This window comes from Streptomyces sp. JNUCC 63 (assembly GCF_054366325.1).
On sequence record NZ_CM135963.1, the window covers coordinates 4,440,258 to 4,497,928 of the forward strand.

Here is a 57,671-nt window from a genome sequence, read left to right on the forward strand (position 1 = left end):
GCGACCACCACCGCGGTCGCGGCGGCCAAACGGGATCTTCCGACACTGCTCACTGCATCCCCTTTTGAGCGTGTGACCGTCCCTCGGACAGTCGTACGAGAAGTGGGATACATGAGAGCAGCCTGTGGTTGCACGGCCAAGCGGTTTACGGTCGCCGCCGGTGACGAGTGTCCTCAGGCGGAGGGTGTCGATTCATGCCAGTTCGGGTCGTCCGAGACGCCCGTCGGGAGACCATGAGCCGCATGGACCGCCTGCTCAAGCGACACCGGCAGAGGAAACTGCCGTCAAGACCCGCTGCCACTGCCCCGCGGCCGATGATCGCGGGGCAGTGACAGCAGGCCACATACGGTGCCCTCGGCAGGGGTCGAATCTGCGACACCCGCTTTAGAGTTCGATTCCCGCCCGCACCGACCGTTGCCGTCGACTGGTGCGACAGCCGGACGAAGCCGCTGGTGTGTGCCTCCGTCCGGCGCCGTTGATGTCAGCCGTAGATGTCAGAGACCTTCTGATCCGTAGCTCTGCAGAGATCGTTCATTGGAGGTCGTACAGGCCGCCGTACGGGCTGTGCGAGACGGTGTTGGGCGCTGCGGGTTGCTGGGGTTGCTGTACTTCGCTGCTGTACCGCATCACGGCCGCAGCAGTGGCGAACTCGCCTGCTGCCGCCGTTGGACGCCGTCCATCGGCTCGGCCGGTTCGCCTGGCGGCGCCACCATCAGGCCCGATCCCGGGCCCGGCCGCTGCCTGCGCCAAGCCGTTCAAGCACGGATCACGAGCTGCGGGTCCGTTCAGCTGAAGGGAACGGCGTCCGCCGGGGCGGTGTGCCAGTTGGTGACGATCGGGTCTTCGACAGTGATGGTGCCGACCGGCAGGGAAACCGGGTGGGGGTCGTCGTCACCGACGCCGACGATGATGGAGTCCAGTTCCTTGCCACCGTTTCCTTTGGTGGTCTTCGGGTTCACCCCGGCGTAGGCGGTGGTGCTCCCGCTCAGCTTGATCTGCTTGCCGACGGCCTGCTCCGCGGGACCCGCCTGGGTGCCGTCGGATCCGAACGCCACGGTCGGAAGCGCGGCGGGCAGGTAGCAGGTGATCCCCGGCTTCGCCTTGGCGATGATCAGGATGTATCCGCCGGCCTGGGTCTCGGACCTGGTGCTCCAGGAGATGTCGTTGGCGCCGCAGCTCTGCTCGACCGGTTCCCGCTTGCCGTTGCCGTTGCCGGTGTCGGCGCCGGAGCCGGCTGCGTTCTCGGTTCCCTTGCCCGTTGCGTTGGAGCTCTTGTCGGTGCTCTGGCCGCTGCTTGCGGCCGTCGAGCCGGACGGGGTGGCCGCATCACCGACGGGGGTGGCGGACGAAGAACTCTGCGCGGCGCCGGTGTCCGTGGCCGCGTCCCCGTCCTGGCATGCGGTCAGCAGCATGGCGCCGCCCACGATAGCTGCGGAGACGAGTAAGGCCTTGCGACGGTTGCCGGACATGAAATCCCCCTTGGGAAACAGTGGTTGAAGCCGAAGCCGTTTTGACTCTCGGTGGTCACCCGATCACTATGAGGGGGCTGCGAGGCGAAGGGTTCCCGGCGCCTTCGTTCCAGGACAGCGCTGTCACAAATTAGTGACGTGATCACGAAGAGTTGTGGGAGCCCATGCCGGCCCGACGGCGGTGACCTGACCGCCGGACTCCGGGAGAAGGGGCTGCGGGTCAACGAGAAGCGGATCGCCCGGGTGCTGCGGACGTTCTCCATCACCGGCATCCGCCTGCGCAGACGTGTCCGCACCACCGTCCCGGACCCGGCAGCCTCACAGGTTCCGGACCTGTTCCAGCGGGACTTCACCGCCACCGGGCCGGGGCGGAAATACATGGGCGACATCACGTATCTCCCGCTCGCGGGCGGGGCGTTCCTCTGTCTGGCGACCGTGCTGGACTGCTTCAGCCGCAAGGTCGTCGGCCGGTCCACCGCCGGCCACATGCGCACCGGCCTGGTCGCCGACGCGCTGCGGACGGCCGCCCGCACCCGCGGCGGCCTGGACGGCTCGGTGTTCCACTCCGATCATGGAACCCAGTACGGATCCCGGGCTTTCGCCGACGAGCAATGCTCATGACTTGTGGATCGGTCTTCGGGACGGCACGCGAAGGGCGTACCTTCCCGAATGATCCTGTATCGGTCACCAAGTCAGGCCCGCGTTCGCAGCGCGGGTCGGGAAGGCACGCCCGTGCTCAGCGTAGTCAACGAAGACGGCTCCACCGCTACCGGTTCGCTGATCGACGAGATCGTGCGGGAAGGCGCCCGCCGGATGCTCGCCGCCGCGCTGGAGGCAGAAGTCGACCAGTACATAGCCGAGTTGGCTGCCGAGCGGGACGAACGCGGGCGGCGCTTGGTGGTGCGCAACGGCCACCACCGCCCCCGCACCGTGACCACGGCCGCCGGCCCGGTCGAGGTCCGCGCCCCGCGAGTGAACGACCGCCGCGTCGACGAAGCGACCGGCGAACGGCAGCGGTTCTCCTCGAAAATCCTCCCGCCCTGGTGCCGCAAGTCCCCGAAGATCAGCGAGGTCCTGCCGCTGCTCTACCTGCACGGGCTGTCCAGCGGGGACTTCGTGCCCGCCCTTGAGCAGTTCCTCGGCTCCGCGGCCGGCCTGTCGGCGGCCACCGTGAACCGGCTCACGAAGCAGTGGCAGGACGACCACACGGCCTTCCAGAACCGGGACCTGTCCGGCACTGACTACGTCTACGTGTGGGCCGACGGCGTCCACCCCAAGGTCCGCCTCGGCCAGGCCCACTCCTGTGTCCTGGTCCTGATGGGCGTGCGGCTGGACGGCACCAAGGAGCTGATCGCGCTGGCCGAGGGGCTGCGGGAGTCGACGGAGTCGTGGGCCGACCTGCTGCGGGACTGCCGCCGCCGGGGCATGCGCGATCCGGCCCTCGTCGTGGGCGACGGCGCCATGGGCCTGTGGCGGGCCCTGGCGGAGGTGTTCCCGCAGGCCAGGCACCAAAGGTGCTGGGTCCACAAGACCCGTAATGTCATGAACACGCTGCCGAAGTCCGCGCAGCCCGGAGCGAAGAAGGCCCTGCAGGAGATATACAACGCCGAGGACCGCACCCACGCCGAGAAGGCGGCCCGCGCGTTCGAGAAGACCTATGGGGCGAAGTGGCCCAAGGCCGTGAAGAAGGTCACCGACGACCTGGACGAGCTCCTGGCGTTCTACGACTTCCCCGCCGAGCACTGGATCCATCTGCGGACCACGAACCCCATCGAGTCGACGTTCTCCACGATCAGGCTGCGGACGAAGGTCACCCGAGGAGCGGGCAGCCCGGCCGCCGCCCTGGCGATGGTGTTCAAGCTCGCCGAGGCCGCCCAGGCCCGCTGGCGGGCGGTCACCGCACCCCACCTCGTCGCCCTCGTCCGCTCCGGCGCCCGCTTCGAAAACGGCCACCTCGTCGAGAACCTCGAAGCCGCCTGAACCTCAACTCACCCACAAGTCTTGACAATTACTCTTCGCCGACCTCTGCGACCAGCTCGGGGTTTCCCGGTCGATGGGTGCGGTCGGCACCAGCGCGGACAACGCGGCCCTGCGAGAGTTTCCGAGAACCGGCAGCACCGGTTGTCTCATCTCATCGAAGTTTGAGCGAATACCCCTACTCACGTGAGTACGCACACTCACGTGGAGGCGGTGGCTTGCTCGGAGGCTTGGCGCATGAGACGAACCCCTGCCCCGACCAGCACGGCTGCCCGCTCCCCGCGCCGCCCGCACCCCACGCTCGCGATAACAGCTCTCGCCGCTCTGGCGCTCGCCGCCTGCGGCACCGAGAAGACAGGCGCCGGCGGACCGCAAAGCAACCCCGCTGACACCGCCGGGGCCCGGCCCGGCGCGGCGGGACGTCACCCGGGCACCGGAGGAGACGTCCGGCGTTCCCACGGAAGACGGCGGCGACGTTCCCACAGAGGACGCTGCCCGACGGCGCGTTCCCATGCAGGGTCAAAAAGGGGCTCTCCTGCCGTATGAGTGGGTGCTCTGACCTGCCCTGATACGGGAAACACGCCGTCTCCTGCCAGGCTTGAGGTCTCTGGGCTCAAGTTGGATCAAGCAGGAAAACGGCGTGTCCCTCTTCAGGATATGGAAGCGGACGCTGACGGCCGAACACACGGTGGTCGAGGGCGTCCGGATCGACGAGAACGAACAGTGTGTGATCGTGTCGGTACGGCCCGATACGCGCCGTCGGCAGCGGTGCGGCCGGTGCCGGCGCCCGGCGCCCCGGTACGACGCGGGGCGGGGACGGCGCCGGTGGCGGGACCTCGACCACGGGGTGCCGCGCGTCTTCCTGGAAGCCCAGGCGCCGCGGGTGACCTGCCGCGAGCACGGGACGACCGTCGCCGCGGTGCCCTGGGCCCGTCACGGCGCCGGGCATACCCACGCCTTCGACCAGCAGGCGGCATGGATGGCCGCCGAGTGCTCCAAAAGTGCAGCCGCGCAGCTGATGCGCACGTCCTGGCGGACCATCGGCGCGATCGTCGAGCGGTACGTCGCCGACCGCGACCGGTCCGTCGACCGCCTCTTGGGGCTGCGCCGGATCGGCATCGATGAGATCAGCCACCGCCGGGGGCAGAAGTACATGACGGTCGTCGTGGACCACGACACCGCGAGAGTGGTATGGATGGCCGACGGGCACGGCAAGGACGTCCTGCACCGCTTCTTCGACCAGCTCGGCGCCGACCGCGCTGCCCGTCTGACGCACATCAGCGCTGACGGCGCCGCCTGGATCGCCGACGTCCTTGAACACCGGGCCACGCAGGCCTTGCGCGTCATGGACCCTCCCCCAGGCTTCGCCCGGGGGTACCCCCATCCACGTCATCGCCTGGGCCACCGACGCCCTGGATGCCGAACGCCGCGCGAGCTGGAACCGCGCCCGCCGCCAGGCCCAGGACCCCGAGCGGGCCCGGGCGTTGAAGGACTCCCGCTTCGCCCTGTGGAAGAACGAAGCCGACCTCACCGACCGGCAGGCAGCGAAACTTGCCTGGATCGCCGCCACCAATCCGCGCCTGCACCGCGCCTGGCGCCTGAAGGAGGCACTGCGGGCCGTGTTCTCCCTGGCCAAGTCCCGCCCCACCGCCGCTCTGCAGGCCCTGGACCGGTGGATCGGCTGGGCCCGCCGCTGCCGCATCGACGTCTTCGTCGACCTCCAACGCCGTATCCGCCGCCACCACCAGGCAATCCGCGCCGCGCTGACCACCGGCATGAGCAACGGACTGATCGAGTCCACCAACACCAAGACCCGGCTGATCATCCGCCGCGGCTTCGGCTTCCACAGCGCCGACGCCATCATCGCCCTCGTCATGCTCACCCTTGCCGGCCCCCGCCCCACCCTCCCCGGACGCCAACCCACCACAGAGTGACCCACTCATACGGCAGGAGAGCCGTTTTTCCGGTCTGCAAACGTCACCAGTCGAGGTCTTTGTACCCCTCCTCCGGCATACCCACCTCCGAGAGGATGCTCAACGCCTGCTGCCTCATGAGTTCAGCGGCAGCTCTGCGCACTGTTGTGGAACTCAAGCCAGCTGGTGACCTCCAGGACGGACTGCCACTTCTCCATCCGCCCGCGAAGGCGGCGCAGCCGGCCAGCCGCCTGGCCCCACACCAGTGACCCGCTCGCTCGCGACATGGGCCGTGGGCGCCGTTGGATGACGGCGTCCGCAAGGACGGTCAAAATCGTAGAACCTCGACGCCCCGCTGTTCCAGCGGCGGCACGACGGCATTCAGGAACTCAGCTCTGTCCGCCGTTCCTCCGCCGACCACAGTGGCCGGTATGATCATCGGCCGCTCCTCCGCGACTATGTGCATGCCCTCGTTGGAGAAGAGGACGATCTGGGTTACCTGGTCCCAGCGGATCGTCCTGATGCCGCGCCGGGCCGTGCCAACCACGCCGTAGTCGTAGACGTAGACCGCCATCCGGGCACGCGCCAGCCCACGCACCGCCCGGATCAGGCCGATCAGCACGCCGGCGATCAGGACGATGAGCAGCCCACGGAAGACCTGCACCCAGCCGGCATCCCGGAACGAGGACAGGATCAGGTTAATCACGACCAGGGCGACCGCCGAACCGACGGCGAGCGCAATGCCACGCAGGGACTCGCCTGCCCCGCCGGGCTCCCGCCGGGCCAGCCGCAACGCCCCGAGGCCGGCAGCGGCCGTGCGAACGCCGTCGGTCTCGAGCGCTGACTGCCAGGTCGTCGGGCCGCTCTCGGCCGGCTGCGGCGCGTGCGGTGTCACGGTGTGTTCTGCTTGGGTTTTCGGATCCTGCTCTGCCATGAGTGTCCTCCCGAACATCGGACTCGCGATCGGCGGTGTATGCCGAAGGGTTGGGTGTATCTGCCCTCGCGCGGCACCGGAGCTTAGCCTCGATCATTCATGAGGAACCGTCAGTTTGCTGACAAGCCCTTTGTGGTGAGAGTTGGTGGAGTTTTCAGAGTCCGGGCAGGTTGAGCGCCCGGCTGTCGCGCGCTCGCAAAGACCCGCTCTACGTGGCCTTCGTGCTCGCCATCGCGATGGGCCTCCGCCGAGGAGAGATCGTCGGGCTTCGCTGGTCGGACGTCGACCTCGACAACCGGGTGCTCAACGTCCGCCAGCAGACGCAGCGCCGCCGCGGTGTCCTCTACGACGACGATCCGAAGAGCCGCCGTCGCCGTGCTGTTCCGCTGTCCGCGCTCTGCATCGCGCCCGTGCGCTGGCATCGCATGCGGCAGACAGCCGCCCGGGCCAAGGCGGGGGAGAAGTGGCAGGAGTTCGCGTACGTCTTCACCACTCGGACCGGCGGCCCGGTCGAGCCGCGCAACCTGTACCGCTCCTTCACCCGCATCGCCCAGTCCGCCGGCCTCCGCGTGATCCGTCTGCACGATGCCCGCCACGGCACCGCGACCCTCCTCACGGCGGCTGGAGTCGCGCCCCGCGTCGTGATGGAGATCCTGGGCCACTCGCAGATCAGCATCACCATGGACGTCTACACCCACGTCGTCCAGGACACCCAGCGCGAAGCCATGAGCCACATGCCCGGGTTCGACGTAATTCGGCGGCCTGGAGGGGCGAATCTGGGATCTGACCTGGGCGGACGTGCGTGGGTCCGCCTGGAGGGCGTTTCTCTAGGCGGTCGCGTTTCGGCTGGTCAGCGAGGCGCGGGCTGAAGCGCGATGACCTGCTTGGGGACGGGGATCTGCAGCTTCGCGAGCAGGTCTCGCTGGGGCTTCGTCAGGGCGGTGACCTGCTGGAAGGTTCCGGTGGGGCCGGTGAAGGTGCCCAGGTGGAGGCGGTCGAGCTCGCGTCGGATGTGCGGCCAGGTGTTGCCGGTGGTGGTCTCGGTGATCCTGATGAGGAGGAGAGCGAGCCAGCACAGGATGACGTGGGCTCGGATACGTTCCTCGAGCCGGTGGTAGACGGGCCGCAGGTCGATGATCTGCTTCATGTCGTGCCAGCCGCGCTCGACTTCCAGCAACTGCTTGTAGCCCAGCGCGATGTCCTCGGCGCTCAGGTGGGGGTCGCTGCAGCGCAGGAGGTACTTCCCGTCGAGGTTCTCCTCCGCCTTGATCTTCGCCTGGTCGATGCGGAGCTTGCCGGCCGGGGTGGCGCGAAGGTAGCGGTTCAGGCCGGGCTTGTCGGTGATCCGCCCGCGCAGTTCGCCCCGCTTGAACTCGCTGAGCTTGTCGGTGTCAGCGATCAAGTCGGCCAGCTGGGCGACGAGTTGTTCGCGCATGTGCCGGTCGCGCTCGGCCGCTTCGGGGTTGTGGCAGATGACGAACCGGTCGGTGTCGCTGATCCGCACCTCCTTGACGCGCATGTTCTCGCCGACGTCCTGGTAGCGGCCCTGCCGGGACAGGGCGGCCTGCACCTCGGGACTCCCGGAGCGAAGCTTCTCGCCGATGATGTAGGCGTGGTCGCCCTTGCGCAGGTAGCGGCGGTTCTCGGCGGAGGAGAAGCCGCGGTCGGCCACCCACACGATCTTGGAGAGGGTCCAGTCCCGCATCTCGTCCTTGACCTGGCGGATCAGGGTCTGGTCGGAGGCGTTGCCCGGCCAGCACCAGCAGCGCACCGGGATGCCGTCCCTGGTGACCGCCATGCCGATGACGATCTGCGGGAGGTCGTCGCGGGCGTCCTTCGACTTGCCGTAGGTGCGGAATCCGGCCTGCTTCGCGTCGCCGCCCGCCTGGCCGTCCTCAAGCTTGTGGCCGGTGTCGTCGCGGGCGACCGGTTCGTCGGGCTCCTCCAGCTCGAAGTAGGTGCTGGTGGTGTCGAAGAACAGCAGGTCCACCTCCAGGTTCAGCAGGTTCGCGACCTCGTCGAACACCTGCTTCTCCAGGTCGTCCTTCACCTCGTGCAGCCAGTCCATCGCCCGGTAGCAGGTCTGTTCGCCGGTCTCGGCCAGGCCGTCGATGTGCACGTCGTTCGTGATCCAGTCCGCTGCCGCGAGCTTCGAGGAGGGGGCCAGTGCGCGGTTGGCGACCAGGGCGAACAGCACCCGCTCGGTCGCGGTCATGTCCCGGCGGCGACCCCGCTTGGGCTGCCCGACCCGGCCCACGATCTGGTCGATCCGAAGTCGGCGCCACAGATGGTCCAGCGCGTAGGCGCCGCCGAACGGCACCGAGGAGGTGAACTCCAGGTCCGGTGCTGCGGTCGCGGTCAGGGCGTCGCCCGGGTCCAGCAGCTTCGATAGAGACGCGACCAGGCGCTTGACCGCGTCGCGGTCCAGGTCGTCCTCCCGGCCGAAGGAGAACAGCACCTTCGGCACCGCCCGCCCCTTCACCGGATCCCACTCGTTGTGGGCCAGATGCAGGTACCGGACCGTCCCGGACTTGTTCTCCCGCTTCGTCGTCTTCACATACACGGCTCCAGACGATAAGGCGAAGCAGCAGGCCAGCGCAGGCAAATCAGGAAAGTCGCGTCTCTAGGCGCTTCCGAACGTCCGAGCCCTTCGCAGCCCGATGACCTGCGCCTTCAACCCCGCAGTACCTCTAGAACCCGCGAATTACGTCGAATCCGGGGTATGAGGCCTGTGTGTACGTCCCCCAGCCCGACGGCACCCGCAAGCGCAAGACCGTCTACGGCAGCACGTGGGAGGAGTGCGACACCAAGCGTCAGGAGTTGGTACGTCGCGACCGTCAGGGCATCCCGACGCCCACCCGTTCCGCCAAGCTCTCCGAGTGGCTGCCGTACTGGCTGGAGCACTACATCGAGCCGCGCCGCAAGCTCAGCACCAAGCGGCTGGAATCGTTGAGCGTCGCGGACGTGCGCCGCTTCATCACCCGCATGCAGAACATCCACACCGCCGCGACCGCCAAGGAAGCGCACCGGGTGCTACGCACGGCGCTCACGGCGGCCGTGCGCGAAGAACTAATCACGCGGAATGTCGCCTCGCTGGTGGAGCCGCCGCGCGTGAAGCAGCGGGAGATCCGCCCGTGGTCACTGGAAGAGACGCTGACCTTCCTGGAAGCTGCGCGAAGTGACCCGTTGTACGCCGTGTTTGTCCTGGCCATCGCCATGGGCTTGCGGCGCGGGGAGTTGGTGGGTCTGCGCTGGTCGGATGTGGACCTGGACAACCGTGTACTGCACGTCCGTCAACAGACCCAGCGCCGTAGGGGAACGCTCTACGACGACGACCCCAAGAGCCGCCGCAGCCGTGTGGTGCCGATGCCTGCGCTGTGCATCGCGCCGCTGCGCTGGCACCGGCTGCGGCAGCGGGAGACGTTCGCGCGCACAGGTGTCGCCTGGTCCGAGACCGGCTACGTCTTCGCCACGCGGAACGGCCGGCCGGTCGAGCCGCGGAACGTCCACCGGTCCTTCACTCGTGTCGCGGCCGATGCCGGGCTGCGGGTGGTCCGACTGCATGATGCGCGGCACGGCTGCGCCACGCTGCTGACGGCGGCCGGCGTCGTGCCACGGGTCATCATGGAGATCCTGGGGCACAGCCAGATCAGCATCACGATGGGCGTGTACACGCACGTCGTGCACGACACCCGGCGGGAGGCGATCAGCCACATGGATCGGCTGCTCAAGCACCGTCTGCCGGCCGCCTGAGAGGCGACTGCCGTCAATTGCTGCCGTCACAACGGCCCGGACCATGATCGGCCCGGGCCGTTGTGCCTGGTGCCCCCGGCAGGATTCGAACCTGCGACACCCGCTTTAGGAGTTTTCCCTGGTCAGGTCCGTGACCTGCATAAACGTCGACCGCAGGACGGCTGGCCTGGTCAGATACCCCTCCGTAGTTCTCGCTTGTTCGCGGGGTTTCCCGTCCTCATGTGTGCTGAATCCGTTCCGGCGGGGGCTGCCCGCGAGACGGCCACCCACCGGCCCTGTACCGCAGACGTGAGAAGTCCTGCCACTCGTGTCACGGTCTGGGCCGCGCCGATGCAGTGCACGCCTGCCGGAGCGCTTCAGGCCGCCCATGACGACCGCCGGCCCGCCCCGGTCGCTTGCTGGGTTCGCGCCCGAAGGCTTGTCAGCGCAAGCCTTCGGCGTGAAGTGCTACCCAGTAGCACCGAGTGCTACCGTGGTTGGTATGAGCGTTCAGCCCGAAATCACCCAGCGGGATCTGCGCAACCGGTCCCGAGAGATCATGGACGCCATACAGGGCGGCCAGTCGTTCACCGTCACCCGTGACGGACACCCGATCGGTCAGCTCGTCCCTCTGCGGCGACGCCGTCGGTTCGTCTCCCGCCAGGAGTTCGCCGCGATGTCCAGGACCGCCCCCGCCATCGACCTCGACACGTTCCGCGCCGACCAGGACGCCACGGCCGACGCCTACCTGGACGATCCCTATGCCCGCTGACCGCTCGACGTACGCGCAGGGACTCCTCGACACCAACATCATGATTCTGCGCCGGTGGGTGGCCCCCGAGGAACTGCCGGACGAAATGGCGATCACCGCCATCACCCTGGCCGAGTTGTCCGCCGGTCCGCACGAGGTGCGCCGCAACGACGAACAGAGCGGCTACGACGAACACGCCGAACGCGCCCGCAGGCTCGACGTCCTGCAACGCGCCGAGAACGAGTTCGACCCCATTCCCTTCGACGCCGAGGCAGCCCGCATCTACGGTCGCATCTGCGCCGCGGTGATCAGTGCGGGCCGTAAGCCGCGCCGCCGGGTGGCCGACCTGATGATCGCCGCCATCGCCGTGGCCGAGGACCTTCCCCTCTTCACCACCAACCCCGACGACTTCAAAGGCCTGGACGACCTCCTCACCGTCGTACCGGTCACCCGTCCAAAGGTGCCCCACGACGGCTGATGCCAAGGCGCCGGGTCGGTGGGAGCACAACGGACTTCGTGGTGCGAGCGCGACACGGACGCGATCACGCAGTAGGGCCGGTTCAGGGGGCCAAGCCCATCGAACCGGCCCTGGCCGCAGTGCCCCCGGCAGGATTCGAACCTGCGACACCCGCTTCAGGAGTTTTCCCGGGGCGGGGCTACGACCTGCGGAAACGTCAGCCAACAGGTGGCTGGCCTGGGAAAACGCCCCTCCGTAGTTCTCGCGTGTTCACGGGGTTTCCCAACCTCATGTGTGCTGAATCCGTTCCGGCGAGGTCTGCCCGAAGGGGCGGCAGCCGACTCTACCTGTCGGCAGGGGCGAGACGTCCTGCCAGTCGTGCAGCGACCGCCCCTCCGCGAACGTGACCTCCAACCCGGCGAACCTTCCCGGTCAGAGCACCAACCCGCGGCGTGGCGACCCGGCGAAGCCGTGCTGACGTATCCGCAAGGCCGTCGAGAGGGCCCGTCACTCGTCGGCCGAGACGTAGTTGACGCGTCGGTAGACCTCCTGCCAGCCGTCACGGGTGTGGTTCCTGAGGGATTGGTTGGGGCGTCCCGGTTGCTGCCATGTCTCGCCCGTGAACAACGCACACCCCGCGTCCAGGCCGTCCTTGAGTCGCTGTCGGGACAGTGCCGTATGCGCTCCTCGGCGCCGGTAGCGACGCAGGGTTCCGCTGTTGCCGCACCATGCTCGGGCTCCCTGGAGGAAGATCGACGCCGTGGCGACGGGCAGGCCACCGTCCCAGGCCATGTAGTGCCGCCAGCCGGGGCGTCCGACGAGCCCTTCGTAGAGGGGTGCCCATTCGTCGGGCATGCCGTAGCCGGTGCACAGGGTTTCGGCGAAGCGGGTGGAGTGGGAGGGGCCGACGCTCCCGATGCGGAGATCGGTGGAGGGCGGCGGAGCCGGCTCGGCGCCACGTCGCAGGGTGATCCATTCGCCCTGGGGCTCCAGCCCTTCCTCGCTCAGCCAGTCCGGGAGTTCGGTGCGGGCGGCCTCCTCGGGAACGTGCACCATGAATCTCGCATCGGCGCCGCGGAAGAAGTCCGCGATGTCGTGCACGAGGGCGCGGCTGGGCCGCTGGAGCACGGACAGACCGACGACCCGGTTGAAGAACACGGTTTCGGTTCCCGGGGCCAGCAGGGCGAAGGCGTTGCCGAAGGACTCCGCGCGGACTCCGAACTCCGCCGCCACTCCCGGGTCCAGCGCGGCCAGCCAGTCGCGGAGTGCGGCGATCTCGTTGGCGTCGGTTTCCCGCGCCTGGACGCGCAGTGTCTCGTTCATGGCTGACTGTCCCTCCGGGAAGAGGCCGGACCCGGGCGTGGCAGACGTCGTATCGAGGACTCGTGCGTCGCTCCCGCGACCGTTCGCCGAACGGATTCGGCGAACTCCGAGAGTTCCGGGGCTTTCAGCAGCTGCCGAAGTCCGATCCGCACGCCCAGTCGCTGCTTGACCCGCGAGAACATTCTCGCGGCGAGCAGAGAGTGACCGCCGAGCTCGAAGAAGTCGTCATTCCGGTTCACGGTGGCGAGGTCGAGGACCTCGGCCCAGATCTCGGCCAGTGCCTCCTCCACCGGACCGGAGGGCGGGGCCTGCGCGGTGTCCGGGGAGTCCTCGGCCATGCGCCGGAGCGCCTCCCGGTCGAGTTTCCCGCGGGGTGTGGTCGGCAGCCGGTCCACGGCGGTGAGGGTGGCCGGTACCAGGGGCAGTGGGAGCAGAGCGCGCAGGTGGGTGCGGACCTCGGAGGGTGTCGGGGCCTGGTCGCCGGTCAGGGGTACGTAGTAACCCTCCAGGCGGGTCTGCGCCGTCGGGTCGGTGTGCGCGACGACGGCTCCGGCCGAGATGCCGGGATGGCTCAGCAGGGCGGCGGTCACCTCTTCCGGCTGTACCCGGACACCGAGGATCTTGACCTGGTGGTCGAGCCGCCCGAGGAACTCCACCCGGCCGTCGGCTCCGCAGCGGCCCCGGTCTCCGGTACGGAAGACGCGGCCCGGCCGGGCGTCACCGGCGGGACCGGGTACGAAACGGCGCTCGGTCTCCTCCGGATCGTTGAGGTAGCCCAGGCTGCCGAAGGGGTTGCGGATGGCGATCTCTCCGGGCTGCCCCGCCGCGCAGAGGTTGCCGTGCTCGTCGAGGATCAGCACCTGGGCGCCAGGCAGCGGCCGGCCGAGCGGCTGCGCTCCGGCGGGGGCAGGGTCGTCGACGACGTGGCTGCACACGGCGAGGGTCGTCTCCGTCGGGCCGTACAGGTTCACGACCCGTTCGGTCGCGGGGAAGACCGACCGCCGGCGGTCGACCAGCGCTCCGCTCAGCGGTTCCCCCGCGAAGAAGACGACCCGCAGAGGAGCCCCCACCCGTGGCCCGGCGTCGGACAGCCACAGGTGTGCCAGGGTCGGTACGGCGTGGACGAGCGAGATCCGTCGGCTCTCCAGCCAGGGGACGACGTCGTCGGGGGCGAGGTCCTCGCCCCGCTCGGGCAGGCACAGGGTCGCGCCGCTGACGAGAGGCAGGAGCACATCCCTCAGGACCACGTCGAAGGACAGCCGGGTGAGCTGCGCGCACGTGTCCCCAGGGCCCACGCCGAACTCGTGGCGCTGCCACTGGAGAAAATGGCTCAGCCCGCGGTGAGAACCGAGCACGGTCCGTGGCGTGCCGGTCGTACCGGATGTGAGGAATATGTAACCGGCCTGCCCTGCCAATTCAGCCGCCGGAGCCGGTTCTTCGGCCGTGCAGCCTCCACCGGAACCCTTCGCCACGGGTTCGATCGTGGAGTTCCCGTGTCCCACACGTACTCGCCAGTGTGCCGCGGCCAGACTTTCCATGAGTTCTCGTCGTGCGGCGGGTAGCAGGGGGTCGATGGGCAGCAGCACGGCTTCTGCCATGAATACGGCGAGAATCGCGGCGATGAGTTCGGGAGTACGGGGTCCGGTCACCGAGACCACGTCACCTCGCCGCAAGCCAAGTTCCCGCAGCCGACGGGTCGTTCGCTTTGACCGCCGGGCGAGCTCCGCGTAGTTCCAGCGGTGGCTGCCGTACTCCACCGCAGGTAGTTCGGGGGAGTTCTCGGCCTGCTGGGAAAACAACTCCCCGACCGATACGGGGGAGGAAACCGGCAGTGTCGACGAGGAGTCGGGCGCTCCGGGCGGAGCGGCTGTCATCACATCCCTCCTTCCGGCACACGAATGTGTCCGTTACCATCCGTCAATCTAGGTCCGGGCGACGGCTGATCACAAGGAGAGATCAATGCGTGGCGTCGACAAGCACCGTGACCGATCCCACCGACCCGACCGACTCGAAGAGTTCGCTCCTCCTGTCCCGCTTTCCGCTTCCGAAACTCCTTGCCATCCAATGTCTTTCAGCCAAGAACGCCTCTGGTTTCTGCACCAGGTGGATCCGGCCAGTACCGCCTATAACCTGTCGGCCGCTTATCGGTTTCACGGCCCATTGGACATCGAGGCGTTTTCCGCCGCTTTCGTCGAGGTGACGCGCCGCCACCCGGCCCTGCGTACCTCGATGAGCCCGGTCACGACGGGTGGGCCCGGCCAGGCCGTCGAACCGCTGAGCGGGGGACCCACCCTGGTCGACCTCACGCACGTGCTGGCGGCTGCCAGGCTTGACGAGGTGCGCCGACTGGCGGCAAAGGACGCCGCGACACCCTTCGACCTCACGACACCGCCCCTGCGGGCCACGCTGCTACGCCTGGGTCCCGAAGACCACGTCTGATTGCTGACCCTCCATCACCTCATATGTGACGGTTGGTCGCTCAACATTCTCTGGCGTGAACTTGCCCTTTTGTATGGCGCGTTCACTGCCGGACGCCCAAATCCCCTCCCGGAGCTGCGGTACCGGTTCACCGATCACGCCCGCAGAGAGCGGGAAACGGTGGAGAGCGGTGCCCTGGACGGCCAGTTCGACTACTGGCGCCAGACCTTGCGGGACGTCCCGCCGCTGGCCCTGCCGACTGACCGCCCTCATCGGCCGCCGGCCTCCTCGCGCGGAGCCCGGGTCGCCCTCTCCCTGCCCGGGCCGTTGGCGGCGGGCCTGCGGCGGCTCAGCCGTCGGCAGCGCGTCACGCCGTTCATGCTTTTCCTCGCCGCCTACCAGGTACTCCTCGCGCGCTGCTGCCGGCAGAGCGACATCGCCGTGGGCCTGCCCGTCTCCGGCCGGGTGCGGGCGGACACGGAGGAACTGATCGGCTGCTTCGTCAACACCGTGGTTCTGCGCGGGGAGATCACCGGGCACCGGACGTTCCGGGACGTGCTGGCGACCGCCCGTGGCACAGTCCTCGACGCCATGGACCACCAGGAGCTGCCGTTCGAGAACCTAGTGGCCAGACTGGCGCCGCCGCGGGACACGGCACGTCCTCTGCTGTTCCAGGCGATGATCTCGGTGGAGGACCCACCGACGGTGCCCGAGTTCCCCGGCCTGCGCGTCGAGCGGTTGACGGTCCCCCGGGAGACCACGCAGTTCGAACTCACCCTCACGCTGCGCACTGTCGGGGACGAGACGCGGATCTCCTTCGAGTACGCCACGGACCTCTTCGACCGTGCCACTGTCGAGCGGCTGGCTGGGAACTACCGGACCCTCCTGGAAGGCGTCGTGGCGGACCCCGATCGGCGCGTGGGCCTGCTACCCCTGCTCACCACGGACGAGCGCGACCGAGTGCTGGCCCTGGGCCGGGGGCCGCGACCCGTTCCCGCACCGGCCGGCCGACTCCACGACATGGTCCTGCTTCAGGCCGGCCGGTCGCCCGGGACGATCGCCGTCGAGCACGAGGGCAGCCGGCTCACCTATCGTGAACTGGCCGGGGCGGCCGACAGGTTGAGCGCGCGGCTGCGCAGTCTCGGCGTGACCGGAGAGACACCCGTCGGCCTCTACACCGAACGCGGACCCGAGCTGGTCATCGGCATGCTGGGAATCCTCGGCTCGGGCGCCGCCTGCCTGCCCCTGCGCCCCGGCCAGCCTGCCGACCGTGCCTCCACCCTGTTCCGGGACGCGGGTGTCGAGTTCGTCGTGACCGGGTCCCGGACGCGCGCCGACGGGCTGGACGAGGTACGGCTGGTCCCTGTCGACAGGGTCGAACAGCCGCGGGACGGCGTCCCGGCACGGCGGGCCCCGGTCCACCGCGAACCACTGCCGGGCGACCCGGGAGTGGACCACGGCCGACCGCACCAGGACGACCGTGCCTTCGTGCTGTACACCTCCGGCTCGACCGGCATCCCCAAGGCCGTGGAGCTGACGCACACCGGCCTGGTCCATCTGTTCGCGCACATGGTAAGCACCCATAAAATCACCCGCGAGGACCGGGTGCTTTCCTTCTCCGCCATCGGCGGGGACATGTGCGTCGAGGAGATCTTCCTCGCCCTGTGCGGTGGCGCGACGGTCGTCATGGGCGAGGACATCGTCGACACGGCACCCCGGTTCTACGCCGCCTGCGCCCGGCTCCGGCTTACCGTCCTCGGCCTTCCCACCGCCTACTGGCACCACCTCACCGGCCATGCGTCCGGGAAGCCGCCGCACTCTCCCGACCACGTCCGGCTCGTCCTCATCGGCGGGGACAGGGCCCTGCCATCGCACATCGGGCACTGGTTCTCGCCCGACGGCCCCGGCATCCCCCTCGTGAACGCCTACGGGCCGACCGAGACAACGATCAACGCCGTACAGCACCGCTTCACCGACGCACAGGATCTCGCACCCGGACGCGAGACACCAATCGGACGCCCGCTGCCCGGCGTGCACGTGTACGTGCTGGACGACGCCCTGCAACCGCAACCGCTCGGTGTCCCGAGCGAGTTGTACATCGGCGGGATCGGTGTGGCGCGAGGCTACCTCGGGCAGCCGGCGCGGACCGCCGAACGGTTTGTGCCGGACCCCTACGCCCCGCACGCCGGTGCCCGCTGCTACCGCACCGGAGACATGGTGCGCTGGCGCCCGGACGGTCTGCTGGAGTACCTGGGACGGACGGACGACCAGGTGAAGATCCGCGGCTTCCGTGTCGAACCGGGCGAGATCACCGCCCACCTGCGTCGCCACCCGGACATCGGCGACGCAGCGGTGGTCCGGACCGCGGAGTCCGACGATGATCCGCGACTCGTCGCCTACGTGGTCGCAGCCGACGGCCGACCCTGCCCCGGCCACGACGAACTGCGGGCTTTCCTGGCCCGGACCCTGCCCGACCACATGGTCCCGGCGGCGTTCCACCCGCTGCCGCGGCTGCCGAGGACCGGCAACGGCAAGGTGGACCGGCGGGCACTTCCCACGCCGCGGATCCCGGACCCGGCACCGGCGCAGCCCCGCACCCCTCTGGAGAAGCAGCTCACCGCCCTGTGGTCCGAGGTGCTCAGCTGCTCCGCCGTGGGCATCCACGACAACTTCTTCGAACTCGGCGGCCACTCCCTGCAAACCGTGCAGCTGGCGGACCGGGTGTCCACGGCTACCGGGAGGGACGTCCCGGTCAGGCTCGTCCTCCGGCACCCGACCGTAGCGGCACTCGCGGAGGCGATCATGAACCTGCCACCGGACGCTCCTCGCACGCACACCCCCGAACCCCGGGCCACGCCGACGCCCCGGGACACCGGCACTTCCTCGGACTTCGTCCGCTTCGAACACCGCCCGCTGCACGCCCTGATCGAGGCCGGCGAACTGCCCCCCGTGGACGCCGCGACCGTGAGCTGCATCCCCGAATCCCTGTTGCGTAGGCGCGGGTTGGAGTGGGAGGAGTACCTCGACGACTGGTGCCAGGGCGTCCCCCTGGTCTCTGGCGTCAAGCAGACGGGTCTCGGCCGGATCGCCCTGATGACCGTCCCGTTCGCCGAGTCGGACGCCTACCGGGACCCCCAGGGGCTGCTGAAGGCGGTGATCCCGACGCTGAGGGCGGCCAGGAGGATCGGTGCGCGGGCCGTGTCCCTCATCAACCTGCTGCCGTCGGCGACCGGTTACGGCCGTTCGATCGTCGACGCGGCGGGGGAGGGGGACGACCTTCCAGTGATCACGACCGGTCACGGGACAACAATCGCCGCCGTCGTTCTCAACACCGAACATCTGCTGCGCAGGGCGGGCCGGCGAATGGGCGAGGAATCCGTCGCCTTCGTCGGACTGGGCTCCATCGGTGAGTCCGCGCTGCGACTACAGCTGCGACGGCTGCCGCATCCACGGCGCATCACCCTGTGCGATCTCTACAGCCGCCGTATGCATCTGGAAGAGATCCGCGCGACGGTACGGAGCGTGTACGACGGCCCCGTCGACATCGCGGAGTCCACGGACGGCTCGGTCCCCGACGCGGTCTACGAGGCGTCTCTGATCGTGGCCGCGACCAATGTGTCCGATGTGCTCGACGTGGACCGGCTGCCCGTCGGTTGTCTAGTGATCGACGACTCCGCCCCGCACTGCTTCGACCCGGCCCGCGCGTGGCGGCGGATGCGGCACGCCGCTGACCTGCTATGTGTCGAGGGCGGCGAGCTACGCAGTCCCGAGCCGGTCGGCGAACTGCGGTACGTGCCCTCGTGGGTGCGCAGACGGGAGGATGCCGCGACGATCCGCGGCTGGTTCGAGCAGGATCCGCACGCGATCGGCGGCTGCGTCCTGTCGTCCCTGCTCACCGCCGAGTTCGAGGGGATGCCCGCCACGGTAGGCGTGGCCGATGTCGAGGCGGCGGAGCGCAGCCACGCGCTGCTGCACCGGCTCGGCTTCACCGCCACCCGGGCACAGCTGGAGGAAACGACCCTCCCGGCGGAACTGATCGAGGGGTTCCGGGACCGTCATGGATCCGATCGGCGGGGGGACTGACCCGTGTGCGGCATCGTCGGCACCGCCGACCTGGGCCGGGGGCGCTCCGCCGACCCGGGCGTGCTCACCGCCATGGCACGGACCCTGACGCACCGCGGCCCCGACGACCACGGCAGGTTCCTGCGGGACGGCGTCGGCTTGGCCGCGCGCAGACTGAGCATCGTCGATCCGCCGGGCGGCCACCAGCCGATGAGCAACGAGGACCGCACGGTCGTCGTCTGCTGCAACGGGGAGATCTTCAACCACCGCGCGCTGCGGGAGGAGTTGAGGGCGGCCGGCCATCGATTCCGTACCGCCTGCGACGTGGAGGTGCTCGTCCACCTCTACGAGGAGGCGGGCACCGAGCTGGTGCACCGGCTCAACGGACAGTTCGCCTTCGCCCTGTACGACAGCCGGCGTCGCCGTCTGGTCCTGGCCCGCGACCACGTCGGGATCGCGCCGCTGCACTACACCGTCGTCGACGGGACTCTCCTGTTCGCCTCCGAGATCAAGGCCCTACTCGCCCATCCCCGCGTGTCACGCGAGGTGGATCTCACGGGCCTCGACCAGGTGCTCGTCCTGCCGGGACTGGTCAGCCCACGCACCATGTTCGCCGGGATCTCCAGCCTGCCGCCCGGCCACCTGCTCGTCGTCGAGGAAGGGGGCCTGCGTACCGAGCAGTACTGGGACCTGGACTATCCGCCGCTCGCGGAGCTGCCCCGGCCGCGGAGGAGGAATGGCCGGAGCACCTCGACCGGCTGGAGCAGGCCATGCTCCGGTCAGTCGACCTCCGCATGCGGGCGGACGTTCCGCACGCCTACTACCTCAGCGGCGGTGTCGACTCGTCCCTCATCGCGGCCATGGCGAGCCGCCTGCTGCCCGGGACCGCGCCCCGCACGTTCTCCGCTGTCTTTCCCGACGAGGAGATGTCGGAGCGGTCTTTCCAGAGACTGGTGGCGCGGAAGTTCGACTCCCGCCACACCGAGGTCGAGATGACCCCGCAGAACCTCCTGGACGGACTGCCGGAAGCGATACGGCACTGCGAATGCCCCATCAAGGAGAGCTACAACGTGGCCTCCCTGCGCCTCTCCCGAGCGGTACGGGACCGGGGTGCCAAAGTCGTTCTGACCGGCGAGGGCGTCGACGAACTGTTCGCCGGCTACATCGGCTACAAGTACGACCTGTTCCGGACGGCCCGGTGGGATCCCGCACAGCCGATGTCAGCCGAAGAACGCCTGCGGGAACGGCTCTGGGGTCATCCCCAGCTTGCCTACGGCAGGGACCTTGCCGGACTGGCCGAGACCCGGCGTCGCCTGTTCGCACGCCGACTGACCGGCGAGCTCGACTCCTTCGACTGCCTCGCCCGGCCCCTGGCGGACCCGGCACGGCTCGCCGGGCGGCACATCCTGCACCAGCGCTCCTATCTCGACTTCAAGCTGCGGCTGCCCGACCACCTGCTGGGCGACCACGGCGACCGGATGGCCATGGCCAACTCGGTGGAGGTGCGCTATCCGTTCCTCGACCTCGACGTCGTCGAGCGCGCGCGGACCATGCCGCCGGACATGGTGCTGTACGACTTCGAGGAGAAGTACCCGGTCAAGCGGGTCGCCGACGGCTATCTGCCGAGCGAGATCGTGGAGCGGGAGAAGTTCGCATTCCACGCCCACACCGGTCCCGATCTCCTGCGGCAGGCGGAGGACTGGGCCGACGCGCTGCTGGACCCGGGGCGGATCCGCCGCCAGGGCTACTTCGATCCCGAGGCGGTAGGGCAGCTGCGCCGACGGTGGCTGGACGAGGAGAGCCGGCTCGACCTTCTCGTCGAGGACGATCTGCTGCTGCTCGTCTTGACCTTCGGGATCTTCCTGGAGAGCTTCGACCTGCCCGACCTGACCTGACGCGAGGGGCTCGGCGCCCTGTCCCCCGGAGGTGCGTGATGGAACCGTTCGTCTGCCGGACATCCTACGCCCAGGACCGGCTCTGGCTGCTCCACCAGATGGCCCCGGACGATCCCTCGTACAACCTCGCCTGGGCGTTTCGGATCACCGGCCCGCTGGACGCGGCGGCACTGGTCACCGCGCTGTCCGCGGTGGTCGGCCGGCATGAGGCGCTGCGGACGACCTTCCGGGTCGTGGACGGCCGCCCCGTGCAGGTCGTCGCACCAGGCTGGGACTTCTCCCCGTCCGTCGAGGACCTCACCGGGTACGAACCGGCCGTCCGCGAGAGGGTCCTGCGCCGACGGCTGCGGGAGGCGTCACGCGCCGTCTTCGACCTGGAGCGCGGGCCGCTGTTCCAGCCCCGGATCTTCCGGCTGGCCGAGGAGGACCACGTCCTGCTGATCAGGCTGCACCACATCGTGTCCGACGGGGGATCGGTGGCTGTCCTCCAGGGCGACCTCGCCAGCGCCTACGGCGGCGCAGCCCTGCACGAACCGCCGCTCCAGTACGCGGACTTCGCCGCCTGGCAGCGTGCGCCCGAACAGTACGAGGAACAAGAGCGGCAGCTGGCGCACTGGCGCGACCACCTGGCGGACGCGCCGCCCGCCCCACGCCTGCTGGCCGACCGCCCGCGCGGGAAGGGCACCGAACCCCGGGCAGGCCGGCACGAGTTCCAGCTGCCCTCCGAGCTCGTGGCACGACTACGTGGACTGGCACGCACGGAATCGGCGACCTTGTTCATGCCCTTGCTCGCCGCCTTCGCGGCCCTGCTCTCACGCTACACACGCCAGGACGACCTGGTGATCGGAGTGCCGGTGGCGGGGCGCGACCGCCCCGGACTTGAAGACGTGATCGGCCTCTTCGTCAACACCCTGCCCGTGCGCATCAGCCCGTTCGCCGGGCTCACCTTCCGCCAACTCCTCGCCCACGTGCGGGATAGGGTCCTCGCCGGCTTCGATAATGCCGATGTCCCCCTCGAACGACTGGTGGAAGAACTGCGGCCGACCCGCGGCCTGGACGGATCCCCGTTCTTCCGGGCGATGTGCGTGATGCACCCCGCCGAACCCCCCGTCCTGAGCCTGCCCGGCCTCGATATCCGACGGGAACCGGTCGACCCACTGCCCGCGCCCTACGAACTGGTCCTGTCCCTCGTCCCCGGCGGCGGGGGCGTGCGGGCCTGGCTCGACCATGCGGCCGAACTCTTCGACGACGCCCGCCTGGTCCGCATGGCCGGGCACTTCCACACCCTCCTCGACGCCGCCTCCGAGCGCCCGGACGAGCCGCTCTCCCGGCTGCCGATCCTCACCGAAGGGGAGCACACGCAGGTGGTCCACGCCTGGAATCGCGTCGAACCGAGCGCGTCGTCCGGGGCTGCGGGCGCCTGCCTGCACGATCTGATCGCAGCGTGGGCCGTGCGCACCCCGGACGCCGAAGCGGTGACGGACGGCACCCGACGGCTCACCTACGCGCAGCTCGCCGAACGCGCCGGCCGCGTCGCCCACCGGCTGCGTGGATCGGGCGTCGGTCCGGACACGATCGTCGGCGTCTGCCTCGACCGTTCCGCCGACCTCGTCGTCGCCCTGCTGGGCGTCCTCATGGCGGGCGGGGCGTACCTGCCGCTCGACCCGGCGCATCCGCCGGAGCGGCTGCGCCTGCTGTTGGAGGACGCGGAGACGAAGGTGGTCGTGACGCGGAGCACCCTGCGTGACCTGCTGTCCGAGTCCGGGTGCGAGACGGTCCTGCTGGACCGGCCGGGTCCATCGGTCACCGAGCCCCTTCCCGCCGAGGCGCCCGGCCCGGACCATCTGGCATACGTCATCCACACCTCGGGGTCCACCGGCCGGCCCAACGGAGTCCTGGTCACCCACGCCAACGTCGTACGGCTCCTGACGTCGACCCGCGCATGGTTCGGCTTCGGCCCGGACGACGTCTGGACGCTGTTCCATTCGTACGCCTTCGACTTCTCCGTCTGGGAACTGTGGGGTGCGCTCGCGCACGGCGGCCGGGTCGTCGTCTTGTCCGGGGACGACGTCCGGGAGCCGGAACTCCTCCTCGACGTCCTGCGCCGGGAGGGTGTCACGGTGCTCAACCAGACCCCCACCGCCTTCCTCCAGCTGGACCGCGCTGACGAGGCGGCGGGCAGCCCACCGCTCGCCCTGCGCGAGGTGATCCTCGGCGGTGAGCGGTGCGACCCCCAGACGCTGCGCGGCTGGGTTGCGCGGCGCGGTCACGAGCGGCCCCGCCTGTCGAACATGTACGGCATCACCGAGACCACGGTGCATGTCACCCGTCACCTATTGGAGCCCGCCGGCCTCGACGGCCCGCCCGGCAGCCCGATCGGGGTCCGCATCCCTGACCTGCGCACCTATGTCCTCGACGAGCAGATGAACCCGGTGCCGGAAGGGATCCCGGGCGAACTGTACGTCGGGGGCTCCGGGGTGGCGCGCGGTTACCTGGGGCGGCCCGCGCTGACGGCACGGCGGTTTCTGCCCGACCCGTATGCCGGCTCGCCGGGAGCACGCCTCTACCGGACCGGTGACCTCGTGCGCTGGCGGCCGGGCGGACGGCTGGAGTTCCTCGGCCGGGTGGACGACCAGGTCATGATCCGCGGTCACCGTGTCGAACCGGGCGAAGTGGAGGCCGCGTTGCGCGCCCATCCGGGAGTGCGGACATGTGCGGTCGTCCCGTACGAGGACGCGGCCGACAGGTGTGCCCTGGCCGCGTATGTCGTCCTGGCCGCGGAGGACCCGCCCGGTCCGGCGGAACTGCGCGGCTTCCTCGCAAGGCGGCTGCCCGGCCACATGATCCCGGGTGCGTTCGTCGCCCTCGACCGGCTGCCCCGCACCGCCAACGGCAAGGTAGACCGTGCGGCCCTGTCCGTCGCGGAGGTGGCCACTGCACCGTCGGACGCGCCCCGCAGCCGTGCGGAGGCCGCCCTCTCGGACATCTGGGCCGACGTACTCGGCCTCGACGAGGTCGGTGTCCACGACGACTTCCTCGATCTCGGCGGTCACTCGCTGTTGGCCGTGCGGATCACCAACCGGGTCAGGGATGAACTCGGCTTCCCGCTCACCGTCCGCGGGCTCTTCGAGCATCCGACGATCGAGGAGCTCGGTCGGCTGATCGACGGGACCGGCGAGGAGAACTGACCTGTCCGGGAGAGATCACTCGGGGCGCGGAATCTCCTCGGCCCGCGGGGCCTGCCGTATCACGGGAAGCGCGGTGACGACGGCGGCCAGCACGACCATGAAGACGGCGTACGCCACCAGCGTGCCCCGCGCCCCCAGCGACTGGAGCAGGCCCCCGGCGGCCAGCGAGGCCAGAGGGACCGCCCCCCAGGTGATCAGCCGGGCGGCGCTGACCGTGCGGGCCTGAAGACGGTCGGGGGCGAGCGCGTAACGGTACGACGTGACGACCACGTTGAAGGCCGGTTCGGCCAGCGACGTCACGGCGACTACCGCGCCCAGCGCCAGAGGCGAGGACAGCCACATCAGCACCGCCATGCCACAGGCCCACAGCCACAGTGACCCGATCACCACGGTCCGCGGCCGCAGACGCCGGTGCAGCCACGGAGCGGCGAAGGCACCGGCGATCGCCGCCCCGCCGGGCAGCGCCAGCATCACCCCGATCAGCGAGGGCGAGGCACCGAGCTCCTGGGCCCGCACGATCATGACGAGGGTGAGCGCGGACAGGACGAGGTTCACGGCACCGGTCAGGGCCACCAGGGCCCGCATCAGACGCTGGTGCCACAGCCACACCAGCCCCTCGGAGATGTCGGCGAGCAGCCCCCGCCGCCGGTGGTCGACGTCGCTCCGGTTCTGGAGGCCGGGCCGTACGAAGAGCATGGCCAGGAAACCGAGCACGTAGGACAGCATGTCCGCCACGAACGGCAGGATGTGGCCGGCGGCGAACAGGGCGCCGCCCAGTGGGCGTCCGGCCAGGTCGGCGCCGAGTTCGCGGGCCTGGTTCTGGGCGACCGCAGTGGGCAGTTGGTGCCGCGGGACGATGTGCGGCAGTGCGGCGGACTCCGCGAGCTGGAAGAACACGAAGCACGCGCCGTCCACGAAGACGACCGCCAGCAGGGCCGCCACGCCCAGCCTGTCGACCGCGAGCGCCAGCACGACGAGACCGAGCAGCACCGCCCGGACACCGTCGGCCGCCAGCATCACGCGCCTGCGGTCCCAACGGTCGACCAGTGCCCCGGCCGGCAGGTACAGCACCAGGAACGGCAAGGTCTGGGCGAACCCCACGAGCCCCGCCTGGAACGGCGAGTCCGTCAGCGCGAGCACCAGTAGCGGGTAGGCGAGCGTGGTGACCCGCATGCCCACGGTCGAGACGACCTGGCCGCTCCACAGCAGCATGAAGTCCCGGTTGCGCCACAGCGGTCGCGCGACAGCCGACGAGGCGAGGCTCTCGCTCATCGTCGGCCGCGTAGGTCACTCAGCGCCCTGCTGGACCTCAGTATCCTGTTGTCCCTGCCGCTCTCCGGATCACCCATTCGCCCAAGCGTGACGTGCCACCGCGGGACTGTCCATCCCCACCGTCCTGAACCGGACATGACGGCAGCCTGGTCACCCGGCTCCTTGGAGAAAACTCCCAGGCGGCCCCGGAAGAGCACATCAGCGCCCCAGCGAAATCCATGTGCCTTCAATGTGCCCTGGCCACCTGACGGCCCCTCCCGGCACGTGACAAAGGCGGGGTCCGAAAACCCCGCCCGAACACCATGAAATCCCAGCTTAGGGCCACACAAGGCAATAAGGCTGATGCCCCGTCTCATGCAGCCGGTGGCTGAAGTCCTACCACTCGTGCAGCGATTGGAAGTGGGAGGGCACTGACCTGAGGTTTTGCAGCGAAAGCAGAGCCGACCTGCGAAAACTTTTCTCCGTAGTTCTCGCCATTCAACGCCGTTTCCCAGGCTCATGTGCCCTGGATGTGCCCTCAGGGCACGTGCGTGGGGAGGCGTCCGCTGCGGGCTTTCGTGCCTGGCTAGTGCCCATCAGGCAGCGTTCGCCCGTCAGTTGGGGCACTATTTCACGCCAACATCGTTTGTCACCTTCATCTGTCGCGCATCGCGGTTTACCGTGATCCCGATGTGAGTGATCTGTAAACGAAAATCGCAGGGGGGGAAAGATGCGTAGGAGACGTCCGATACGTACGGCTTCAATGGTTGCGGGGGCTGTGGTCCTCTTCGCCGCGGCGATCACGGGTGGTGCGACGGCCCAGGCGCAGGAGCGTCCGGTTCTCCCTGTGGTCGCGGCGGCCGACAACCGTCCCGACGTCCGGGCCCTGTCTTCCGATGAACGGCAGGAACTGCAGGCGGAGATCGACGAGGTGCTCGCCGAGACCGACAACGGGGGCGTACAGATCAGCGCAAACGAGATCTCCTGGAACGGTGGCGAACCGATCCTGGCCTTCCCGCTTCCTGGCGAGACCGAGGCGCCGCCCTCCAGTGCCGCGGCGCTCCGCGCCGAAGGGCTCAGCGCGACGGCTGATGTCGAACCGCTGGTCAACTGGCAGGGATGCCCGGCAGGCAACGACGACAACCGTTGGTACTGCTTCTATCAGTACTCGAACTTCGGGGGGCGCCGACTTCAGTGGAACCATGCGCACTGCTCCACGGGCATCCGGTTCGGGGACTACGGATTCGACAACATGACCACCGCATGGGTGAACACGACCAGGAACGCCGCTAACGTGGGGATGATCGTCACCGTCTACGACGGTTGGTTCACGGGCACCCTGTGGCGGGAACAGCCGTGGACCAAGGTGAGCAAGGTGGACCCGTTCCACGACAACAAGGCCAGCAGCTTCACAGCCTGCCGGAAGTAGCGCAGACCGGCGGGGCGGGAAACGGAACGAAGCGGCTGGGCACCCTCGGTCTTGTATCGGGGCGCTCAGCCGTTCCGTTGCCGTGGTTGGCCAGATCAGTGGGATAGCGGATCGATCGCCTCGACGCGGGCTGCCAGGTCACGGTACAGGGCTTCCAGCCTCTTCACGCGTTCGACGAGATCCTCTTGCGGTTCACCCACCGCGTGATCGGAGCCGGGATCGAGGAAGTACGTATCCCGGTACTCATCGTGCAATTGCAGGAGCCCGGCCCTGCGGAGCTCCTGGATCGCGCTGTGAATGTCTTCCTCCTGTATGCCGTACTGGTCCCGCACCTCGGAGACCGTCGGCAGAATGTCGCCGAAGACATAGCGGCGTTCGGCCAGGCCATCGCGGATGTGGCTGACGAATTCCCCACATGCCTGTTCCGTATCGCTCGTCGTCGGCCCGGGCAAGTGGATCGCCTTCAGGTATGGGGGCCTGTCGTACTTCCTTTCCGGCATCGCTCAGGGCCTCCGGTCGATCGTCGACACACTGCCCCGCTCCAGCGTCTCGGTCACGCTGAGAGTGGCGGGGACGGACACGTTGAGGCGCCGTGCGTGTCCGAACAGAGCCGACTCCGTGCCCACGGGGTAACCCGTCTCCGGATCGAACAGCACTGATTCCCGTTGCGTGCTGCCGTCCAGCCTCTCGTTCTGCGACACGGCGATCACATCCCGTCCGTTCCAGGTCGTAGTGGTGGCCACGGCCACGCCGGTGCTGCCGGCGAGGACCCGCAGCGCGGCGGCACGGAGACGCGGATCCACCGGGCCGGATCTTGCCACGTAGCCGAGCAGGTCGTTCACTCCGTAAATGATCGCCCCGCCCTCCCAGTTCACCTTCGCCAGCTGCTGTGCGAGTTTTCCGGGGTCGGTGGCGAACGGAGCGACCGCCCCCCAGTCTCCGCCTTCCGGGGAAGGGAACTTGCCGGGCCCGAACGTCCGGTCCTCGACCCCGGTACCGGCGACCAGTCCCGCCTCTTCGGCTTCCTTCCGCTGCGCGGGGTTGGGGTAGATCGGCTCACCGAACGCACTGCGCTGACGTCCGGAATGGTCCTTGCCCACCCAGGACTCGGTCACGGTGGGCACGGCGGCGTTGGCAACACCTCCCGGAACGTCCCCGGCGGTGTTGAGCCACCAGCCCCACGTCTTCGAGTACTGGTAGGCGCCCTGCGCCGCTTCGGGTTCGAGCCTTTCAACACGCCGCGCGAAGGCGAGGAGGAACTCGCGCGTCGACTGTCCCTCGACGGGCTGCAGGGACAGTACGGGTGGCGTGTATGCGACAGGTGCCACCACGTCGCTGTCCGGGAGGAGGTTCCGGCCACCCACGGCCAGGACCGTGCCGATGCCCACGATCGCTGCTCCCGCGAGGAGCCGCCGTCGACCCAGATGTACCTGTCGCGGACGCCGGGTGGACCGCAGAGCCCGGAGTGTGTGCTCCGCTTGTGACGGCAGGGCGGCGCGGGCAGGCTCGACGAGACCCGCTGGATCATTGGCGGTGGTCAGGAGTCCTCGGATCCGCTCCACGTCTCGCTTCACGTTGCAGTCCTCTCCGTAGTTGCAGGGCGATGGTCGGCGACCGCAGGAACGTCCTTCGCGAGTTCGTGCTCCAATCTTCGCCGGGCCCTGTGCAGGCGCACGGCGAAGGTGGCTTTGCTGCACCCGAGAGCCTGGGCTGCCTCATGCGGATCGAGACCGTCCCAGGAGACGAGCATCAGCACCTCACGGTCGCCCTCGGACAGCCGCGCGAGAATACGGGCGGCGCCCATGCGCGCCAGCACCCGGGTCTCCGCGCCGGGTTCGTCTGTGTACGTGTCCTTCTCGCCGCGCAACCGACCTGCCAGCCGATCCGCCCGCTCCTGGGATCGCCACGTGTTGGCGACGACCCGTCGGGCGATGCCGTACAGCCACGGCAAGGCGGCGCCCCGCTTCGTCGACCAACGCTCCCAGGCGATGGCGAACACCTCCGAAGCAGCATCGTCGATCAGGTCCGGGGCGAGTCGGCGCGTCAGATACCTCACCACGGCGTGGTACGAGTCCCGGTACACCGCCTCGAACCGGGACCACTCGTCCGCGATCTCACCCACGCGGCCTCCCCTTCCGATGATGCTCGCAGACCGTTTGTGTCCGTCACCCCCTCGCGATTACAGCAGCCGACTGTGAAATCCCTTCCCGCGCCATCAAAAGAGATCCGCGGCCAGTGGTCAGTCTGGTTCGGTCATTGGTTGCGGCGGAACGGGTCGGGGACGTCGCCGCGCAGCACGCCGTGCACGAGCTGGGCAACCTCGGCGGCCCCGGCCTTCGTCGCCGGGGCGTGGATCGTCTAGGCCCGTACTTCGCAGGTCACCGATTCAGGTCTGTGGCCAGCGGGTTTGTGTGACTTCGATGCCGAGTAGTTCGAGGAGGTGGAGTTGGACGCCCCGGGTGATCTGCACCGTCGGTGGGTCGGTCACGTTCCCGATCCGCAGGTTCAGCTCGCCGAGGTGGTAGAGGATCATCCGGCCGGTGGGCCGTACCCGGCGGTTGTCCGGGTAGAGCCCGGCCATGGTCTGCTCCGGCCCCAGAGCGCGTCTGACCTGGCGTTCGATCAGGCAGAAGACCAGCAGTGCCAGGCAGATGACCTGGATCAGGGCGGCGGCGCGGCGGTTGTGCTGGACGAAGACCGGGGTGACCGCGAGCGGGCCCTTGAAGTCCGCGTAGCGGCGCTCGACCGCGCCCTGGCCCTTGTACTGGATCAGGACCTGCGCGGGGTCGGCCTGCTCGGCCGGGAGCGGGGTGATCAGTGCGTACCAGCCGTCGGCCTTGGCTTCGGCGTCGAGGACGTCCTGGTCGAACGCCCATTCCAGCGATGGCAGGCCGGCGTCGTCCTGGTGCACGTGCCAGCGCAGGCACGCGGTGACGCGGCGCTTGGCGGCGATCACCCCGGCGCGGGCCGCGACCTTCTCGGCCGTCTTGTAGTGCCGCCCGCCCGCTGCACGCGCGAGCTTGTCCAGGTCCTCGGCCGCCCTGGCCAGGCGTTTGGCCCGGGCCGTCTGCCGGCCGGCCGCGTTCGCGGTGGAGTGGACCAGGACCCGCCGCAGGGTGAGCACCGGATCGCGCTTGCGCGGGCCCGCCAGGGTGTGGATGTCCTCCAGCACCCGGTAGACCTCCCGCTCGGCCGGGTCCTTGCCCGCATCCCGCTGTGGAACCCAGTCCACGACGGTGGCCTGTTCCAGGTCGAGGGCGGCGTAGACCCCGTCCTTGATCTGGGCGGCCGGCACCGGGGCGATGAACGGGACCTCGGCTTCGAGCAGGGCGGTGATGTTCGTATAGGACACCAGCTTGGCGTCCGCGACCATCAAGAACTCCTGCTCGCCGGCGATGTGCAGGAGGAGGGAGCAGACTCCCTCAACCGTCAGGAAGAGCTGGGGTTGTTCAAGACCTGGCTGCTCGAGCGGCCCGGTATCGCGAGCAGCGGATTCATCGAGTCCGTGAACGACTCCGACACCAAGTCCATGACCCTGCTCTGGCACGGCGACTCCCCGCTCCAGGCCCAGGCTGTCCAGGAGGCCGCCAACTGGGGAATCTCGCTGACGTTCGAACAGCGGCAGTACGACTTGGCGCAGTTGGAGAGCGCGATCGACGCCATCTGGGCGAGCGCCGACGCCGGCGGATGGCCGGGTTTTCAGATCGCCTACATCGCGGGTGTCACCGAGGACTTCGACGGCATCGTGGTGCACGGCTCCTACACCGAGCCGCAGGTCGGCGGTGCCACGTTCGCCCGCTCCATGGTTGCGCAGGTCGACGGTGTGCCGGTCCGGATCGTCTCGGAGGAGGAGGCTGAAACAGCCAGCGCGACCCGCAAGAACGACTTCTCGCCGTTCTACGCCGGTGGCTACATGTACAGCCCCAACAAGCTGCATTTCTGCTCCACGGGCTTCTCCGTGCGGTACCAAGGCAAGACGCACATCACCACCGCCCGGCACTGCGACGGCAACGACTACCGCGCGAGGAACGGCAAGGCCAAGTACGGGAAGGGAATCTTCACCGAAAATGGGGGCGGTGCCCGGATCCTCAACGGGGCTGGAATTGGGCAGATGTTCGACGGTGGGTGGAACAACACGAAGGGCTACCGCAAGCGCGTCGTGGGCTACCGCGACCTCAGCCTCGGCGACAAGGTCTGCACCAGTGGCGGCAACTCCGGCGTTCACTGCAACATCAAGGTGGATGCGATGAAGGTGAAATTCGACGACCGCCACGGCAGCAAGCTGACCACGATCCACGCGACCCAGCAGAAGAGCGGCGCGATCGCGGTCATCCAGGGCGACAGCGGCGGCCCCGTGCTGACCCCTGCCGGCGACGGCAAGGTCCGCGCAGCCGGCATGATCCAGGGTGTGGACCGCTTTGTCTCCAACTGCGGTTCCGTCCATGACCCCGACGGCGCCAAGTGCGGCAAGGGGGTGTTGTTCACCTCGATGCGCACGATCGTGAAGGGGATCCCCGGGGGGTCCCTCGCGACCTGGTAGCAGGTAGCAGCCCGAGCAGGTAGTACGACATCGGCCTGCGCACCCGGGGTGGGTGCGCAGGCCGATGCGCTTCCGCGGACCGGTTCCGCTGGTTCGCCGGCCCGAGCGCCATGGATGCGGAACTTGGAATCCTGTCATGCCGAGCCTGCACAAAAGACCAGGGCCGTGACGTCTATTCACCGGGACGCCGTCACCGAGCGGCGCGGATGAGGAGGTAGCCGACATCGTAACGCTCGAGGAGTTCCTCAGTGCTGAGCTCCCGGGGCTCAGCCGCTTCGCGGGTGCGCTGACCGGGGATCCACACTTGGCCGAGGACATCCTGTCCGACGCGCTGCTGGTGGTCGTCTCCCGCTGGCGCAGGATCTCCGCAACAGAGAATCCTGTCGCCTACGTGCGCCGGATCGTGGTCAACACCCATCTGTCGGACCGGCGCAAGGCCAAGCGGCGGCAGACCGAGCCCAGCGGGGACGCCGCCGTGCTGGACCAGGTGGATCCCGATGCCAGTGACGCCGTGGCGCGGCGGGACGAGGTGGACCGGCTGCTGGCGGGACTGACACCGCGCCAGCGGGTGGCCGTCGTCCTGCGCTATCTGCTCGACCAGGACGACCAGGAGATCGCACAGGCGCTCGGTTGCAGCAGCGCCACGGTGCGCTCCCATCTCTCCCAGGCCCGTGCCGCGCTGCGCCTTTCCGCTCACACCCTCACCGAGAGGAGTTGACCTGTGGACGTGGACGACCTGACCGACGCCCTCGCCTCGCACACCCCCGACCCGGAGGCCGTGCTCGCCGCACTGCAGACCAAACGCAGGAAGCGGGCCCGCCGACGCGTCCTGGCCGCCGGATGCGCAGCCGTCGTCGCTGCGGGTGTGATCACGCTCTGGTCCGCGGGCTCCGGCACGCCCACCGCGCCCACCGCGATGGATGGGGCAAGCGCATGCGCGGCATTCCCGTTGCAGGAGCATTTCGCGATTGCCCGGGAGGAGGGCTTCACGGTCGTCCTCGCGAAGGGGATCCTGACGGGTCGTTCGGCATCCCCCGCCGGGCCGGTGTACGCCGAAATGCGCCTGACCGACGTCAGGACCCTGAGCGGCCCGGAGATCCGCTCGGGAAGCACTGTCTGGCTGCGGAGCGACGCCGGCCCCGACGGCGGCCCGGTGCCCGGCGCGCCCACCGGATCGCTCTGGGCCCGCGACGGCAGCCTCTTCGGAGTCATCGGGCCCCAGGTCGACGACGGTGGTCCGGAGGGTTCCGTCATGCGGGTGGCACCGGTCGTGGACGGGCAGGTCGTCCTGAGCACCGCCGGGTGCTGGCTGGAGAGGGGACGGCCTCGCCGGCCGTACCCCGGTCCGCTGGCGGAGATCCCCGGAAGCAACTCGTACCGACGCGCTGCGGAGGTCGGCTTCCAGACCGTCCCGCTCAGCGAAGTGGAGCGCCTCGCGAGCCGCTGATCGCAACCGCGGTTCTGCCCTGTGAGACGGGGCTGGGATCCCGGGGTCCCAGCCCCTGGCCGTAAGCGTGGAGTCTTCAACTTCTGGGCGGAAGAGCACGTGCGTCAGGAAGCGCTACGACTGGGGTGTTCTCAGTGAAGTCTTCTCAGCAACATGACGGTTGCGGAGCGTGATGTAGTGGCGGACGGCAGGACGGTGACCTGACGTCAGGCAGATATGGTCGGTGGCCCGGAGGACTCTCACCTCCGGGCCCCCACAGATCCCGGCGTGACAGTCTCCCGTCACCGGGCTCTTCTCGATCTCGCCTTCAGAACTCCGAGACCCACTGCCAGTGTGCGAACGGAGGACGCTGCCTGAGGCGCGTTCCCATTCGTTCCCATGGAAGGTCGAAAGGCCCCTCGGAGATGATCTCCGAGGGGCCTTTCTGATGCTCCGATGCAGGTCAGAGCGGTAATGCGTTGTGCCCCCGGCAGGATTCGAACCTGCGACACCCGCTTTAGGAGAGGCCCTATTGTCTTCCCTGTCCATGATGATCTTCCCTGGGTTTTGCCGTTCCTGCTGGTCGGCGCGGTACGGCTTTCCGTCCCTGTCTGATCGTTCCCTACCTTTACACGGCCTTCCGTTCCCATGACGTTCCCATTCAAGGCTCCACGAACCCCTGGGAACGAGGGCGGGGGAGGCGGTCGAGGTCAGCTGCAGCCGTCGAAGCGGTGAGCACCGCAGCCCCCTTGGGGGCGACAAAGGCCCTACCCCCATTGAAGCTCACGTACTTCGGGCACGTTCAGCAGTGCCCCTGCCGGAGTGCGGGCCTGCCCCTGCTCTGCTGCCCGAACAAGCGTTCCATTGGTCAGGCGGGTTCCGGGAGATTGACGCAGACGAGAGGTCCACACCGGACTCAACGATCACAGACGCTCCAGGTTCCACAGATAGAACCACAAGACACCACAGACCGTACGAGTCGTTTTGATATCTCCCGTACCGGGCATGTGGGTGATAGTGCTCGTCGCTGCCGACAGACCGCCTTATTGGCCCATGCGGAGTCATCGGAGCATCGCTCAAGGCGGCGCAAACGAGAAATCAAGACACCGCCGTGGGGTCTATCGATCTTCTCTGGACGTAAGACCAAATCGCGCCGATAGTTAAGGAGTTGAATCCATGACCAAAGCGGCGATTCAGTATCCGAAAGCCGGAATCAATATCATTGTGCGTGTCGGTGCACTGTGTGGCTATTACTGGTCGGCCGGGGATTCAGCGCAGGCCGTCTTCATCGACAACGCCGGCGATGTTTGGGAGTGGTACTCCGGGGGCGACCGGGGGGGTATAGCGGACCTGATGGACCAGACGCGCATGACGGGCTCACCCGCACCACCGGCCAGTGGCTCTGCGCTGAGTGGCTACGAGTGGGCGGCCGGGAATTCAAAGCAGGTCGCCTACCTCGACAGCGCCGGCCATGTCCACGAGCTGTACGTCACCAGCGGCGGGAATTGGGCGCACGCGGACCTGATGGACCAGACGCGCATGACGGGCTCACCCGCACCACCGGCCAGTGGCTCTGCGCTGAGTGGCTACGAGTGGGCGGCCGGGAATTCAAAGCAGGTCGCCTACCTCGACAGCGCCGGCCATGTCCACGAGCTGTACGTCACCAGCGGCGGGAATTGGGCGCACGCGGACCTGATGGACCAGACGCGCATGACGGGCTCACCCGCACCACCGGCCAGTGGCTCTGCGCTGAGTGGCTACGAGTGGGCGGCCGGGAATTCAAAGCAGGTCGCCTACCTCGACAGCGCCGGCCATGTCCACGAGCTGTACGTCACCAGCGGCGGGAATTGGGCGCACGCGGACCTGATGGACCAGACGCGCATGACGGGCTCACCCGCACCACCGGCCGGCCGCCCTGCGCTGAGTGGCTACGAGTGGGCGGCTGGGAATTCAAAGCAGGTCGCCTACCTCGACAGCGCCGGCCATGTCCACGAGCTGTACGTCACCAGCGGCGGGAATTGGGCACACGCGGACCTGACGCGCCAAGCCGGCGCATCACCGGCCGTTGGCTCTGCGCTGAGTGGCTACGAGTGGGCGGGCGGGAGGAATTCAAAGCAGGTCGCCTACATCGACAGCGCAGGGGACGTTCAGGAGCTGTACGTGACCCCCGAAGCATTCTGGTTGCACGAGGACCTGTCAGCCCGGTTCGAAATACCACCGGCTGCCAGCGGCACTGCGCTGAGTGGCTTCCAGGGGCAGGAGAAGAGCGCAAACGTCTTCGTCCTCGCCAGCGACGGCAACGTTTACTGGCTGTCTTGGGTGGGAAAGCCCCCGCAAAGCTGAAGCTAATCTGCAAAGAAGCCACCGGTGGGCAGGCCATCAACCAGCTTTGACGATCACGGATGACAATTGAAGATCCACCATCTTGAAGCCGCTGGTCACAGGACTGGTGTGAGTCGCTGGTCGTGTGCTCGTGCTGGTCGGGGGCGGTAGTCGGAACTCAAGATCGTCTGCCGTTTCGGTGATCGCGGGTCCACGGGTTCCCGGGCGTGAGCGAGGCGCCTGTCCGTACGATCCGGGCGGGAGGTGCATCAGGTGGCCAGGGATGCGGAACCGGGCCTTCGTGAGCTGATCACGGCCCACAGGGCCGAGCTAGGGCGTGTATCGAGTTGTGATCATTGGCCGGTCCGGGTGAGGTCTTTGATCCAGATCATCGAGGCGCGCAGGTGGAGGCCGGCGAGGTAGCTGTCTGGGGTCTTGTCGTATCGGGTGGCGATGCCTCGCCAGGCCTTGAGCTTGTTGATCAGGCGCTCGACGGTGTTCCTCTCCTTGTAGAGGTCGGCGTCGTGGCTGACGGGACGGCCGCCCCTGGAGCCCTTCTTCTTCCGGTTGGCGGCCTGGTCCTTCTTCTCCGGGATGACTGCCTTGATGTGGCGCTTGCGCAGGTGGGCGCGGTTGCGGCGGGATGAGTAGGCCTTGTCCCCGGCGACGGCGTCCGGCCGGGTGCGGGGGCGGCCGACAGGCCCGCGGACCCGTATCTTCCCCAGCACGGGGATGAACTGCGGGCTGTCCGCGGCCTGGCCCGCAGTCAGAACGAACGCCAGCGGGCGACACTTCCGGTCGGCGGCGAGGTGGACCTTGCTGGTCTGCCCGCCCCTCGAGCGTCCCAGGAGGGCAGCCTTCAGACGGAGTTTCCGCCGGCGTCGGACGCGTCGTCGTTCTTCCTGCCCGGGATCGTCTCCGGTTCCCTGCCCGTTTTGTTCTTCGGAGCTGCCCCCTTTGACCTGGCCTTCTCCTCCTCGGCGGCGGCCTTCTCCAGGGCGGTGAACACGTCCTCGCTCAGGTGCATCCCGGCAGCGTCGTGGTGTGCCCGCGCGGTGGTGGAGTCGATGCTGACCAGGGACAGGTCCACCTCACCCCGCTTCGCGGCTTCCGCGATCATGCCCTCCAGCAGGGCCTCGAACACGCCGGCGTCACGCCACTGCCGGAAGCGGTTGGAGACGGTCGACCAGGCACCGAACTCCTGCGGCATCTCCCGCCACTGCCCGCCCGTCTTGAACCGCCAGATCACGCCCTCGAACTGCTGCCGCAGGCGCTCGGGGTACGGGCCGTACTCGCCGATCGGCAGATACGGCCCGATGAACTCCCACTCTTCGTCTGTCAGTTGCACTCGCGTCACACAAGACGATCTACCGGATCAGGCCTCGGAGCGAGGGCAAACCCCAAGATTGATCACGACTCGATACGCGCCCTAGAGGCGCAGGCAGAGAAGTTGAGCCAGCAGCTTCAAGAGGTGCCTGACGATCTGGAGGAGCTCGCCGTCGCCGGGCGGGTCGCGCGTCGGCTGGTCGAACAGCTGCACGCCGAAACGGAACAGGAAGCGACGCCGGCGGCAACTGCATCTCCGCGACCACGGTGCGCCGCTGGGTGCTGGAGGTGATCGACCTGCTCGCCGCGCGGGCCGAGCGGCTGGACCAGGCGCTGAAGAAAGTCACCCGGAAGGGTGGCCACGTGGTCCTGGCCGACGGCACCCTCATCCGCACCCGGCGCCGCACCGGAGCGGACAACCGCCGCAACTACAGCGGGAAACACAAGGCCCACGGCCTGCTCTTCCTCGCTCTCACCGACGACAAGGGCCGCCTGCTATGGTTGTCCGCCGCCCGCCCGGGACGCTCCTCGGAGATCACCACTGCCCGCTACAACCACCTCGTCGAGCGCCTACGGGCCCACGAGCTGGGCGCCATCGGCGACCTCGGCTTCACCGGCCTGGACGACGATCCGGACAACCCCGTAGTCATCACCGGCTACAAGGCCGCCCGCACCAAGCCGCTCACGTCCGCGAAGAAGCAGGTCAACAAGCTGATCGCGTCCGTGCGCACGGTCTGCGAGCACGCGTTCACACACCTGAAGAACTGGCGTGTCCTCACCAAGCTCCGCCTGCACGTGCGTCACGCAACCGCGCTCCTGCGCGCTCTGCTCGTGCTGACCAACATCGAGGTCGCACGCTGACCGACGATCTTCGCCGCAGACAGCCGCCCACGACCAGCACGAGCATCCCGGAGACCGATCACACCAGCCCCTTGACCAGCGACTTCAGGATGAACATCGCTCATTGGGGGTCGGGGCCCTCGGACCGTCTGTGCGAGCCGTACGTGGCCGGTGGGCACAGATTAGCTGCTCGGGCTGATCTGCGGGGTCAGTCCGTACGGATGCTCGGATGGATCTCGGGCCGGCCGACGTGGCCGCAGGCGTGCGGGCAGGGCACCCATTTCCAGGGCTGGGCGTACGGCGCGCGCAGGGACTCGCGGGAGTGGTCGGGGGCGTCGGCCGCGCAGCGCCGTTCGGCGCGGATCGTGGCGGCCTTGGTGCCGGTGGCCTCTTCGGTCTCGCGGGCGGCGCAGAGGCGGCGGGGCTCCGGCTCTGGGGCCGGGCGCTCGACGTGGTCACGGACGAACGCGGCGACGGCCGTCCCGTCGGCCAACGCCGCGCCCTCATTACCGCACACGTGTTTGATCCAGATGGGTGGGGTCACTCGGTGGTGTTCGCTGGTGGCAGTCGCGCCTGTGGATCTCATCGGATGCGGCCGCCGGGCCGGGGCGATGGGCCACGGGACAGGCGAGGGAGCTGGTCAGGGTGAGTATGGTGGCAGCGCAGGGCGGGGGTGGGGGAGGTTCCAGTGTGCCATCCCCTTCGGCGTCTACAAGCTCGGCCTTCCAGGCTCGATAGCGGTAGCTGTTCGAGCCGCCCGCGGGTCCGCGGTGATCAGCAGGTGGGTGACGTGGGGATCGCCTGATCACAGACCTGCAGATGCCGCCTGTGCGGCCGTCGCCGCGGGGTCACCAGGTGGTGGGCTTGCCCTTCTGGTAGAGCCACACGTCAAAGAAGCTCGTCAGGTCCATCCCCGACTCCTTCTCCGAGAGCTTGATGAAATCGGTCGTGGTCGCGTTGCCGTAGCGGTAGGCCTGCACCCACTGCCGGAGAATCCGGAAGAACGCCGCGTCGCCCACCTTCCGCCGCAGTGCGTGCAGGGTCATCGCGCCTCGGTCGTAGACCGGGTCACTGAACATGTCGACGACGCCCGGATCGGCGATGGTGATCTGCCAAAACCTCCGCTTGTCGCCGGCGTACGCCCGCTCGAATAGCTTCTGCGCGCTCATCCCGTCTGTGTGCTCGCTCCACAACCACTCCGAATAGGTCGCGAACCCCTCGTTGAGCCAGATGTCACTCCAGCGCCGCACCGAGACGCTGTCACCGAACCACTGATGGGCGAGCTCATGCGCCATGGTCCCGATGGCGTTGGACGGCACGTCGCAGAAGACCGGACGGGTCTGTGTTTCGAGCGCGTAGCCGACGTTCGGCGCGTAGTCGATGATCGCACCGGTGGAGGAGAAGGGGTAGGGGCCGAAGGTCTGGCGGTAGTAGTCGATGATGTCCGGAATCTGGGCGACGGCAGCGGCCGACCGTTTGACGAGCCGCGGGTCCACCGCCGTGTAGATCGGGATCCCGCTGGGTATTGTCGACTTGGTGATCTCGAACTTACCGATGGTCACCGTGGCGAGGTACGTCGCCATCGGCTCGGTGGAATCCCATACGAACGTGGTCCAACCGGACGCGGTGGTCTGCGAGAGCAATCGGCCATTGCCCACCGCGGTCGTGCCTTCCGGCACGGTCGCGTGGAAGGTGAACGTCGCCTTGTTCGTCGGGTGGTCATTGCCCGGGAACCATGTCGGCGCCCCCTGCGGTTCTCCGACCACGAAGGCGCCGTCGTCGGTCGGTACCCAACCCTCGATCGAACCGTCCGGGTCGGTGATGACCGGCGGCACCCCCGCGTACTTCACGACTACCGTGAACACCCGACCGGAGGGAAGGCTCGAGCGTGGCGTGATGACGAGTTCCTGCCCGTCCCGCTGGAACCCGGCCGTCGTCCCGTCCACCGTCAACATCGAGATGTCCGGCCCCCGGAAATCGAGGTCGAACCGGTCAAGGTTCTGGGTCGCGACCGCCGTGACCGTCGTGGTCGCATCCATGCGCCGGGTGGCCGGATCATAGGAGAACGCGATGTCGTAATGCCGGACGTCGAACCCGCCGTTCCCCTGATACCGGAAGTACGGGTCGCCCACCCCCGGCGCACCTGCCTCGAACGCACTTCTTCGGGTCTCAGCGAAAGCGGAGGGTGTGACCAGCATGGAACTCATCGCGACAGCGGTCGTCACCGCGATCGTTGACGCGCGGAATCGTCGAAATGCCATGTCTCTCCTTCAGGACGCTGAGTGGCGGGAGAAGTTCGCCGTCAGTTCACCTTGAGGAACCGGCGCCGAACCGGTGCGAGGGGACACGATCTGCGATCTCTGTGAGGTTTCCGAGACAAGGGATGCGCGGATCGTACGAGGGGGCGAAACGGAGGTCAAGGGGCCATTGAACGCATTCATGCGGGGTTCCCGGCCGGACATCGCCCCCCGGAGACGCCGATCTCCGGGGGGCGAGGCCGTGCCGGTCGTGTCGTTGAAGGTGACCGTCGGGTTCTCGGTCAGTTCGCCGTGATAAATGCCGCTGCAGGTCGGGTGGACCGTGATGTGATTGCCCGTCAGGGTATTCGGCGGAACGTTGCTGGTGGTGGCGTTTGTTCAGGAGCAGCTTGAGCCGCTCAGTAGATAGAGGGCAGGGCTCTCGCGTACCCGATGGGATGCCGAAAATCCGATAAACCCTCACACCGTTCACCGCCAGGTCATGCCGAACCTGAATACCCGTCATGAATGAGCCGGGAGCCGCTGACTTCGGCGCGGGAGTGACCGCCCTGGGTGCCGGTGGCAACCGTCACGTCTGCACCTGCTCAGTAGACCGTGTGAAGGAGTCGGTGTGTTCGGTCATTGCGTGGTCACACTGGTGAAGGCGCATTTCGATCTGCGCCCGTCGGGGCTCGGGCGACTGGCCGCCTTATGGTCGGCCTGCTTTGATCCTTCGCGTGGCGCCAACTCGCGGACACGAATTCCGGTACCGGGAGCCGAGCGAGCGAACGCTGCCAGTCAAAAGTGCTCATTCGAAGGGAACCGCGCGTGATGAACCCCGCCCCCCAGGTTGCGACAGCCGAGATCTCCGACGCCGATCTGGACAACGTCTCCGGCGGCCTCGCGGTCGGCGGCTCCGGCGATCTCTGCGTCGAGACGCCGATCGCAGCCGTCACCTCCGACCTCCTGGCCGTCGCCACCCCCGAGGGCGTTGCGGCGGGCGCGGCCGTCCACACCGCCGCTCACTGACAGCAGCGCCCAGCTACCGATGGGTCCCGGATCCCCTGGTCCGGGACCCATCGTGGTCTTTGCGCGCCGCGCGGGCGGCAACTACTCGGGAACGCTTCCTGAGATCATCTGGCAGCGCGGTGCGGCTGAAGGCCTCCCCAGTGGCGAGGACGCTGCCCACGTCATGGCGGATGGTGAGCGGCGGTTCTTCGAGTCCGCTGGCCGGCCGGGACCCGGCCGTGGGGGTTTCGGTGCAGCTGCCGGTGAGCCGGTTTTCGTGCGGGGGTTTCTGAACCTCCTGCGGATCCGGCGGGGGTGAGCCTGTTCGGCTCTGCCGGCTCCTCCCAGGGCCGATGGAGGTCGGTGGTCAGGGGGCGGGCGAGCCGGAGCTGGGTATGGGCAGCGATGACCAGCCACGTCTACCGGTCGGCCGTCTCCGGGCTGCGATGTCGGGGCTTGGTCCATCCGAGCGTCTCACGCGAACGCCGACCCAAGGGCGGAGGCGGTGAGCTGACGCCATGCGATGCCCAGCACATGGCTGGCCACCCTTCGAATCCGCGTCGGGACGGGCCCCGAGGGTGTCGCCCTCGGGGCCCGTCGCCTGGTTGCCGCTGCGGTTGCGGCCTCCTAGCCGTGGGCGCGGGCGTCCTTGAGGTCCTTTGAGGTGATCTTCATCGCCCGGTCGCCGTCGTCTGAAGTCGCCCAGGCGGGTCGGGCGGACGAGGCCGTCTGCCGCGGTCGCCGTGGCAGGCCGGGGCGCGCGCCGGAAGCAGGGGCGGCGACCGGTCGCGGCGGACCGGGCGCGGGCACGGGGGTGCGCTGCCCTGCGCCCTGCCCTGTGCCGGCGGCCGCCGAGCCGCGTTGTGGTGTGAAGTGGGCCACTTCGCTCGGGGGCATGCCGAGCAGACGCGCGGCGTCACCTTGGCTTACGTGCAGCTTGTCCACGAGCTCGTGAACAGCGACGGCGATCGCCCGGTCCTCGGCGGCGACCGCGGCCGCCCGGCGGTGCCGCGCTTCGGCCACCGGACCGAGCACGGGCTCGAGTTCGGGCACCACCATCTTCAGGACGATCAGGTCCGCGGGGACCCCGACGGCTTCGGCGACGAGGCCGCGCGCCAGGTCCTCCGCACCGTCAAGAGTGCGGCACTGGGTGTGGAGATCGAGGCGGGGAATGTCGATGGCCCACCACCGGCCGGTGCGGCGCAGCAGCACTTGGAATTCGTCGCGGGGACTCATGTGCTCTGCCTCCTGTGCTTCCCGTTGGCTGGGGCCGTGGCTCACGGGCTGACACGCGGCTCGCGAACTCCGAAACTCGTTCTACCCGGAACGGCCGGGTGCAGGCATGGTCAGCTGAGGCACAGTCCGAGCAGACAGATCTCCGTCGGAGACGTCGATACCCGCGCGGGGCGGGTCTGGGGCGTGCCCGCGTCCGTGCCGTTGGTGGGCGCGGGCGTCGGCGGCTGTTGCGCCGTTGTATCGGAGCGGTCGGGGGCCGTGTCGCCGGCGGAGGGGGCGGTGCTGTGCGGCTGCGGGGTCGGCGTCGCGGCCGGGCGGGCAGGCGCGGCGGCCTCCGGCCGGTCGATCGGTGGCGTTGTGGGGGGCGGGGCCGCGAGGGCCTGCTCTCGCGGGGCGTTGGTCCTCGTCGGCGGCTGCGGCTGGGAAGGGGCGTGGGAGGACCGGTGAGTGCGCTGATCGGTCGCTGGCGCGGAGGCTGAACGGTTCTGCTCGGGCGTCTGCTCCTCCACGGCGCCGATGCTCTGGGCGTCCGGCGCCACGGCTGCCTCGGCCCGGTCGGCGGAGGTCCGGTCCATCATGGCGACGGTCAGGCCGCCTCCGACGAGTGCGACAGCGCCGGCGACCGCCGCCCGGCGCTTGTTCTTCTTCCAGCGGACCAGCTGGCGCCGACGTGCCGCACGCCCCTGCCGCACGGGCGGCAGGTCCCCGGCATCGGCGGCAACGTGCGGGGTCACGCTCGTGGAATCGCTGGACTCCGTCTCGCCGTCGAGGAGCGTGTCATGCCTCGTGTCGGCGGTCGCAGTGCCCCGGTAAGCCGTTGTGGCCGGTGCGGCGCTCACCATCGCCGGGGCCGACCCGCTGCAGCCGCCGACGGCGTGCGGGGCGATGTCCGGGGCGTAGGCGCCGCACCCGGGGCACACCAGGGCGCCATTGAGATGGCGACGGCATGAGGAGCAGTAATCCATCCGCGGTCTTCCGGTCTTCCTGGTTCGACGCGCCGTCGGCCCGCCTGGGCCACGACCTGGTCGTGTTCGCACATGCAATCGAGCAACCAGCAACGCTAACGAGGCTTTCGGAACGCCGTGTGCAGCGCGTGTGATGCTCCTGCGCGGATTCCTTGTGTGAGGACGGGATGGGCGGACGTATCCGCGCCGAGTCCACCCACGGCGGCGACCCGCGCCACTCCGGCTGACCAGCCGCAGCGGCTCCGGCCGAGGGCCGCTTCCTCGGCAGGCGTGTCGGTGGGCGTCCTTGGTTACAGCCCGCAGGAGCCGCGGTCGAGGTGGAAGTACCGGGCATTGGCCCAGCGGCACAGCCGCCGGGCACCCACCTGAGATCGCCCAGCCCGTACCGAACAGCACTGCGCTGGGGATCACGCCGACGCCGGTGCACAGGCCTAAGGCGTCGCGGTAGGGGCCGCAGCGTTTGGCTTCGAGGGCGGCGATCTCGCATGGGAGGACGGGATGCGGGTAGGGGCGTTCGCTGCCGGCGATGGGGTCGCCGGTGTTGGGGTCGAACTCGTAGGCGCGCTCGCCGGGGCGGATGGGCAGGGACCACCAGGGCTGTCCGGGTCTGGTGGTGAAGACGTGGCGGGCATTGTGGTTGGTGTGGCCTTGGCGGTCGGTGATGAAGGTCTGGAGGGCGAGGACCCAGCAGCGTCCGCCGAAGGCGATTCACGCCTCAGTACTGCCGCAGTCCGAGGAGGCTCGGGCCGAGGCCCCGCTTGCTCTGGTTCCGCGCAAGTCGCCGGCGCGGCGGGACGTTGCTCAGGAACCGGAGGAGATGCCCGGCGTTCCCACGGAAGACGGCGGCGACGTTCCCATGGAGGGCGCTGCCTGACGGCGCGTTCCCATGCGTTCCCATGCAGGGTCAAAAGGCCCCTCGGAGATCACTCCCGAGGGGCCTTTCTGATGCTCCGATGCAGGTCAGAGCGGTAACGCGCTGTGCCCCCGGCAGGATTCGAACCTGCGACACCCGCTTTAGGAGTTTTCCCCGGGCGAGGCTGTGACCTGCAGAGACGTCGGCCGCGGGGTGTCTGGCCGGGGTAAGGACTCCTCCGCAGTTCTCACGTGTTCACGGTGCTTCCCGTCCCCGTGTGTGCTGAATGCGTGCCGGTGGATGCTGTCCGACGAAGGCATGGTTGCTCAGGGGAGCCGGCGAGCGGCCGGAGTGAGGTGCGGGCGTCCCGTCAGACCTTCTCGACTCGCACGGGGTGGCCCGCGAGGAGTTGGTTCATGTCGTCGGTTTTAGAGGTCCTAACAGAGTGCTCGTACGCGCCGGTACAGGATGAGGCAGGTAGCGAGCTGCAGGAAGGCCTCGTGGATGTCGTCGCGGTGCTCCCAGCGGATCCTGAGGTGGCGAAAGCCGTGCAGCCAGGCGAACCCGCGTTCAACTACCCAGCGGTGGATGCCCAGTCCGGATCCATGGGGCTGTCCGCGGCGGGCGATGACCGGGGTGATGCCCAGGGTGCGAACCTTGCGGCGGTAGCGGTCGTGGTCGTAGCCGCGGTCCGCGTACAGCCGCCGGGGCCGGTGCCGGGGCCGCCCGCGGCGCCCCCGCACCTCGGGGACCGCCTGCAGCAGCGGGACCAGCTGGGTGACGTCGTTGCGGTTGCCGCCGGTGAGCGTCACCGCCAGGGGGGTGCCGCGCCCGTCGCAGATCAGGTGGTGCTTCGAGCCCGGCCGGGCGCGGTCGACCGGACTCGGGCCCGTTTTGGGCCGCCCCGCAGGGCACGCACGTGGGAGGAGTCGATCGCGGCCCGGGAGAAGTCCAGCTGGTCGGCGCCGTGCAGCTTCGCCAGCAGGACCTCCTGCAACTGGTGCCAGACACCGGCCTCGTTCCAGTCCCGCAGCCGGCGCCAGCAGGTCATCCCGGAGCCGAAACCCAGCTCCTGCGGCAGCCACTCCCACTGGATATTGGTGTGCAGCACGAACAGGATGCCCTGCAGCACACGGCGGTCGTCCAGCCGCTTGCGGCCTGGATGATCGGAGCGGCGTTCGATCTTCGGCAGCAGCGGCTCGATCAGCGCCCACAGGGCGTCGTCGATCTCCCAGGGTTTGGGGCGAGACATCGCGCACCTCCTGGCCAGAGCGGATCCGCACCAGAATCTCCAGGTTAGCGCAAATGTTCCATTTTGTTAGAACCTCTTACAACGCTGTGGCTTCACCTGATGCTTGACACCGCTTGCCTCGGCTCGGCTGTGCGCGTCTGATCGGCGTACGCGGGGAGGGCCGGGGCCGTGCTGGTGGAGTTGAGCGTGGTCGAGCAGCGGTATCACGCGGTCATGGGGGTCGCCGCGGGGGTTCCGGTCACTCAGGCTTTCGGACGTCAGCCCGACTGCTGCCTACGACCGGGCACGCACCTCGTTTGCATGGCTGACGACAGCCCGGCCCGCATAGTCCCGAAGCCACTGGGTGCGGCGGACACGCTGCTGGAGGCGGGCGAGGAACCGAGCGACCTCTCCTCCAGCCGCTCGCCGGGCTGCACGGCGGGCCAGGCTTCCATCCTGATCAGGACTGAGCGGTGGCGGCTCGGCGGTGAGGGATGCCGCCCAACGCCGAGGGTGACTCCCTGGGGGGCGACTCGGGGCCGGTGGAGCGCGAAAGAAACAGAAGCCCATATTCTATGACGTCAGTCACAGCGCTCCATCAATCAACCAACATACTTAGTAGATGTGACATGGCAGGTATGTGAGGATTCGTCCGTTTTGGTACGGATGTGGATCCCGCCGCGCGTCCCGGAATTCCGCCTGGCTGACCCGCGCGCCCGCTGCCCCGTGGTGTAAGGCTTCTGACGCCGTGACAGCTTCCCCTCCTGCCGCCATGTGCGGACCGGAGACTCGTGCACTGCCCTGGCGAGGCCCCGGGGCCTACGAGGCGACGTAGTGGCGGGGCCCTTTGCGCTCCCTGTCGAGCTCTTCTAAGAATGACGACTCACAGGACGTCGCCGCAGTTCGGAACCGGTGTTCACGCCGAGTCGACCGCGCACTGTGGCGCTCGGCGTCACCGAGTGAGTAGGAGCCCCCCCACACATGAAGTTGTTCCGAACGTCCCCGAGACTCCTCGCCCTCGCTCTCGGCCTGGGTCTGGCCTCCAGCGCGTTGGGCGTGGCGGTGCCGGCGAGCGCCCAGCCGGCCGCCACCCCGTCCGCTTCCGCCGGTACCTCCATGGCGCGGTATGGCGGGTCGGTCGGGGAGGCCGCGAACAACAAGGCGTTCTTCGAGGCTGCGCTCAAGTCGGTCGCCCAGAAGCGCGCCGCCCAGCCGAACGCGCAGGCGGTGACCCTCTACTACGACGCCTCCAAGGCACCGAGCTTCCGCTCGCAGATATCGAGCGCGGCCTCGATCTGGAACAGCTCCGTGTCCAACGTCAAACTCGAGGAGGCTTCGAGCGGCGGTGCCGACTTCTCCTACTACGAGGGCAACGACCCGCGCCGTGGCTCCCACGCCTCCGGCGATGGCCTCGGATACGGCTCCATCTTCCTCGACTACGCCCAGACCCGGCAGCACGACTCGGTCCGCGTCGTCACCCACGAGACCGGGCACATACTGGGTCTGCCGGACAACTACAGCGGGCCGTGCAGTGAGCTGATGTCGGGCGCCGGCGGCGGCCCGTCCTGCACCAACCGCTACCCGAACGCCACCGAGCGCGCGCGTGTCGACCAGCTGTGGACCACCGGACTCGCACAGGCCCCGAGCACGGGTCACCAGCCCGCTGGTGACCCGAGCGCTGCACCGCCGGTACGGACCGTGATGCCGGGCCACGGTCCGTGGCGTCCGCACCACAGCACGCCCTGGAGTTGATCGCGTTCCCAAGTGGGAAGCGGCTCGCTGTCGAGGATGGCTTCAGCCACATGCTCAAGACGGTCGTCTGAGCACTCCTGCAGGCCGGCCGACAGACGCTGGTGCTCTGTATGGCTGTCCTGGGAGGGCGGAGCCGGGGAAGGCAACCGCCCACTGGTTGGTGGCCTGCAACATGGCCAACAGGGCCGGGTTGGTCGCTGGGCCTTCCCCCGTGATGGCGGAGACGCTTCGTTGATCACGCGGCGAGCGTGAGTTTAACGGCGTGGTGTCGGTGTTCGTATTCGTTGGGGCTGAGGTGGCCGTCGGCGAGGCGGGTGCCTCGCCGGGATGCCCCGGGCCACCGACAGATCCGAGGAAGGACAGCGCGGTCGGTCGGAGTGCGGGTCAGGAGGCCGCGGGGCATCCCGGCACCGGTATCCTCGCGCGTCCGTCGCTGTGCGGGCCAGGAAGCCCGGGGACATCCAGCACTCCACATACTCACTGTCGGAGTGGTACACGGCGCCGTCCAGGCCGCCGCGGGTTGAGGCCGCCATCTGCAGTGCGTCGGCGACCAGGCCGGTGCGCATGTGGTCGGCGATGGACCAGCCGACGACCTTGCGGCTGAAGCAGTCCAGCACGGTCGCGAGATAGAGGAACTCCCCGCCGGCGAGCGGGAGATAGGTGATGTCGCTCGTGTATTTCCGCCCCGGCCCGGGCCGCTGGCGTCCCGCCCGCAGACGGGGCAGCGGCGGCGACGCCGCGGCGTTCGCGGTCCCGCAGCACCCACTCACGCAGGGTGGCCCGGTTGATCCCAGGTCGGCGGCGATGCTCTTGTATGTCGCCCCGGGCGTGGACTCGTACAGGGCCACGGCATCGGCCCTGAACTCGTCCGAGTAGTCCTTCAGAGCCATCGGCGGTCTTCTCGCTTCCTCCGGATCAAGCAGATCCAGTATCAGCGTGTCCACCACTCAGGGGTCAGCTCAGTTGTACGCGGACCCCGGAAAGCGGGCGGTGCGCAAAGAACTCGACTACATCGACGAGATGTCGCGCCGCCTCATCGCGGTCTCGCCCGTGGTGTTCGTCGCCACCAGCGATGCCAATGGCCGCTGTGACGTGGCCCCTCGGGGCGGCACCCCCGGTTTCGTCATGGTCCTCGACGAGCGTCATGTAGTGATTCCGGACGCGACGGGGAACAATCGGCTGGACAGCTATCGCAACATCCTGGCCAACGGGCACGCTGGGCTCATCTTCGTCATCCCTGGCCGGGACACGACGCTTCGTGTCAACGGCGCGGCCTGGATCACGGCCGATGAAGACCTGCTGGCGCGGCTGACCCCGGTCGGCAAGCCGCCGAAAACTGCGCTGGTCGTGCGGGCCGACGAAGTGTACGTCCACTGCGCCAAGGCGTTCGTCCGGTCGAAGTTCTGGCGTCCCGAGGCATGGCCGCTCAAGGAGGAGCAGCCGACGCCGGCCGAGGTCGCTCTTGCTCATCAGCGCGACCCCAACTTGACGCTCGCCGAGGTCGAGCAGGATCAGCGTGACTCCCTCCTGCACCGACTGGCCTGATATCGGTCCGCCGCGGCGACACGCATCAGGTGCCGAGTCCTGGTAGCCAGGTTACGGATGATCTTCGCGTGGTGCCGCGCGGCGGACATCCGTCTTCGCGGTTCAAGGCGTACGGCTCCGCGACATCACGCGTTGAATCTCAGTTGTGGCACGCGTGTGGCACGGCCCCGATCACGACGAAGGGCCAGCTCGGAAGGAAACCCCTCCTGAGCTGGCCCTTTTCTCTGTGCCCCCGGCAGGATTCGAACCTGCGACACCCGCTTTAGGAGTTTTCCCCGGGCGGCGCTGTGACCTGCTGAAACGTCCACTGCAGGGCTTCTGGCCCGGGGAAACACTCCTCCGTAGTTCTCGGGTGTTCACGGGGTTTCCCGACCTCGTGTGTGCCGAATCCGTTCTGGCTGGGCTGCCCGGGAGGCGGCCATCGGCTCGTCCTGTTCCCACTGGTCGACGCCGTTCTCCAAGCTCATGTGCTCTGGATGCGTCTGCGGGGGGCGTAGGTCCTCTGCGGTTCAGCAGTCCAGGCGGTAGCCGTGTCCCCTGAGTGTGATGATGCGGGGAAGGCGGACAGGGACGGAGTTCGTTGCGGCGGCTTGGGCGAGGTGGCGGCGCAGGCCGGCCATGGTGACATCGAGGGTCTTGGTGGAGCCGAACCAGTTCTCGTCCCAGACCTCGGCCATCAATGTCTCGCGGGAGACGGCTTCACCTGCGTGGCGTCCCAGCAGGGCGAGCAGTTCGAACTCCTTCGGGCGGAGGACGACGTCCTCGCCGAGCAGGGTGCAGCGGCGGGCCGCGGTGTCGACGACCAGGTCGCCGAGCCGGATGGGTGTTGCGGAAGTGGCGCTGGTGTGGCGGCGCAGGTGGGCGCGGAGGCGGGCGAGCAGGACGGTCAGGCTGAAGGGTTTGACGAGGTAGTCGTCGGCTCCGGCGTCCAGGCCGGCGATCACGTCGATGTCGTCGGTACGTGCGGTGAGGATGATGATCAGCAGGTCGGGGTGGCGGGCGCGCAGGGTGCGAGCGATGTCGATGCCGTCGATGTCGGGCAGGCCGAGGTCCAGGAGCAGAGCGTCGTACGGTGTGCGGGCGGTCTCTGCCAGGGCGCCCCCGCCGGTGCGGCTCCAGTGGGATGTGTAGCCGTTGCTGCGCAGGCCGGTTTCCAAGTGGTGGCCGATGGTGTCGTCGTCCTCGACGACGAGGACGCGAGGGCGGCCGCCATAGGAAGTGTCGGGTGTGAGCATGGCCGACAGAGTAAGAGCCGGTGCCGTGGTCGGTGCGGTGGGCGGCTGTGGTGAGGTCACAGGTCTCGGAGCTCCTCTACCGCGGGGCGCTTGGCTCGCCGGATTCCATTCAGGGCCGCGGCCAGGACGGCCAGCAGGGCGGCGATCGCGGTGAATGTCAGGTAGGAGCCGGGGACAGCGAGACGTGCGGGGGGAGGGTCGAAGACACCGGTCAGTACCTTGACCAGCATCTCGGAGAGGGCCCAGCCGATGAGCGCGCCTCCCGCCAGCCCGCCGGCGACCAGGAGCAGGGCTTCGGTGAGGACCATGCCGCGCAGTTGGTGGCCCTTGGCACCGAGCACGGTGGCGATGGCGAAGGTGCGGCGGCGTTCGGCGAGTCCGAGGGCGAGGACGAGCCCTCCGGCTCCGGCTGCCAGCAGAACGGCGAAGGCGAGTTCGATGCGGGTCAGGCCGGCGAGGTCGACGGAGGTGAGGCTGGTGCCGACGGTGCCGCGGGTCTGGGTGAGGTCGGTGATCCTGGCACCGGTGCCGAGCTGTTTGCGCAGGTGTGCGGCAACCTGCTTCTGGTGGGTGCCTCCGGTGTCGAGCAGGAACGCGCCGACTGCGTCGCTGCCGGTGGTCTTCGCGAGGTAGGAGGCGTTGGCGACGAAGAAGCTGTCCTTGGGCGCGGTGGGGAACTCCTTGACGATGCCGGCGTAGTGGAAGGGGACCGTGCGCAGGGCCTTGGTGCGGGCGTCCTGGATGCGCAGGTTGACGGTGTCGCCGGGGGTCAGCTGGAAGTCGTTGACCGTTTCCGCGCTGACCAGCAGGTTGTCGGGACGCTGGGCGAGCTGCTGCATCAGCTGCTGTGCGGTGCCGCCGGAGAAGTAGGCGTCCTGCAGTGACGTGGCCTGGGCGATCGTGTTCGGTCGGACGCCGTAGAGGTCCTGCAGATCGGAGCCGACGTAGGCGAAACGGTGCTGAAGAGGCTCGACGTGCCGTACGCCGGCGATCTTCAGCGTGTTCGCGGCGCTCGGCGGGATCCGTGCGCCGGGGGGTTCGGTGACGGTGACGTCGGCGCCGTTGGTCAGCCGGGCGTCGACCTCGGCCTGCTGCTGGTAGGTGGCGTTGAAGACGGCGGTCGACACGGCGAAGGACACGGCGAGGGCGAGGAGCACCACCGAGCGGGCGAGCGGACGTCGGCGTCGGGAGAGGACCGCGGCCGTGGTTCCGGCGAGCGTGGCGGTCAGCGGGCGGGCCAGCCGGGTCAGGGCCGGGCGGCCGTGGGTGAGGGCGAGGAGGGTGAGGCGCCACAGCAGTAGGGCGGCGCCGATCCACAACAGTGCGGGGCCCAGGAACGCCCAGTACGACACGGAGATACTGGGGACTCCTTCGGGGGCGAGGACGAGGGCGTACTGGTTTCCGGAGGAGGCGCGGAAGATGAGCCAGGAGCCGATCAGCAGCATGAAGTCCAGGCCGTACCTCATCCACCAGGGGTTGCGGGTACTGCGGGTGTCCGCTTCCTTGCGGGTGTCGGACACGGTGACCGTGCGCAGGTCGCGCAGGGCGGGCACGAGGACGGCACACGCGGCCACCGCGGCACCGAGGACGAAGGCGACCGCGTACCATGCGGCCCAGGTGCTCGCGCCGGCCCCGAACGATGCGGTACCGAAGGCGAGGCGGCCGGTCAGCGCGGCGATTCCCACGCCGGCCAGACCGCCGGCGACGGCGATCACGGCGGCCTCCAGGCCCGCGAGGGCGGTGATCTGGCCCGGACGCAGGCCGCGCAGCCGCAGCAGTCCCTGCTCCTGGCGGCGTCGCTCGCCGCCTGCGGAGGCGACCGCGGCGGTGAGCGCGGCGGCCAGTACGGCGCCGGGAACGCCGAGGAAGAGGAAGAGGATCTGGGCGTAGAGGGCGTCCTGGCGGGCGGAGTCGAGGGCGGCGCCGACGTTGTTGCCGACGAGTGCGGCCCCTGCGGAGCGGGCTTCGAGGTTGTGGGCGGCGCGGGTGACGGTGGTGAAGGCGGCGGCTGGGTCGGAGGGCAGCCTGCTGTTGTCGCGGGCGACGTGGATCTGCGTGGTGACGCCAGTGGTGCCTTGGGTGAGGGAGGCGAACTGCACGGCGGGCAGCAGCACCACGTTGTCCGGGGGCGCGGTCGGCTGGGACTGGCTCGGTGCGCCGACTGTCTGGAAGAGCGAGTCGGCCTGAGGCAGGTCGATCACACCGTCCACCCGCACCTGGCGCAGACCGACGCCGGGGAGGCGGACGCCGATCGTGTCACCGGGGGTGGCGTGCAGATTGGATGCGGTCTGCTGGGCCAGCAGCACGCCGGTGGGGGAGCCGGAGAGGGTGCGGATCTCGTCGGGGAACAGGTGGCGATAACCGTCGGGCAGGCCGAGTGCCACGCCGGGGCCGGTGGTCTGGGTGCTGCCGTGGGCCTGGGCGGTGAAGCCGGTGGTGCGGGCGTAGCCGACCGGCAGGGCGGCGCGGGTGCCGGGCGCCGTGCGGACCAGAGACAGGACCGTGTTCGGGACGGCGCCGGGCTGGACCTGAACCTGCCAGTCGACGGCGACCGAGCGCACGGCGCGCTGGGTCATGGTCGCTTTCGACGCGGTGAGGAAGGAGCCGAGGGCGGCGATGAGAGCCACCGCGAGTGCGATCCCGGCGAGTGCGGCCACCAGCCGTCCGGTCCGGTGCCGGGTCAGGCCACGCGCCCACGCGATGATCATGACACCTCCTCGGGTGCGAGCAAACGGCCGTTGCGCATGGTGCGCCGGACGGTGAGCCGAGCAGCGACGGCCGGGTCATGGGTGGTGACCACCAGGGCCGCGCCCGTGCGGTCGGCCGCTGTCACCAAGGCGTCCAGGACACGTGTGCCGGTGGCGTGGTCGAGGCGGCCGGTGGGCTCGTCAGCGAGGATCAGCCGCGGGACCTGGGCCAGGACCCGAGCCGCCGCCACGCGCTGGGCCTGTCCGCCGGAGATCTCCTCGGGCAGCCGGTCGGCGAGGTCGGCGGCGCCCACCATGTCCAGTGCCGCGCGGGCGGCTTGCTGTGCCTCGGGCTCCGCCCGGCCGGCGAGGACGAGGGGCAGGGCCGCGTTCTCGAGCACGTTCAGGGCAGGAATCAGGCTGTCGCCCTGGAAGACCAGGCCGATGTCGTGCGTCCCCAGCGACGGACGCCGGGTCACTTCCCCGCTGGTGGGCTTTTCGAGTCCGGCCACCAGGTGCAGCAGTGAACTCTTCCCCGATCCTGAGGGACCGACGACGGCGAGCCGGTCGCCGGCCCGGATCTCCAGGTTCGCCCCGTGTACGGCCACCACCGCTTGTGGACCCCGGCCGAAGGTGAGGGCTGCGTCCCGGCAGGTCACGAGCGCCTCATCCGGTGACATTGCGCTCCTCCTGCCGCTTCGGACCGGCGTCCGGCCTCGAGGCGTCACCGGTTCTGCCGTCCGTGAGCGTGATCACCCGGTCGGCGATCCGTACCGCCTCGGCGCTGTGTGTGACGATCAGTACCGCGCAGCCGTCCGCCGCCCGGTTCCGCAGCATCGTGAGAACCAACTGCTCCGTGCCGCCGTCCAGTTCGCCGGTCGGCTCGTCCGCCAGCAGCACCTCGGGCGAGTTGGCCACCGCGACGGCGAGCCCGGCCCGCGCCACCTCGCCGCCGGACAGCTGCCGGGGCAGTGCGCGTGCTCGTTCGGCGAGACCGACCTGGCGCAGAAGCGCCCGCGGCGAGGCGGCGGGTCGGCCCCCCGGTGCCCGCTGCGCCAGGAGGATGTTGTCGCGCACGCTCAGGTGCGGCAGCAGGTTGCGGGTCTGCAGCAGGACGCCGATGTGCCGGGCGCGCAACCGGGCCCGTTCGGTCTCCGGCCGGTGGCTGATCCGAACGCCGTTCACACGGACCTCGCCGCCCGAGGGCTCGTCCACTCCCGCCAGACAGGACAGCAAGGTCGACTTGCCCGACCCGGACGGCCCCACGACCGCGACCGTCTCCCCGCGCCGGACCGTCAGGGACACCCCGCGCAGCGCGAGTGTCTCCTCCTCCCCGGCCCGGTAGAAGCGGTACAGCTCGCGGGCGGTGAGGACGTCTTCGGCCGGGCGGTCGGCATGCATGGTGTCGTACGAGTCACCGGGCATTCCGCTCACCGCCAGGTGAAGGAGTTGCTGATGACCCGCCACGGGTCGACGTTGTCGGCGTTGACCGGGCCGGACAGGGTCAAGTCCACCTCATGGCCGGAGCGGTAGAAGGCGTACCGCTCGAACGCGTCACGCACGGCCTTCCCGGTGACCGGGTCCTTCGCGGAGTCGCCCTGGTAGGTCAGCAGAACGACGCGGCCTGCGTGCCGGGTCACCTCGGACACCTTGGGAGCGGCGAAGTTCGCCACGTGAGCGCGGAGCTGGGGGACGACCGTGTGGGTGACCGAGCCGACCGTGGGAGCGGTGGAGGCGGTGGTGGCCGTGATCCGGACGGTGTTCAGCTTGTCCGTGAACACCGTCGTGTCCTTCTGGCTGGTGCGGGCCCAGCCCTCGGGCACCTTCACGGTGAAGCCGGTGAAGGTGTCGCCGGTCGGCCGGAAGGTGACGTATGCCTGGTTGTCGGGGATGTCTCCGGGCGGATTGGACTCGGTGGGCGCGGGCGCCGGGTTGTTCTGCGCGCCGCTACCACCTCCAGCACGCGAGGAAGCCGCAGCGGGTGACGTCGAGGCGGAGCCGGAGTGCGAGCCGGAACCGGAACAGCCGGCAGTCGCCGCCGCGACCAGCGCCAGTCCGACGACGACGGTCGTTCGTGCATGTGCTGCCATGTCCATTGCCTTCCCAAGGCGCCTGCCGCCGGCTTTCCGGCCGGGCGGCCGCGAACCGGACGGTCATGACACCGACACTAGAAACCGGCCCGTTAACGCCCCGCTCGGCGACGGTTAGACGACGGCAAAACCGTGTGGGGCGTTCGGTCGGATCAGGTGGGAGGCCCGCATGATGAAGGACATGAGACAGCGCGTGGTGCGAGTCGCCCTGACCGCCGCCCTGGTCGCCGTCGTTCTCCTCGCCGTCCCCCTGGCCCTGGCCATCAGGTCGGTGCTGTATGCCGACCAGCGGGACACGCTGGAACGGGCAGCCCTCGCCGGCGCCGTCCACGTGAGCCCCGACTACCGGGCCGGCGACCCGGTGGAACTGCCCCGGCCCCCGGCGGGCGCGCGCATCGGCCTGTACGACCCACAGCTCAGGCTGCGGGCGGGCAGCGGCTCCCGGCCGGGTGACGCACCGGTCCGCCAGGCCCTACGAGGAGAGGCGGTACGGAGCCGGTCGGGCGGCGACCTGGTCGTCGCCGTGCCCGTCTCCCACGCCGAGCAGGTGATCGGAGTCGTACGGGTATCCTCCCCCGTCGGCGCAGTACGCGAGCGGGTCCTCGCCGTGTGGGGCGTACTGCTGGGCGTGGCCGCGTTCGCGCTGGCCACAGCCGTTCTCGTCGCCCACCGCCAGGCACGGGCACTGGCCGCACCGCTGGAGGACCTCGCGCGCCACTGCCGGGCCGTCGCTGCCGGCGACCTCAACGCCCGCGCGGGCCTCAGCAGCATCGCCGAGATCGACCAGGTCGCCCACACCCACAACGAGATGCTGCACAGCCTCTCCGAGCTCCTGCGCCACGAGAGGGACTTCAGCTCCAACGCCTCCCACCAGCTGCGCACGCCACTGACCGGGTTGCAGCTCACCCTGGAAGCGGGCCTGGAACAGGGCGACGACGCCCCGCTGCGGCCCGTCCTGGAGGAGGCCCTCGCCACCACCCGCCGACTCCACGACACCGTGGAAGAGGTACTGCGCCTGTCCGGCTCCCGCGGTCTGCCCCGGCCGAGTCCTTCCGGCCGCCGAGTGGGAGAGCTGCTGGGGGCGTCGGAAGAACGCTGGCACGGCGCGTTCGCCGACGACGGAAGACGTCTGGAGTACGTCACCCACGACGTACCGGCGGACGTTGCCGTTCCCGGAGCACCCGTCACCGAGATCCTCGACGTCCTGCTGGACAACGCGCTCACCCACGGACACGGCACGGTCCTCGTCGCGGTGCGCGACCTCGACGACGCGCTGGCGTTCGACGTCGCCGACGAGGGCGAGGTGCGCGGTGACACGGCGCGGCTGTTCGACCGAGGGCACACCGGCAGCGGCGCGGGCACAGGCATCGGCCTCGCCCTTGCCCGGGACCTCGCCGTCGCGCTCGACGGACGACTCTCCCTGACCAGCAACACCCCGACCACTTTCACGCTGCTCGTGCCGGTGCACCAGGATCCGATGGGTGCCCGGGAGCCGCCGTAAGGACGTCGCGTCGCCGAACGGCGCGGCACTCAGGATGCGTTCAGGTATCCGGTGACACGGTCGGGCCCATGACCTACGAAGCCTCCGAGACCTCCGCGATACCCGCGGCCGACGGCGCCGCTCCCGGGCCCGGCCGCCGACCGCGCTGGAACAAGGTGCCCGAAGTCACCGTCTACTTCTGGATCATCAAGGTGCTGTGCACGACGGTCGGTGAGACCGCGGCGGACCTGCTGAACGAAAAGGCCGGTCTCGGCCTGACCGGTGTGTCGGTACTCATGAGCGCGTTGCTGGCCGTGGTCCTGGTCGTGCAGTTCCGCACCCGTGCCTACCGCGCGGGCGTGTACTGGCTCGCCGTGGCTCTGATCAGCGTCGTCGGCACGCTGATCAGCGACAATCTCACCGACAACATAGGGGTGCCGCTGGAGACGAGCACCACGGTGTTCGCCGTCGTGCTCGCGGTCGTGTTCGCCGTCTGGTATCGGCGCGAGCGCACCCTGTCCATCCATCACATCGACACCACGAGCCGCGAGTCCTTCTACTGGCTGGCCGTGCTCTTCACCTTCGCCCTCGGCACCGCCGCCGGCGACCTCGTCTCCGAGCGGCTGGCTCTCGGCTACTGGCTCTCCGCCGCGCTGTTCGCCCTCGCGATCGCCGCGGTCGCCGTGGCCCACTTCGCGCTCGGCCTGAACGCCGTGTGGAGTTTCTGGATCGCCTACGTCCTGACCCGTCCACTGGGCGCCTCGATCGGCGACTACCTCTCCCAGCCGAGCGGGGACGGCGGTCTCGGACTGGGCACCGTCGTGACCAGTGCGCTGTTCCTGACGGTCGTCCTCGGCCTGGTGGTGTACCTGTCGGCGACGCGCAGGGACGTGCTCGAGCCGGAGCGGGACGCCCGGCGGACAACCGTCTGAAAGCGGCATGGTGGGGCGTTCAGGTTGTTTTCAGGATGTTCCTGTCATCGTGGGGGCCTCGGCCGTTTCCCTGCGGCCGACTCATCCCAACAGGGCGCTCGTCCCTCTCCGGGGGCGGGCGCCCCGCTGTCCGACGGACAGGAGCATTCGACGGTGGAGCAACCCGAAGTCCTCACCGAACCCGACGTCGCGAGCACGCACCGCCCGGCGGCCGGCAGGGCGAAGGCGGTGATGAAGAAACTACCCGAGGTCACCCTCGCGTTCTGGATCATGAAGATCGCGGCGACCACCCTGGGGGAGACGGCCGGGGACCTTTTCGCGCAGACCCTGAAACTGGGCTACTTCCTCACCACGATCGCCCTCTTCCTGATCTTCGTGGTGACCCTGGTCGTCCAGCTCGGGTCGCGCCGCTACAACCCGTTCTTCTACTGGACCGTGATCCTGTCGACCAGCATGGCCGGCACCACCATGTCCGACTTCATGAACCGCGACGCCAGCGCGAAGTACCTTTCGGGCGGTGCCACGTCGCTCGGCTGGGGGCCGCAGGGACTCGGACTCGGATACCCGACCGGTGCCGCGATCCTCGTCTCGGTCCTGCTGGTCATCTTCACGGTGTGGAAGCTCTCCGGGATGACGTTCCAGATCCGCGAGATCGTCACCTTCCGTGGTGAGGCCCTGTTCTGGTCGGCGATCCTCGTCTCCAACACCCTCGGCACCTCCATGGGCGACTTCCTCTCCGACAGCTCCGGCCTCGGCTACGCCGGCGGCGCGCTCCTCGTGACCGGCGCCCTGACCGTCCTGGCAGCACTGGTGAAGGTGCCCGCGGTGCCGAACGTGCTGCTGTTCTGGATCGCGTTCGTCCTCACCCGCCCGCTGGGCGCCACCGCGGGGGACTTCCTCACCAAGCCGGTCTCCAAGGGCGGTCTGAATCTGGGGACGGCGGGTTCGTCGGCGGTGCTGCTCGCGATCCTGTTCGGGTTGATGGCCTACGCCCAGGTGCGCGAGCGCAGGACCACCGCCTCGCGCGCCGAGGAGCGGGAAGCGGTCAGCCGGCAGGCAGGCTGACCCTGAACAGCGCCCCGGGCGTGTGTCCGGGCTCGTGGGACACCTCACCCCCGGCGGCACGGGCCAGGCGCCGGGCGAGCGGCAGCCCGAGACCCGCGCCGT

40 protein-coding genes and 8 pseudogenes (1 of these 48 only partly in view) are annotated in these 57,671 nt (G+C 69.0%); 24 read left to right on the plus strand and 24 right to left on the minus strand.

Annotated elements, in window-relative coordinates; all coding sequences use genetic code 11:
• Positions 1-785 precede the first annotated feature (785 nt).
• Positions 786-1,469, minus strand: a complete 684-nt coding sequence (locus tag ACX25U_RS20495; RefSeq protein WP_454382162.1) for a hypothetical protein — start codon at positions 1,467-1,469, stop codon at positions 786-788.
• Positions 1,470-1,655: 186 nt separating this feature from the next.
• On the opposite strand from ACX25U_RS20495, the pseudogene ACX25U_RS20500 reads away from it, so the two are divergent.
• From ACX25U_RS20500 to ACX25U_RS20510, 3 genes and pseudogenes are all read left to right on the plus strand, one after another.
• A pseudogene (locus ACX25U_RS20500) lies at positions 1,656-2,075 on the plus strand (DDE-type integrase/transposase/recombinase); the annotation flags it as partial.
• Between the two features lie 126 nt (positions 2,076-2,201).
• Complete coding sequence (locus ACX25U_RS20505) at positions 2,202-3,449, plus strand: IS256 family transposase (protein WP_454382163.1); 1,248 nt, start codon at positions 2,202-2,204, stop codon at positions 3,447-3,449.
• A gap of 637 nt (positions 3,450-4,086) precedes the next feature.
• A pseudogene (locus ACX25U_RS20510) lies at positions 4,087-5,380 on the plus strand (ISL3 family transposase).
• 307 nt (positions 5,381-5,687) lie between these two features.
• On the opposite strand, the gene ACX25U_RS20515 reads toward ACX25U_RS20510, so the two are convergent.
• On the minus strand, positions 5,688-6,293 hold the full coding sequence (locus ACX25U_RS20515) for a hypothetical protein (protein ID WP_454382164.1): 606 nt from the start codon (positions 6,291-6,293) through the stop codon (positions 5,688-5,690).
• 182 nt (positions 6,294-6,475) lie between these two features.
• Here ACX25U_RS20515 and ACX25U_RS20520 point away from each other — a divergent pair.
• Positions 6,476-7,057, plus strand: a pseudogene (locus ACX25U_RS20520) (site-specific integrase); the annotation flags it as partial.
• A gap of 86 nt (positions 7,058-7,143) precedes the next feature.
• Here the strand turns inward: ACX25U_RS20520 and ACX25U_RS20525 are convergent.
• Positions 7,144-8,856 carry an IS1634 family transposase gene (locus ACX25U_RS20525; RefSeq protein WP_454382165.1) on the minus strand — a complete coding sequence of 571 codons (1,713 nt, stop codon included), beginning with the start codon at positions 8,854-8,856 and terminating at the stop codon, positions 7,144-7,146.
• 140 nt (positions 8,857-8,996) lie between these two features.
• On the opposite strand from ACX25U_RS20525, the gene ACX25U_RS20530 reads away from it, so the two are divergent.
• The 3 genes from ACX25U_RS20530 to ACX25U_RS20540 all read left to right on the plus strand — a co-directional run bounded on the left by ACX25U_RS20530 (position 8,997) and on the right by ACX25U_RS20540 (position 11,254).
• Positions 8,997-10,046 carry a tyrosine-type recombinase/integrase gene (locus ACX25U_RS20530; RefSeq protein WP_454394395.1) on the plus strand — a complete coding sequence of 350 codons (1,050 nt, stop codon included), beginning with the start codon at positions 8,997-8,999 and terminating at the stop codon, positions 10,044-10,046.
• 481 nt (positions 10,047-10,527) lie between these two features.
• On the plus strand, positions 10,528-10,797 hold the full coding sequence (locus ACX25U_RS20535; RefSeq protein ID WP_073948499.1) for a type II toxin-antitoxin system Phd/YefM family antitoxin: 270 nt from the start codon (positions 10,528-10,530) through the stop codon (positions 10,795-10,797).
• The gene (locus tag ACX25U_RS20540; RefSeq protein ID WP_073948500.1) at positions 10,787-11,254 is read left to right on the plus strand and encodes a type II toxin-antitoxin system VapC family toxin; all 468 of its coding nucleotides are present in this window, start codon (positions 10,787-10,789) and stop codon (positions 11,252-11,254) included. Before ACX25U_RS20535 ends, ACX25U_RS20540 begins: the two co-directional genes overlap by 11 nt.
• Positions 11,255-11,740: 486 nt before the next feature.
• Here ACX25U_RS20540 and ACX25U_RS20545 read toward each other — a convergent pair whose 3' ends face one another.
• Positions 11,741-12,556 (minus strand): hypothetical protein, encoded by an 816-nt coding sequence (locus ACX25U_RS20545; protein WP_454382166.1) that lies wholly within the window; start codon positions 12,554-12,556, stop codon positions 11,741-11,743.
• Complete coding sequence (locus ACX25U_RS20550; protein ID WP_454382167.1) at positions 12,553-14,430, minus strand: non-ribosomal peptide synthetase; 1,878 nt, start codon at positions 14,428-14,430, stop codon at positions 12,553-12,555. The genes ACX25U_RS20545 and ACX25U_RS20550 overlap by 4 nt, the downstream gene beginning before the upstream one ends.
• Before the next feature lie 190 nt (positions 14,431-14,620).
• Here ACX25U_RS20550 and ACX25U_RS20555 point away from each other — a divergent pair.
• The 5 genes and pseudogenes from ACX25U_RS20555 to ACX25U_RS20575 all read left to right on the plus strand — a co-directional run.
• Positions 14,621-15,919 (plus strand): annotated as a pseudogene (locus ACX25U_RS20555) (condensation domain-containing protein); the annotation flags it as partial.
• A 75-nt stretch (positions 15,920-15,994) separates the two neighbouring features.
• Positions 15,995-19,057, plus strand: a complete 3,063-nt coding sequence (locus ACX25U_RS20560) for an amino acid adenylation domain-containing protein (RefSeq protein WP_454394397.1) — start codon at positions 15,995-15,997, stop codon at positions 19,055-19,057.
• 72 nt (positions 19,058-19,129) lie between these two features.
• Positions 19,130-19,501: pseudogene (locus tag ACX25U_RS20565) on the plus strand (asparagine synthase (glutamine-hydrolyzing)); the annotation flags it as partial.
• A 329-nt stretch (positions 19,502-19,830) separates the two neighbouring features.
• Positions 19,831-20,931, plus strand: a complete 1,101-nt coding sequence (locus tag ACX25U_RS20570; protein ID WP_454382169.1) for an asparagine synthetase B family protein — start codon at positions 19,831-19,833, stop codon at positions 20,929-20,931.
• Between the two features lie 38 nt (positions 20,932-20,969).
• A complete protein-coding gene (locus tag ACX25U_RS20575) occupies positions 20,970-24,119 on the plus strand; it encodes a non-ribosomal peptide synthetase (RefSeq protein WP_454382171.1) in 3,150 nt (1,049 codons plus the stop codon).
• A 15-nt stretch (positions 24,120-24,134) separates the two neighbouring features.
• On the opposite strand, the gene ACX25U_RS20580 is transcribed toward ACX25U_RS20575, so the two are convergent.
• A complete protein-coding gene (locus tag ACX25U_RS20580; protein ID WP_454382173.1) occupies positions 24,135-25,391 on the minus strand; it encodes an MFS transporter in 1,257 nt (418 codons plus the stop codon).
• A gap of 757 nt (positions 25,392-26,148) precedes the next feature.
• Between ACX25U_RS20580 and ACX25U_RS20585 the strand changes: the two genes are divergently transcribed.
• Positions 26,149-26,799 carry a peptidase inhibitor family I36 protein gene (locus ACX25U_RS20585; protein ID WP_454382175.1) on the plus strand — a complete coding sequence of 217 codons (651 nt, stop codon included), beginning with the start codon at positions 26,149-26,151 and terminating at the stop codon, positions 26,797-26,799.
• Positions 26,800-26,894: 95 nt separating this feature from the next.
• Here the strand turns inward: ACX25U_RS20585 and ACX25U_RS20590 are convergent, their stop codons facing one another.
• The 4 genes from ACX25U_RS20590 to ACX25U_RS20605 form a co-directional block, all read right to left on the minus strand.
• Positions 26,895-27,299, minus strand: a complete 405-nt coding sequence (locus tag ACX25U_RS20590; RefSeq protein WP_454382176.1) for a GntR family transcriptional regulator — start codon at positions 27,297-27,299, stop codon at positions 26,895-26,897.
• 3 nt (positions 27,300-27,302) lie between these two features.
• Positions 27,303-28,187 carry a hypothetical protein gene (locus ACX25U_RS20595; RefSeq protein WP_454382178.1) on the minus strand — a complete coding sequence of 295 codons (885 nt, stop codon included), beginning with the start codon at positions 28,185-28,187 and terminating at the stop codon, positions 27,303-27,305.
• Positions 28,188-28,369: 182 nt separating this feature from the next.
• A complete protein-coding gene (locus ACX25U_RS20600; RefSeq protein ID WP_454382180.1) occupies positions 28,370-28,921 on the minus strand; it encodes an RNA polymerase sigma factor in 552 nt (183 codons plus the stop codon).
• Between the two features lie 264 nt (positions 28,922-29,185).
• A complete protein-coding gene (locus ACX25U_RS20605; RefSeq protein WP_454382181.1) occupies positions 29,186-30,346 on the minus strand; it encodes an IS1634 family transposase in 1,161 nt (386 codons plus the stop codon).
• On the opposite strand from ACX25U_RS20605, the gene ACX25U_RS20610 reads away from it, so the two are divergent.
• The 4 genes from ACX25U_RS20610 to ACX25U_RS20625 all read left to right on the plus strand — a co-directional run bounded on the left by ACX25U_RS20610 (position 30,245) and on the right by ACX25U_RS20625 (position 35,108).
• Positions 30,245-31,339, plus strand: a complete 1,095-nt coding sequence (locus tag ACX25U_RS20610) for a hypothetical protein (protein ID WP_454394831.1) — start codon at positions 30,245-30,247, stop codon at positions 31,337-31,339. The two genes, ACX25U_RS20605 and ACX25U_RS20610, sit on opposite strands and share 102 nt — an antisense overlap.
• A gap of 223 nt (positions 31,340-31,562) precedes the next feature.
• Positions 31,563-32,057, plus strand: a complete 495-nt coding sequence (locus ACX25U_RS20615; RefSeq protein ID WP_454394399.1) for a SigE family RNA polymerase sigma factor — start codon at positions 31,563-31,565, stop codon at positions 32,055-32,057.
• Positions 32,058-32,060: 3 nt separating this feature from the next.
• Positions 32,061-32,786, plus strand: coding sequence for a hypothetical protein (locus tag ACX25U_RS20620; protein ID WP_454382182.1), 726 nt, complete (start codon positions 32,061-32,063; stop codon positions 32,784-32,786).
• Positions 32,787-33,941: 1,155 nt separating this feature from the next.
• Positions 33,942-35,108 (plus strand): hypothetical protein, encoded by a 1,167-nt coding sequence (locus tag ACX25U_RS20625; RefSeq protein WP_454382183.1) that lies wholly within the window; start codon positions 33,942-33,944, stop codon positions 35,106-35,108.
• A 332-nt stretch (positions 35,109-35,440) separates the two neighbouring features.
• On the opposite strand, the pseudogene ACX25U_RS20630 reads toward ACX25U_RS20625, so the two are convergent.
• Positions 35,441-36,444, minus strand: a pseudogene (locus ACX25U_RS20630) (IS5 family transposase).
• 248 nt (positions 36,445-36,692) lie between these two features.
• On the opposite strand from ACX25U_RS20630, the gene ACX25U_RS20635 reads away from it, so the two are divergent.
• Positions 36,693-37,274: a transposase family protein gene (locus tag ACX25U_RS20635; protein WP_454382184.1), complete on the plus strand. Its 582-nt coding sequence runs from the start codon at positions 36,693-36,695 to the stop codon at positions 37,272-37,274.
• A gap of 187 nt (positions 37,275-37,461) precedes the next feature.
• On the opposite strand, the gene ACX25U_RS20640 is transcribed toward ACX25U_RS20635, so the two are convergent.
• Complete coding sequence (locus tag ACX25U_RS20640; RefSeq protein WP_454382185.1) at positions 37,462-37,797, minus strand: hypothetical protein; 336 nt, start codon at positions 37,795-37,797, stop codon at positions 37,462-37,464.
• Positions 37,798-38,101: 304 nt separating this feature from the next.
• Positions 38,102-39,514: a M1 family metallopeptidase gene (locus ACX25U_RS20645; protein ID WP_454382186.1), complete on the minus strand. Its 1,413-nt coding sequence runs from the start codon at positions 39,512-39,514 to the stop codon at positions 38,102-38,104.
• Positions 39,515-40,321: 807 nt separating this feature from the next.
• Between ACX25U_RS20645 and ACX25U_RS20650 the strand changes: the two genes are divergently transcribed.
• Complete coding sequence (locus ACX25U_RS20650) at positions 40,322-40,519, plus strand: hypothetical protein (RefSeq protein ID WP_454382187.1); 198 nt, start codon at positions 40,322-40,324, stop codon at positions 40,517-40,519.
• A 13-nt stretch (positions 40,520-40,532) separates the two neighbouring features.
• Here the strand turns inward: ACX25U_RS20650 and ACX25U_RS20655 are convergent.
• The 4 genes and pseudogenes from ACX25U_RS20655 to ACX25U_RS20670 form a co-directional block, all read right to left on the minus strand.
• Positions 40,533-40,986 (minus strand): annotated as a pseudogene (locus ACX25U_RS20655) (hypothetical protein); the annotation flags it as partial.
• A gap of 139 nt (positions 40,987-41,125) precedes the next feature.
• Positions 41,126-41,734, minus strand: coding sequence for a hypothetical protein (locus tag ACX25U_RS20660; protein ID WP_454382188.1), 609 nt, complete (start codon positions 41,732-41,734; stop codon positions 41,126-41,128).
• 110 nt (positions 41,735-41,844) lie between these two features.
• Entirely contained in the window at positions 41,845-42,699 is an 855-nt protein-coding gene (locus tag ACX25U_RS20665; RefSeq protein WP_454382189.1) for an SCO2400 family protein, read from the minus strand.
• Between the two features lie 1,290 nt (positions 42,700-43,989).
• A protein-coding gene (locus ACX25U_RS20670) for an IS5 family transposase (protein WP_454382190.1) occupies positions 43,990-44,804 on the minus strand; the annotation gives its coding sequence in 2 pieces (ribosomal slippage) (positions 43,990-44,447 and positions 44,447-44,804; 816 coding nt in all).
• Positions 44,805-45,764: 960 nt separating this feature from the next.
• Here ACX25U_RS20670 and snpA point away from each other — a divergent pair.
• The gene (gene snpA, locus ACX25U_RS20675; protein WP_454382191.1) at positions 45,765-46,535 is read left to right on the plus strand and encodes a snapalysin; all 771 of its coding nucleotides are present in this window, start codon (positions 45,765-45,767) and stop codon (positions 46,533-46,535) included.
• Positions 46,536-47,017: 482 nt separating this feature from the next.
• Here snpA and ACX25U_RS20680 read toward each other — a convergent pair.
• A pseudogene (locus ACX25U_RS20680) lies at positions 47,018-47,215 on the minus strand (DDE-type integrase/transposase/recombinase); the annotation flags it as partial.
• Between the two features lie 256 nt (positions 47,216-47,471).
• On the opposite strand from ACX25U_RS20680, the gene ACX25U_RS20685 reads away from it, so the two are divergent.
• On the plus strand, positions 47,472-48,080 hold the full coding sequence (locus ACX25U_RS20685) for an MSMEG_1061 family FMN-dependent PPOX-type flavoprotein (RefSeq protein WP_454382192.1): 609 nt from the start codon (positions 47,472-47,474) through the stop codon (positions 48,078-48,080).
• Between the two features lie 509 nt (positions 48,081-48,589).
• On the opposite strand, the gene ACX25U_RS20690 is transcribed toward ACX25U_RS20685, so the two are convergent.
• Genes ACX25U_RS20690 through ACX25U_RS20710 form a run of 5 tightly spaced genes read right to left on the minus strand, consistent with a single transcriptional unit; the run spans position 48,590 to position 54,092 of the window.
• Complete coding sequence (locus tag ACX25U_RS20690) at positions 48,590-49,315, minus strand: response regulator transcription factor (RefSeq protein ID WP_454382193.1); 726 nt, start codon at positions 49,313-49,315, stop codon at positions 48,590-48,592.
• A 56-nt stretch (positions 49,316-49,371) separates the two neighbouring features.
• Positions 49,372-52,023, minus strand: a complete 2,652-nt coding sequence (locus ACX25U_RS20695) for an FtsX-like permease family protein (protein WP_454382194.1) — start codon at positions 52,021-52,023, stop codon at positions 49,372-49,374.
• Positions 52,020-52,682, minus strand: coding sequence for an ABC transporter ATP-binding protein (locus tag ACX25U_RS20700; RefSeq protein ID WP_454382195.1), 663 nt, complete (start codon positions 52,680-52,682; stop codon positions 52,020-52,022). Before ACX25U_RS20700 ends, ACX25U_RS20695 begins: the two co-directional genes overlap by 4 nt.
• The gene (locus ACX25U_RS20705; protein ID WP_454382196.1) at positions 52,669-53,427 is read right to left on the minus strand and encodes an ABC transporter ATP-binding protein; all 759 of its coding nucleotides are present in this window, start codon (positions 53,425-53,427) and stop codon (positions 52,669-52,671) included. The genes ACX25U_RS20700 and ACX25U_RS20705 overlap by 14 nt, the downstream gene beginning before the upstream one ends.
• A gap of 5 nt (positions 53,428-53,432) precedes the next feature.
• Positions 53,433-54,092 carry a hypothetical protein gene (locus ACX25U_RS20710; RefSeq protein ID WP_454382197.1) on the minus strand — a complete coding sequence of 220 codons (660 nt, stop codon included), beginning with the start codon at positions 54,090-54,092 and terminating at the stop codon, positions 53,433-53,435.
• A 181-nt stretch (positions 54,093-54,273) separates the two neighbouring features.
• On the opposite strand from ACX25U_RS20710, the gene ACX25U_RS20715 reads away from it, so the two are divergent.
• The 3 genes from ACX25U_RS20715 (at position 54,274) to ACX25U_RS20725 (ending at position 57,569) form a co-directional block, all read left to right on the plus strand.
• Positions 54,274-55,593: a histidine kinase dimerization/phospho-acceptor domain-containing protein gene (locus tag ACX25U_RS20715; RefSeq protein ID WP_454382198.1), complete on the plus strand. Its 1,320-nt coding sequence runs from the start codon at positions 54,274-54,276 to the stop codon at positions 55,591-55,593.
• A 68-nt stretch (positions 55,594-55,661) separates the two neighbouring features.
• A complete protein-coding gene (locus tag ACX25U_RS20720; protein ID WP_454382199.1) occupies positions 55,662-56,504 on the plus strand; it encodes a COG4705 family protein in 843 nt (280 codons plus the stop codon).
• A gap of 153 nt (positions 56,505-56,657) precedes the next feature.
• Entirely contained in the window at positions 56,658-57,569 is a 912-nt protein-coding gene (locus ACX25U_RS20725) for a COG4705 family protein (RefSeq protein WP_454382200.1), read from the plus strand.
• Here the strand turns inward: ACX25U_RS20725 and ACX25U_RS20730 are convergent.
• On the minus strand, positions 57,550-57,671 hold the 3' end of the coding sequence (locus tag ACX25U_RS20730; RefSeq protein ID WP_454382201.1) for a sensor histidine kinase. 1,255 nt of this gene lie beyond the right edge of the window; the window shows 122 of its 1,377 coding nt (coding positions 1,256-1,377); its start codon lies beyond the right edge, outside the window; its stop codon occupies positions 57,550-57,552. The genes ACX25U_RS20725 and ACX25U_RS20730 overlap by 20 nt on opposite strands.

Excerpts from the sequence above, each read along its gene's own strand:
- ACX25U_RS20645 (WP_454382186.1), bottom strand. The coding sequence starts at position 39,514 with ATGGCATTTCGACGATTCCGCGCGTCAACGATCGCGGTGACGACCGCT.
- ACX25U_RS20590 (WP_454382176.1), bottom strand. The coding sequence starts at position 27,299 with ATGCCGGAAAGGAAGTACGACAGGCCCCCATACCTGAAGGCGATCCAC.
- ACX25U_RS20650 (WP_454382187.1), top strand. The coding sequence starts at position 40,322 with ATGAACCCCGCCCCCCAGGTTGCGACAGCCGAGATCTCCGACGCCGAT.
- ACX25U_RS20700 (WP_454382195.1), bottom strand. The coding sequence starts at position 52,682 with ATGTCACCGGATGAGGCGCTCGTGACCTGCCGGGACGCAGCCCTCACC.
- ACX25U_RS20545 (WP_454382166.1), bottom strand. The coding sequence starts at position 12,556 with ATGAACGAGACACTGCGCGTCCAGGCGCGGGAAACCGACGCCAACGAG.
- ACX25U_RS20550 (WP_454382167.1), bottom strand. The coding sequence starts at position 14,430 with ATGACAGCCGCTCCGCCCGGAGCGCCCGACTCCTCGTCGACACTGCCG.
- ACX25U_RS20715 (WP_454382198.1), top strand. The coding sequence starts at position 54,274 with ATGAGACAGCGCGTGGTGCGAGTCGCCCTGACCGCCGCCCTGGTCGCC.
- ACX25U_RS20580 (WP_454382173.1), bottom strand. The coding sequence starts at position 25,391 with ATGAGCGAGAGCCTCGCCTCGTCGGCTGTCGCGCGACCGCTGTGGCGC.
- ACX25U_RS20660 (WP_454382188.1), bottom strand. The coding sequence starts at position 41,734 with ATGAGTCCCCGCGACGAATTCCAAGTGCTGCTGCGCCGCACCGGCCGG.
- ACX25U_RS20535 (WP_073948499.1), top strand. The coding sequence starts at position 10,528 with ATGAGCGTTCAGCCCGAAATCACCCAGCGGGATCTGCGCAACCGGTCC.
- ACX25U_RS20540 (WP_073948500.1), top strand. The coding sequence starts at position 10,787 with ATGCCCGCTGACCGCTCGACGTACGCGCAGGGACTCCTCGACACCAAC.
- ACX25U_RS20695 (WP_454382194.1), bottom strand. The coding sequence starts at position 52,023 with ATGATCATCGCGTGGGCGCGTGGCCTGACCCGGCACCGGACCGGACGG.
- ACX25U_RS20570 (WP_454382169.1), top strand. The coding sequence starts at position 19,831 with ATGCGGGCGGACGTTCCGCACGCCTACTACCTCAGCGGCGGTGTCGAC.
- snpA (WP_454382191.1), top strand. The coding sequence starts at position 45,765 with ATGAAGTTGTTCCGAACGTCCCCGAGACTCCTCGCCCTCGCTCTCGGC.
- ACX25U_RS20495 (WP_454382162.1), bottom strand. The coding sequence starts at position 1,469 with ATGTCCGGCAACCGTCGCAAGGCCTTACTCGTCTCCGCAGCTATCGTG.
- ACX25U_RS20515 (WP_454382164.1), bottom strand. The coding sequence starts at position 6,293 with ATGGCAGAGCAGGATCCGAAAACCCAAGCAGAACACACCGTGACACCG.
- ACX25U_RS20710 (WP_454382197.1), bottom strand. The coding sequence starts at position 54,092 with ATGGCAGCACATGCACGAACGACCGTCGTCGTCGGACTGGCGCTGGTC.
- ACX25U_RS20690 (WP_454382193.1), bottom strand. The coding sequence starts at position 49,315 with ATGCTCACACCCGACACTTCCTATGGCGGCCGCCCTCGCGTCCTCGTC.
- ACX25U_RS20560 (WP_454394397.1), top strand. The coding sequence starts at position 15,995 with ATGGTCCTGCTTCAGGCCGGCCGGTCGCCCGGGACGATCGCCGTCGAG.
- ACX25U_RS20705 (WP_454382196.1), bottom strand. The coding sequence starts at position 53,427 with ATGCCCGGTGACTCGTACGACACCATGCATGCCGACCGCCCGGCCGAA.
- ACX25U_RS20720 (WP_454382199.1), top strand. The coding sequence starts at position 55,662 with ATGACCTACGAAGCCTCCGAGACCTCCGCGATACCCGCGGCCGACGGC.
- ACX25U_RS20625 (WP_454382183.1), top strand. The coding sequence starts at position 33,942 with ATGACCAAAGCGGCGATTCAGTATCCGAAAGCCGGAATCAATATCATT.
- ACX25U_RS20575 (WP_454382171.1), top strand. The coding sequence starts at position 20,970 with ATGGAACCGTTCGTCTGCCGGACATCCTACGCCCAGGACCGGCTCTGG.
- ACX25U_RS20665 (WP_454382189.1), bottom strand. The coding sequence starts at position 42,699 with ATGGATTACTGCTCCTCATGCCGTCGCCATCTCAATGGCGCCCTGGTG.